This is a genomic window from Actinophytocola sp. (assembly GCF_036555685.1).
Lineage (GTDB): Bacteria > Actinomycetota > Actinomycetes > Mycobacteriales > Pseudonocardiaceae > Actinophytocola.
This window is the reverse complement of the sequence record NZ_DATBKY010000057.1, coordinates 1-44,931: the sequence shown is the minus strand read 5'-3', so window position 1 is coordinate 44,931 and position 44,931 is coordinate 1. Positions and strand designations below refer to the sequence as shown.

Here is a 44,931-nt window from a genome sequence, read left to right as displayed (position 1 = left end):
GTCGTCGAGCACGTCGCGGCCGCCGAGCCCCGCATCGGCGAGCTCGTGGCGCAGCAAGGCGGCCGCCTCGTCGGCGAACCGCGGCGAGACGTACCGCTCCCCGCCGGCGAAGATCGCGTGCGGGTCACCGAGATTCTCCCGGCGCAGCAGGCTGACCAGCGCTAGCACCGGCAGCTCGACCCCGCGTCTGTCGCGCAACGTCCCCCCGGACATGGGCTTAGTCCTCGTACTCGTCGTCCCCGATGACCTGCGGCGCGGTGAGGACGTCACTCCCGAACACGTCCTCCCCACCCGACTCGATCATGGTCTTCCGGTCGTGTTCCTCGTCGTCGTCGCCCTTGCCGTGGCCCGCGCCCATGGCCCCCATGGGCATCCCGGCCGCACCCCGCGCACCAGGCCCGGCCGCCGCCCCACGCCGGATGGCGGCCTCCTCGGCAGCGAGCGCTCCGGCACCCGCGCCACCGCCCGGCCCGGACACACCACCACGACCACCGACACCGCCGCCCGAACCGGATCCGGCACCAAGGCCTCCTCTGGGCCCACGCCCACCGAATCCGCCGGACGAGCCTCCCGGTCTGCCGCCAGGCCCGCCCGGTCGGCCGCCGGATCCGCCTGGAAACGCCCCGCCGGGGAAGAACCCGCCAGGTGGCGCAGTCCCACTACCCGGCATTGCGGAAGCCGCAGGGCTTTGCGCAAACACAGCAGGTCCGACCTGGCTGGGCGCCGTCTGGCCAGCGGTCCCGGTAGACGACCCACCACCCGGCGGCCCACCGACCGACGCTCCGCCTGGAGCTCCGCCGCCGGGCTGGCCCGACCCACCGGGACCGGGCCCACCACCAGGCCCGCCATCTCGCCCACCGTCGCCGGAGAAGTCCCCTGAATCCACGGTGGACACCTCGCCCGGCGACTTCACGGTGATCGTCCCACCCGAGTGCGTGATCGAGGAGTACTCGTGCGGCATGTGGGTCTCGTTGTAGTGACTCTCGTTGTCGTACCCGTGGTAGACGTCGATGTTGTGCTGGGCGTCTGCCTGGTAGGCCTTGATCTCCTTGTCGAGGTCGGTCTCGAAGGGGATCAGCTCGTTGGCGACGTCGTTCTCCGGCGGTCGCGCCGCCACCGGCCGCACACTGTTGGCCGCATCGTGGAACGACCCGGTCTGCCGGCCGAGCAAATCCTGCGCGGAGTCCAACTTGTCGGTCCCCCGCATGGCAGCCTGCGCCAAGGGCAGCGAGGCACCGAACGCCGCATCGCTGGCCGCGCCCTGCCATCCCATCCGGATCTTCTCGCCGAGCTTGCGAATCATGGTCGCCCGCTCGTCCTCACGCCGCCACTCGCCCTTGGTGGCGCCCTGCGCCGCCTCGAGGTAGCCGGACCCGGGGCCACCCGTCAACTGCTGGTAAATCTCATGCGGGGTGAGCCCCCCGCCGGTCAGCTTCCCCGTCACGTCCATTCCCCCTGTCGCGCGATCTGCAGCGCCACGGTCAGGCCCCGCGCTTCATCGTCTGCAGTGCCATGCCGGCGACCTGCGTGGCAACCTCGCACGGGTCCTTCTTGCCGACGTTCTGCTGTGAGAGGTGCAGAAAGGTCTCGAACGCGACCTCGTCGGTCACGCCGATGACGATCGAGCAGTAGCCCTCGTTCCGGTCGTCCTGCAGGTCGCGCGCGACCGCCGGATAGCCCTCGATGGGCGTGAGCTCCTCGAAGTAAGCCCACTTGCCGTCCTTGTTCGCGCGGTACAGCGCGCTGAGACCACGTGGATCGTCGTCGAGGAACTCGATGACCGCTTGGCCACGCGTTTCGGCGTTCGCCCACTCACAGCCGTTCCCGAGCGGCCCGTCGTTCCGCTTCCCGGCCGGGCCCACATCGAGCGCATCCGACTGGTCGCGCGTGAGGGCTTGGCACGGGTCCTGCTGGAAGCCGGTGGTGTCGAGCGGATCGGGCACGGCCGGGGCACCGTCGCTCGGTAGATCCGCGCTCGGCTCGCTGCCGTCGGTGGCGGACGAACCCGGGGTCTCTACCCCTGTCGTGGCCGGGGCCGGCTCGCCTTCGCTGCGCGTCGTGCAGCCCGCTGCGAGTGCCAGGCATAGCGGCAAGGCGACCAGCGACATCAGTCGGCGCACCGTCAGATCCCCGCCTTCGGACCGGACTTGTTGATCTCGGACACGTTGGTGTGCTCGACGCCCAGGTAGCTGTCGAGGGTGTCCTGGCACAGCTGAGCCTGCTGGGTGCAGTAGTCGCGGTTCTGCTGCAGGTAGGAGAGGTACGACTTGCCGGAGTGGCTCGCCGCGTTCGCGTGCGCCGCGCTCGCGAAGTCGGTCCCCGCTCCGACCACCTGCGCCATCTTCGACGCGTCGCGCATCGACTCGCGGTAGTGGTCGGCTATCGCGAGCCAGTCCTTGACCAGGCCGCGCAGGGTGTCCTCGTCGTAGGCGAAGGTGCCGGTGGTGACCGTGCCCTCCGCGTGGCCCTGGCCGAAGAAGCCGCCCAGTTCGGAGCGGATGTGGTCGCGGTGAAGTGCGCCGTCCAAAGTCGATCCCCCAGTCGCGGTCGGTGACCTGCGGTAGCTGAGCGTACGCCATCGGGCGTTTCGACGCAGACGGTTACGGAGCGGTACAGGTGAAGCGGACATGGTGACCCGTCCGTAACATGCTGATGCTGTCCGCCAGGCATACCAAATGGCAGGATTCGCTGAACTCAGACCGTAAGGCTCGAGGGAGTGAAGAAGTGTCCCGACGTACCCGACTGTCCGTTCTCACCGCGCTGTGTGCCGCGACCTTGCTCGCGGCCGGCTGTGGTGCGACCACTGAGAAGCCCCAGAGTCAGGACAACGGGGGTGGTGGCGGCGGTGGCTCGGAGTGCACCCCGGGCGAGGTGTCCGACGTCCCGGCGCCCAAGCCGATCGCGGTCGACGTGCCCGCTGACGACGCGCTCGCGGGCAAGGTTCCCGCGAACATCAAGGCCGACGGCACGCTGACCATCGCGACCGACGCGAGCTACCCGCCCAACGAGTTCACCCTCGAGGGCTCCGACGAGATCATCGGCATGGACGTCGACCTCGGCAACGCCATCGGCAAGGTGCTCGGCCTGAAGACGAAGTTCGTCAACGCCTCCTTCGACGGCATCCTCGCCGGTCTGAACGCGGGCCGCTACGAGCTCGGCATGTCCTCCTTCACCGACACCAAGGAGCGCGAGCAGACCGTCGACTTCGCCACCTACTTCGAGGCAGGCACGTCGACCATGGTCCGCAAGTGCAACCCCAAGGGCATCAACTCCACAGAGGACCTCTGCGGCAAGACGGTCGGCGCCGAGAACGGCACGACCCAGCTCGACCAACTGACCAAGCCCGACGTCGAGGGCTCCGTGGTCAAGGCCTGCTCCGACGCGGGCAAGGAGCCGCCGAAGGGCCAGGGCTTCCCGAAGCAGACCGACGTCAACGCGGCCTTGCAGGCCAACCGGATCGACGCCTACCTCGCCGACACCCCCGTCGTGAACTACGCGGTGAAGACGACCGGCAACGCGTTCGAGAAGGTCGGCGAGGACACCGACGCCGCCCCGTACGGCATCGCGATCCCGAAGAAGGCCGCCGGCATGAAGGAGGCCGTCCAGGGCGCGGTGCAGCAGCTCATCAGCGACGGCAACTACCAGAAGATCCTGGACAACTGGGGCCTCACCGGAGGCGTCAAGGAATCCAAGATCAACGGCGCGATCTACTGAGTCATGGCCGACGGTCCGGATAGGACGGTAAAGACGGAGGTCGAACCCCCGGCGGCGGAACGCACGCCGCCGGAGAAGATCGTCGCGGTGCCGGTCCGCCACCCAGGGCGGTGGGTGGCGGCCGCCGTGCTGCTCGTGCTCGCCGCCATGCTGGTCAACAGCCTGCTGACCAACCCGGCCTGGCGCTGGGACGTGGTGTGGCACTTCATGTTCTCGTCCCGCATATTGTCGGGTCTTCTTCTGACCATCGAGCTGACCGCGCTCGCCATGGTCATCGGCATCGTGCTGGGCATCATCATCGCGGTGATGCGGCTGTCCCCGAACCCGATCGTCTCGACGATCGCGTGGCTCTACGCCTGGTTCTTCCGCGGCACGCCGGTGCTGGTGCAGGTGATCTTCTGGTCGTTCATCGCGATCCTGTACCCGGTGATCTCGATAGGGATCCCGTTCGGGCCGGAGTTCCTCTACTTCGACGCGAACCTGCTCATCCCGATCTTCGTCGGCGTCGTGCTCGGCTTCGGGTTGAACGAGGCCGCGTACATGTCCGAGATCGTCCGGGCGGGCATCCTGTCGGTGGACGCCGGCCAGACAGAGGCGGCCGAGGCGCTCGGCATGACCCGGCTGAAGATCCTGCGCCGGATCGTGCTGCCGCAGGCGATGCGGGTGATCATCCCGCCGACCGGCAACGAGACGATCTCGATGCTCAAGACCACCTCGATCGCCAGCGTGGTCGCGGTCGGCGACCTGTTCACGCAGGCCCAGCTGATCTACGGCGGCAACCTGCAGCAGATCCCGCTGCTGGTGGTGGCGAGCATCTGGTACCTCGTGCTGACGTCGGTGCTGTCGATCGCCCAGTACTTCATCGAGCGCCGGTACTCCCGCGGCACGGTGCCCTCCCGCCAGGGCGGCGTGTTCGGGTTCGGCCGGGCGAAATCGGGGATGGCATGACCGACACGGAAGCGACGGAGGCCGCCGAGACCGTCACGCCGATGGTCAAGTCGGAGGGCGTGCACAAGTACTTCGGCCGCCTGGAGGTCCTCAAGGGCATCGATCTGCAGGTCATGCCCGGCGAGGTGATGTGCGTGATCGGCCCGTCCGGGTCGGGCAAATCGACGTTCCTGCGCTGCATCAACCACCTCGAGAAGCTCACCGCCGGCAAGCTGTGGGTCGACGGCGAGCTCGTCGGCTACCGGCAGAAGGGCGAGAAGCTCTACGAGCTGCGCGACCGCGAGGTGGCGGCCAAGCGCCGCGAGATCGGCATGGTCTTCCAGCGCTTCAACCTGTTCCCGCACATGACCGCGTGCGAGAACGTCATGGAGGCGCCGGTTCAGGTCCGCGGTCAGGGGAAGGCCGCCGCGCGGCAGCGGGCGCTCGAGCTGCTCGAGCGGGTGGGTCTCGCGGAGAAGGCCAAGGCCTACCCGCGCGAGCTCTCCGGCGGCCAGCAGCAGCGCGTCGCGATCGCGCGGGCGCTCGCGATGGACCCGAAGCTCATGCTCTTCGACGAGCCCACCTCGGCGCTCGACCCGGAGCTCGTCGGCGAGGTGCTCGCGGTCATGCGCCAGCTCGCCGAGGACGGCATGACCATGGTCGTCGTCACCCACGAGATGGGCTTCGCCCGCGAGGTCGGTGACTCGCTGGTGTTCATGGACGGCGGCGTGGTCGTCGAGAAGGGCAAGCCCCGGGACGTGATCACCAACCCGCAGCACGAGCGCACGAAGTCCTTCCTGGGCAAGGTCCTGATCTAGGGACCCGTCCCGGACGGTCGCGCGAGGATGGACTGCGCGCGGCCGGCCGGGAACCGTGCGTCACCATGATCCGTCGCACCCGACGGACCTTTCTCGTGCATGGGGGCATGTGATGACCGACGATGACCGGTCCGGCCGCTGGCTGGATCCCTTCGACCCGCAGCCACCCGCCTGGGCGACCGTACGGGCGGAGGAAGTCGTCCGGCAGATCTTCGAGTTCGAGCCGGGCACCGGCGGGCGGATGCGGCGCAGATCGACGACCCCGCCGGTGCTGCGGTTCTCGGACATGTACGTGGTGGGCGTCGTAGACCTGCGCGCGGTCGAGTTCCCGCACCTGCTGGAGTTCGTCCGCTGCCGTTTCGACTCGCCGCCGGACGTGCGGCAGACCAAGCTCAACGGCTGCGAGTTCTACGAGTGCTGGCTGCCGGGCCTGGAGGGGCACAACCTCTACAGCGACAACGACGTCCGGTTCATCGGCGGCACCCGGGTACGCGGCCGGCTCGACCTGACCGACGCGGAGATCTCCGGCTCGCTGGAGCTGACCGACTCGCGGCTGGACAACGTCGGCGGGTACGCGCTGCACGCCGACCGCCTGCAGCTCGACGGCGCGATGCTGGCGGCGAACATCGAGGTCAACGGCCAGCTGCGGCTGCCGGGCGTGCGCACCGGCGGCAACGTGAACCTCGCCGGCGCGGTGCTGCACAACCCGGACGACTTCGCGCTCGACGGCAACGGCCTGCAGGTCGGCGGGAACCTGCAGTGCGTGCGGAGCAAGAAGCGCCGCTTCATCGCGAGTGGCTGGCTCTACCTGCCGAGCGCGCGCATCGAGAGCGACTTCTCCATGCGCGGCGCGAAGCTCGTGCCGGCCACGGAGGCCAGCGAGCGCGAACAGGGCAACGAGCGGTTCTTCGACCCGCGGGTCTCGCTGATCGCGGACCGCTTCCAGGTGTCCGGCAACGTCGACCTCGACCAGGGCTTCGAGTCCACGGGCACGATCCGCATGGTGAACGCGCGGATCGGCGGCTCGATGCGGCTCACCGGCGCGACGATCGACCTGTCCGACGGCGCGGAGCCGTTCGCGGAGCGGCCGGGTCCGGACCAGCCCGGCCCGTACCCGTACCGGGCGCTGCATCTCGACGGTTCGCAGGTCGACGGCGGCATCGACGCGCGTGGGGCGCGGATCGCCGGTCAGCTGCGGGTCGTGGACGTGACGTCGCGCGGCAGCGTGATCCTCGACGGCGCGGTGCTGGCGAACCGCAACGGGGACGTCGTCGAGGGGCGGCGGTTCGCGACCGGGGGCAACCTCGACGCACGCGGCACGACCGTGTTCGGCTCGGTGCTGCTGCCCGAGGCGACGATCGGCGCGAACCTGGACCTGCGGGCCAGCAGGTTCGTCTCGCCCGGCCGGTACCGGCGCGACCGTTCCCGCAAGCCGTCGGTGGACCTGCGCTCGGCGCAGATCGGCCGCGACCTCGTGTGCGCGATCGGGGAGCGGGAGAACCAGGCGTTCTCGGCGCACGGTGAGATCCGGATCCGGCGCGCGGAGATCGGGCGGCAGACGAACTTCCAGGGCGCGGAGGTCGGCTCGCTGCTCAACGGCACGGCGATCAACGCGTTCGGCCTGGTCACCCAGGAGCTCCGGCTCGATGTCGCGATCCCGCCACGCGGCAAGGTGAACCTGCGACACGCGCGGTGCGCGTCGTTGCGGGACAACGACAAGTTCTGGGACGCGACCGGGCACATCGAGCTCGACGACTTCCGCTACGACGCGCTCGCGGTGCCCATCGAGCTGGACGACGACGCGCAGATCACCCGCCGCCTTCGCCTGCTGCGCAAGGCGATGGGCGGCAGCTACCGGCCGGGCCCGTACGACCAGTTCGCCGCGATGCTGCGCGCGAGCGGCAACGAGGAGCACGCGTCGACCGTGCTGATGGCCAAGCAGCGGTGGCGGTACAACGCGCTGGCCGAGGGCTATCGGGTGCTCGGGCCGACGGTCCGGTTCTGGAGCCTGCTGCAGCGGTACGTCGTGGGCTACGGGTACCGGCCGATGCGGGCGCTGCTGTCGCTGACGCTGCTGCTGGTGCTCGGCTCGGTCTGGTTCGCGACCCAGCCGCCGCCACCGGTGGCGAACGCGGACGATCATCTCGTGTGGAACCCGTTCCTGTTCACGATCGACCAGCTGGTGCCGATCGTGGACTTCGGGTTCAAGAACCGCTGGCAGCTGCACGGCGCGTCCCAGTGGGTCACCGCGGGCCTGATCGCGGCGGGCTGGATCCTCGCGACGACCGTGGCCGCCGGCGTGACCCGGATGTTGCGCCGCTCGAGCTAGCCTCCACCGGTGGGGTTTCACCTGGCCCAGGCGAACCTGTCGCTGCTGCGGCTCCCGCCGTCGGCGCCGCAGGTGGCCGAGTACGTCTCGGCGCTGGCGCGGATCAACGCGCTGGCCGACCGGGCCCCCGGCTTCGTGTGGCGGCTGCGCGAGCCGGTGTCGGCGGACGAGCGGCTGGTGCTGAACCTGTCGCTGTGGACGTCGTACCGGCCGCTGCACGAGTACACGTATCGCAGCGCGCACGGGCATTTCGTGCGGCGCCGGCACGAGTGGTTCGAGCCGGTGACCCAGCCGAGCACGGTGCTGTGGTGGGTCCCGGCTGGCTCGCGGCCGACGGTCGAGGAGGGCCTGGCCCGGTTGCGCCGGCTGCGGCGGTACGGCCCGGCACCGGAGGCGTTCTCGGTACGCGTCCGCTTCGACCCGGCCGGCCACCGCGAAAGACGGTAGTTGTCCACAGCCCACGAACCGGTCCACAGGTTCCCTTACACAGCCCCGTTTCCGTCGGTCGTCGCCGATAGGCTGGAAATCGGGGGGACCCCCGCCGATTGAATGGACCGTTCAATCGGCCGAGTTGTCCACAGGCACCTCGCATTGGCCCGAAAGCGTCGGTCCCGCCGGGTAGCGTGGAAATCGGGGGGCCCCCGCGCGGGCGGATTGTCCACAGTGGTGGGTAGGCTCACGCGAATGATCGCGCCGACCGCGTCCGCGGAGACCGACATCGCCGCTTCCCCGCAAGCCGTCTACGCGCTCGTCAGCGATCTTCCCGGCCTGGCGAAGGTCGCCGCCGAGTTCGCGCGCGGCCGGTGGCTCGGCGGCGTGACCGAGGCGCAGGCCGGTGCCCGCTTCCGCGGCACCAACAAGCGGGCGTGGCGGCGCTGGACGACCACCGTCACCGTGACCGACGCCGAGCCCGGCAAGCGGTTCGCGTTCGATGTCACCTACTACGGCCTGCCGATCTCCCGCTGGCAGTACGACCTCGAGCCCAGCGGCGACGGCTGCGTGGTCCGCGAGAGCACCTGGGACCGCACGCCCGCGTGGTTCCGGCCGATCGGACGCCTCGGTACCGGCGTTCGCGACCGGGCGGAGACCAACCGGCGCAACATCGAACGCACGCTGCGCCGGCTCAAGGACGCGGCGGAGGGTAGGGCCTGACACGTCGCAGGGCCGGCGAGAGCGACGGTTAACATGCGTCGGTGCCGGAACTCAAACTCGAGATTCAGATGCTGCACGACCGGGTCCTCGTGCGGCTGACTCCCGAGGAGGGGGAGCGGCGTAGCAGCGGCGGCATCGTCATCCCGGCGACGGCACAGATGGCGAGGCGGCTGGCGTGGGGCGACGTGCTCGGCGCCGGCATCAACGTTCGACACGTCAAGGTGGGCGACCGGGTGCTGTTCAACCCGGACGACCAGCTCGAGGTCGAGGTCAAGGGGCAGAACTACCTGGTGATCCGTGAACGGGATCTGCACGCGATCGCCAGTGAGCGGACTGAGCACGGCACAGGCTTGTATCTCTAAAGGGGAAGGCGACCCGTGGACTACCAGTGGCCGCAGTCGCACGCGGAGCAGACGGACGTGCTCAGGCCCGTGGCGCCACCGGCCGCGGTTCCGGTGCTCACCGGCGACGAGCCTACGGTCAAGATCGAGCGACCGAAGGGCCCGCGGGCGGGCAGGCCCGGGCTGCGCAGGGCCGGCATCGTGGCCGGCGCGGTGCTCGGCACGCTCGCCGTGCTCTACACGCTCGACCTGATCATCTCCAGCGGTGACGTGCCCCGCGGGGTCACGGTCGCCGGCGTGGCCGTCGGCGGCGACTCGCGCGCGGACGCCGAGCAGAAGCTGCGCGACGCGATCGGCCCGCGCACGACCGCGCCGGTCGACGTCAAGATCGGCGACGTGGACACGAAGGTCGACCCGGTGAAGGCCGGCCTGACCGTCGACTGGCAGGGCACGCTCGACCGTGCGGGCGACCAGCCGCTCAACCCGTTCACCCGGCTCGCCTCGTTCTTCACCACCCACGAGGTCGGCGTCGCCACGACCACCGACAACACCGCGCTCACCGCCGCCGTCGAGGTCCTGCGGAACAACAGCGACCGCGAGCCGGCCGAGGGTGGCGTGAAGTTCGACGGCATCAAGCCGGTCGCCGTGGAGCCCAAGGACGGCCAGCAGCTCGACGCCACCGGCGCGCGCCAGGCCCTCATCGACGACTGGGCCACCGGCGACGCCGTCGTGCTCCCCGTCGACACGACGCCGGTGAAGACCACGTCCGAGGCCGTGCACAAGGCCATCGACGAGATCGCGAAGCCCGCCGTCTCCGGCCCGGTCGTCGTGCACGGCAACGGCAAGGACGGCCGCCTCGAGCCGCCCGCGATCGCGAAGGCGCTCACGTTCGCGCCCGACGGCAAGGGCGGGCTGACGCCGAAGATCGACCAGAAGAAGGTCGTCGGTGCGGTCGGCCCGCAGCTCGCGTCGACCGAGATCGCGGGCAAGGACGCGCAGATCGTCTTCACCGGCGGCTCGCCGACCGTCAAGCCGTCGGTGGACGGCAAGGGCATCGACTGGAAGAAGAGCCTGCAGCCGCTGCCCGACGTGCTGAAGAAGACCGACGGCCGCGAGCTCACCGCCAGCTACAAGCACAAGCCGGCGAAGGTGACCACCGCCGCGGCGAACAAGCTCGGCATCAAGGAGGTCATCGGCGAGTTCACCACCAGTGGCTTCGCCAGTGACTCCGGCGTCAACATCCGCACGGTCGCCGCGGAGGTCGACGGCGCGATCGTGAAGCCGGGCGACACGTTCAGCCTCAACGGCTACACGGGTCCGCGCACCGCCGCCCAGGGCTACGTCGAGGCCGGCGTGATCGAGAACGGCGTGCCCAACCGGGAGGTCGGCGGCGGCATCTCGCAGTTCGCCACGACGCTGTACAACGCCGCGTACTTCGCCGCGATGACCGACGCGGGGCACAAGGAGCACAGCTACTACATCAGCCGCTACCCCGCCGCGCGCGAGGCGACGGTGTTCCAGAACCCCGACGGCAGCAGCGTGATCGACCTGAAGTTCACCAACGAGTCGCCGACCGGCGTGGCCATCCAGACGATCTGGACGTCCTCGTCGATCACCGTGAAGATCTGGGGTACCAAGCACTACGAGGTCGAGTCGATCACCGGCGGCCGCGGCGACTACACCGAGCCGGAGACCAAGACGAGCACGGACCCGAACTGCCGGCCGAGCGAGGGTGGGCAGGGCTTCACCACCAGCGACACACGGATCATCAAGGACGCCAACAGCGGCGCGGAGGTGTCGCGCAAGACCCGCACCGTCCGCTACAACTCGCACCCCAAGATCGTCTGCAAGCCGAAACCGGCCCGCTGACGCGAAAGCGAAGGGCCCCCGGCGGCTGCCGGGGGCCCTTGCGCAGTTCGTTGGTCAGACGCGGCTACGGGATCGGCCGCCGTACAGCGCCGCCGCGAGGATGACGGCCACGGCCGCCGCGGCGATCTGGAAGATGTGCCGGATCCAGTCGATTCCCTCGGTATGGCGAACTCCGACGACCGACGCCAGCCAGTTGCCGATGAGTGCGCCGACGATGCCGGCGAGGATCGTCAACCACCACGGGATCTTCTGGCGACCCGGGGCGAACAACCGCCCGAGGATCCCCAGCACGATGCCCGCGATGAGGAGGCCGATGATCGAGTAACCGTCCCACATAGCTGCTCCTCAGCATTCGATGGTGTCCAACAGATACCACCGATTCGCCTCGATCACACCTTGTGGTCAGAACGCGGCTTCGTCTAGCTCCATCAACGAGTTGTCCGCGGCCTCGACGATTTTCCGACCGGCCGAGAGCTCCGGCAGCACGTTGCGCGCGAAGAACGAGGCGACGGCGAGCTTGCCCTCGTAGAACGCCTTGTCCTTACCGGACACACCCGCGTCGAGCGCGGCGATCGCGATCTCCGCCTGCCGCTGCAGCAGCCAGCCGATCATCAGGTCGCCGGTCGCCATCAGCAGTCGCACGGTGTGCTGGCCGACCTTGTAGACGCTCTCCGGCTCGTTCTGTGAGTTCGTCAGGAAGCCGATCATCGCGCCGAGCATGCCCTGCACGTCCTCGAGCGCCTGCTTGAGCAGCCCGCGCTCCTCCTTGAGCCGGCCGTTGCCGCTCTCCGCCTCGATGAACGCGGAGATCTCGCCGGCGAGGTAGGTCAGCGCCTGCCCCTTGTCCCGCACGATCTTGCGGAAGAAGAAGTCCATCGACTGGATCGCCGTGGTGCCCTCGTAGAGGGAGTCGATCTTCGCGTCGCGGATGTACTGCTCGATCGGGTAGTCCTGCAGGAAGCCCGAGCCGCCGAGCGTCTGCAGCGACTGCGCGAGCTGCTCGTAGGCCCGCTCGGAGCCGACGCCCTTGACGATCGGCAGCAGCAGGTCGTTCACCCGCGCGGCCAGCTCGCGTGCCTCGTCGTCGCCCTCGCCGGTCCACACCTGGTCCGACAGCGAGGCCGTATATAGGTACACCGCACGCAGGCCCTCGGCGTACGCCTTCTGCATCATCAGGCTGCGGCGCACGTCCGGGTGGTGGGTGATCGTGACCCGCGGCGCGGTCTTGTCCAGCATCTGCGTGAGGTCCGCGCCCTGCACGCGCTCCTTGGCGTAGCTCAGCGCGTTCAGGTAGCCGGTGGACAGCGTCGCGATCGCCTTGGTGCCGACCATCATCCGGGCGTACTCGATGATCTGGAACATCTGCGCGATGCCGTTGTGTACCTCGCCGACGAGCCAGCCCTTGGCGGGGACGCCGTGCTGACCGAACGAGAGCTCGCACGTCGTGGACACCTTGATGCCCATCTTGTGCTCGACGCCGGTGACGAAGACGCCGTTGCGCTCGCCGAGCTCACCGGTCTGCGAGTCGAAGTGGAACTTCGGCACGATGAACATCGACAGGCCCTTGGTGCCCGGGCCCGCGCCCTCCGGCCGGGCCAGCACGATGTGCACGATGTTCTCGGCGAGGTCGTGCTCGGCCGACGTGATGAAGCGCTTCACGCCCTCGATGTGCCAGGAGCCGTCGTCCTGCTTGATCGCCTTGGTCCGGCCGGCGCCCACGTCCGAGCCCGCGTCGGGCTCGGTCAGCACCATCGTGGACCCCCAGCCGTTCTCGATCATGAGCTCGCCCCAGTGCCGCTGCTCCTCGGTACCGTTGCGGTACAGCACCTGGGCCATGTTGGGCCCGGACAGGTACATGAACAGCGGCGCGTTGGCGCCGAGGATCAGCTCCGCGGCGGCCCACTGCACCGACGGCGGCAGGCCGAAGCCGCCGAGCTCGTTGGTGAGGCCCAGCCGCCACCACTCGCCGTCCCACAGCTGGTGGTAGGCCTTCTTGAACGACTCGGGCAGCGTCACGGAGTGCGTCTTCGGGTCGAAGACCGGCGGGTTGCGGTCGCCGTCGACGAACGACTCCGCGAGCGGGCCGGTCGCGAGGTTGTTCAGCTCGCCCAGCACGCCGCGCACGGTGTCCTCGTCGGCCTCGGCCAGCACGCCCTTGCCCAGGCGGTCCTGGACCTTGAGTACCTCGAACAGGTTGAACTCGAGGTCACGGACGTTGCTCTGGTAGTGGCCCATGGTCGTCGCTCCCCGTCTTCTGTGGTCCCCTACTCGGCAGTAACATCAGAATATTACTTGCCGGTAGCGTCGGGCAAGGAAACTTCTGGAACCTGCCGTTCATTGGACCTCGCCCGGCGGGCGACGCAGATCAGTCCCGAGCGGGCCTCGACCCGGGGCTCTGCTCGTCCACGACCAGCACCCCGGACCGGAACGCGACCGCCACCGCGTGCGTGCGATCCCGCGAGGAGAGCTTGCGCAGGATGCTCTTCACGTGGGTGCGCACGGTCTCGACGGACACGTACAGGATGTCGGCGATCGCCTGGTTCTCCAGCCCGTCGGCGATGAGCTGGAGGACCTGGTGCTCGCGGCGGGACAGCGGCTGGCGGGGTGTCTGCTGGGCGCGGGGCGCGGGCGCGGCCAGGGCGGGGGCGAGCGCGGGGTCGAGGTAGCGGCCCTCGGTGTGCACGGCCTGGATGGCGCGGAGGAGCTCGTTCGGCTGGGCCGACCGGCGGATCACGCCGGCCACCCCGGCGGCGAGCGCGCCGGCGATGTACTGGTTGGTGCGGCGGGCGTCGTCGATCAACAGCAGGACGCGCATGCTCCCGCCGGCCGCGGACAGGACGTGGGAGAGCTGGCCGCGCGGGTCGAGGGCGGCGTCGACGAGGACGACGTCGGGCCGCAGCCGCTGACACAACCGCAGGCCCACCTGAGCCGACTCGGCGGAGCCGAGGAACCGGAGTCCCGCGGTGCGGTTGAGCAGCGAGGACAACCCTTCCCGGACGAGCGGGGTCCCGTCGATGAGCGCTACGCCGATGGTGCTGGTCGCGCGTCCGGGTTGCTGCTGCGTGCTCACTGGCATCCCGTCCTCCTGAGGACTTGTCTGACTCAGGAACGACAGAAGCGCCCAGGTGTGACGCCATTCAGGTAGGAGTTTTTCCGCCCGATCGGGATAGCGAACACTTACCACTTTGCGGCGTCGGGCAGCTACTGTTGGTGGCACCATGGAGTCCGAGCTCGAGCGCAACGCCCAGGAGTGGTTCAGGTTCATGGTCGACACGAACCTGGCCCCGGGTCTGCGTGCCCTCGGCTTCTTCGGCGTGGGTCGCCGGTTCCGCATCGAGAGCAACCGGCACTGGGGCGAGATCGTCGTCGAGCAGACCCGTTCGTTCACCGAACGGGCCGTCCGCTTCACCGTCCGTGTAGGGGTGATCTCCCGCGACGAGTGGGCGCATCAGCTGCGGGTCCGGCCGTACTACCCGGTGAGCAGGCACGCGCCGCCGCCGACGAAGACCGCGGGAGCCGGCTGGGAGGCCCCGATCGGCGAGCTGGTGACCGTGGCCGGCTTCCCCATCGGGGAGCTGTGGTGGGAGCTCGAGGCCGGCAAGCCGTTCGACTCGCTGTCCCGCGAGGTGCTGTCGGCGGTGCGGGAGTTCGCACTGCCGGCGATGCGCGAGCGCATGGCCTGACGCGAGGCGACGTCGGACCCTGCTGCCCGCGCGGCCTCGAGTCGCCGGCGAACGTGCCGCGCTTCGAGCCGCACCGGCGGTGTGCCAGCTCCAGCCTCGCCGGCCGCGCCATCGGGTCCATCGCGCCGCCAACATTTCGCCGCTCGACGTAACGTCATCGCTCGGACCCGGCTGCCGCGTCGATGGGGTACTGCCCGCCGTCCCGGCCATCGATCATCCAAAGTGGATGGTCGAGTCGATGTCATCCGCCGCCCGCATCGGGCGGCCGGAACTGCCGGCCCCATCTCCGGTCGGCGAATACCGCAGAACAGACGGAATCTCCGGATTCGGACGCTCTGCTGCTCGATTCGCCCGGGCTTTTGCCGACCGTTCCGCCAGCCGGGGGATCTGGATAAGCTGATTGTTCCGGCGGACAAAGGCCAATCGGGCTAGACAAAGGACAGGAACACCTCTTCGGTCGGTCGATTCCCTTTCCGTCCGCGCCCGGTCAGCCCCGCGCAGACGCCCAGGCAGCGGCGCGCGAGCACATGATCGATTCGGCGACCATCGCGCTCACCTCCTTGCACCCGAAGGGCATGGCACCGATCCAACAACAACGCGCTGCCCGCATTCATTGATGGCCGCGCAGATTGCCGCGCCGCACCCGGACTCCACGGCTCATGCCGGGGCTCAAAGGTTGACCGGTATGGATTGACCCGGTTCGACTTCAAGTGGGAGGGTCTCCGCACACAATGGTCCGGCTTGGAGGGTCTTATGCGTGTGCTCCGTCTTCTTCCCGCCGTTTTACTTCTGCCGCTCGGCGTGCTGGTGTCCCCCGCCGCGGCGGCAGAGATCAGTGTCGATGTCGTGGCTTCCGGGCTCGACAGCCCGCGGCACCTGGCGTTTGGGTCGCGCGGCGACCTGTTCGTGGCGGAGGCCGGCCGGGGTGGCAGCGGGCCGTGCTTCGTCGGTGCTGAGGGTCCGGCGTGCATGGGCACCACGGGCGCGGTGACGAAGGTCGACCGGTCAGGCCACCAGTCGCGCATCGTCCAGGGCCTGCCCTCGTACGCGAACACGCCGGGCGACGTGCACGCCATCGGCCCGCACGGCATCACGGTGCTCGACGCGGATCGCGTCTTCATAACCAGTGGCGGGCCCACCGAGCCAAAGGACGAGTCCGGCGCGACGATCTCCCGGGACGCCCTGGCCGCGCAGAATCCGGCCGCGAACCTCTTCGGCCGGCTACTGAAGATCGAGCGGCCCAACCAGCCCCGGAACGTCGCCGACCTCTGGGCGTTCGAACGCGACGTGAACCCGGATGCGGAGGTCGGCAACCCGGCGGTCGACTCCAACGCCGTCGACGTGCTCTTCGACAACAACCGCGACCGCTTCGTGGTCGCCGACGCAGGCGGCAACGCGATCAACGTCGTCGACACGAGGGGCCGCGTCACGAACCTGGCGGTGTTCCCCAACCGGCTGGTTCCCAACCCGTTCGGCGGGCCGGACGTCCCGATGCAGGCCGTCCCGACGTCGGTCGTCATGGGGCCGGATGGCCAGTACTACGTCAGCGAGCTCACCGGCTTCCCGTTCCCGCCTGGCGGCGCCAACGTCTACCGCGTGAACCCGCGCACCGGAGCGGTGTCCGTCTTCGCGAGCGGATTCACGAACATCATGGACCTCGCGTTCGGGAACGACGGCACGCTGTACGTGCTCGAGTTCGACCACGACGGGCTGCTGGGAGGGTCCACCGACGGTGGCCTCTTCACCGTGTCCCGGGACGGGACCAAGCGGCAGGTCGCCTTGCCCCCGGGGACGCTGACCGGGCCGGGCGGCATCACCGTCCGCAAGGATGGGCTGTACATCACCAACAACTCGGGCTCGCCGGGCATCGGGCAGGTGCTGCGCATCAAGTCGAGCTGACGTTCCCGATCTCGAACCAGGCATGCAGAAGGGGTGCCTCCGAAGGTCCGGAGGCACCCCTTCTGAGCTGTGAGAATCGGCCCCAGAGCGGATGACGGGAATCGAACCCGCGTTCTCAGCTTGGGAAGCTGATGTTCTACCATTGAACTACATCCGCAGCGCCCGTCTGGCGGGCCTCGCTGAGCTTACACGGCCTCGCGGTTAGGGTGAGCGGGTGTTGTTGAGCGATCGGGATCTGCGCAAGGAGCTGGAGTCCGGGCGGTTCGGGCTCGACCCGTTCGATCTCGCCATGTTGCAGCCATCCAGCATCGACGTGCGGCTCGATCGGTTCTTCCGCGTCTTCAACAACACCAAGTACACCCACATCGACCCGAGCCGGCAGCAGGACGATCTCACCGCGCTCGTCGAGGCGGCCGGGGACGAGCCGTTCGTGCTGCATCCGGGCGAGTTCGTGCTCGGGTCGACCTTCGAGTCGGTGTCGCTGCCGGACGATCTCGCCGGGCGGCTCGAGGGGAAGTCCAGCCTCGGCCGCCTCGGGTTGCTGACGCACTCGACCGCCGGCTTCATCGACCCCGGCTTCGAGGGGCACATCACGCTCGAACTGTCCAACGTCGCCAACCTGCCGATCACCCTGTGGCCCGGCATGAAGATCGGCCAGCTCTGCCTGTTCCGCCTCTCCAGCGCCGCCGAGAACCCCTACGGCTCGCAGGCCGCCGGCTCCCGCTACCAGGGCCAGCGCGGTCCGACCCCCTCGCGCGCCTACCTCAACTTCCACCGCGTGGATACGCGGCGCTGAGCCGCCGTTCCCCCGCGACCGGCGTCAAAGCGGCCCCGCACAACGGGAACACCGCGGCGAGCAGGAGCGCGCCCGGATAGCCCAGCGCCGTGATCAACGCGCCGAACAGCGGCGCGGTCGCCATCGCCACGACGTTCTGCGCCGTGTTCTGCACGCCCAGCGCCCGGCCCGCCCAGAACGGGCCCGCCAGCTCGGCCGTCGCCGTGAAGCCCAGCCCGTTGTCGGTCACCGTGACGACAAGCGCCGCCACCAGCGCCGCCACCGACAGCCACGACGACCCGCCCACGCCCCACAACAACATCGTCACGGCCGCCAGCACGGCCACCACCCGCATCGGGCCCATCCGGTTGCCCACCCGGTCCGACCACACGCCCGCCGCGATCCGCCCGGCCGCGCCGACCACCTGCACGACCGCGACCAGCCGGCCCGCGTCGACCGGGGTCCAGCCGTGCTCGGACACCAGGAACGTCACCGCGAACGTCGCCGCCACGAACTGCGGGGCCACCAGCAGCGAGCTCGCCGTGTGCAGCCGCAGCAACGTGGTCGCCGGCTCCGTCCGGTAGGGCGACGCGGACGCGGCCGCCGTGCGCTCGGGCCGCGGCGGGTCGATCACCACCAGCAGCACGAGCACCGCCGCGACCAGGCAGAGCACGGCCGGCAGCGCGACCGCGGGCGCGAAGCCCCACCGGAGCCCGAGCCACGGCAGCGTCGCGGCCGCGATACCCACGCCGATCGGCTGCGCCGTCTGCCGGATGCCCATCGCCAGCCCGCGCTCGGCCGCCGAGAACCAACCCAGCACCACCCGCCCGCTCGCCGCGTTCACCGAGGCCGCGCACGCTCCGGCCACGAACAAACCCGCGCCGAACAGCGTCAGGCCGGGCAGCGTGAGCGAGATCAGCAGCAGGACGCCGGTCGCCCCGAGGCCGACCGCCATCACCGTCCGCTCGCCGTACCGGTCCGCGGCCGCGCCCCACGCGATCAGCGCCAGCAGCAGCCCGAGCAGCGGCGCCGACACCAGCGTGCCCGCCTCCGTCAGCGAGACGCCGTGCGACCTCTGCAGCTCCGGGATCAGGAACGGCAGCCCGTACAGGAAGCTCGACGTGGTGGCCTGCGCGGCCATCCCCACGGCGAGGATGAACCACCGTCTGGGCATACCCGCACGTTAGTCAACGCCTCCTGCTATCTGGGAACAGCTTCCCACATGCCGGGCACCCTGGGGCTGGCCCCAGGGTCGATTCGGGGGCGTCCCTGATGTCGGCGGGTCCGTGCCGGTCCTAGCGTCGAACCGACGCAGGATTACTGAGCAGAGGGGCACCGACATGGGGATCGGACGGGCCGTCGCGGCGGCCGGCATAGTCGTCACCGGCATCGGGCTGCTGAGCGCGTGCGACTTCGACATGACGACGGAGCGGGACTCCGACTCGAAGGACGTCACACAGTCCTTCACGAGCGTGCGGTTCGCCAACGACTCGGGCGACGTCCGGATCCACACCGGCGGCCCGCCGTCGGTGAAGCGCGAGATCCACTACGCCGACGAGAAGCCGGGCGAGACGTTCCGGGTGAAGAACGGCGTGCTCGAGCTGGACTCGTGCGACAAGCCGAACTGCTGGATCGCCTACGACGTCACCGTGCCCGAGGGCACCAGCGTGACCGGCCAGCTCGACTCCGGCACCGCGGACATCACCGGCGCCTCGGCGGTGACCGTGCGGGCGAGCTCGGGGCGGGTCGCCGTGCGGGACGTCTCCGGCGAGGTCAACGTCGAGGCGCACTCGGGCAAGGTCGAGCTGTCGGACATCGACGGCGACGTCGTGGCCAAGGCCGAGTCGGGCAGCATCGAGGCCGACGGCGTGCGGGGCGACCTCACCCTGGAGGCGGAGTCGGGCAGCGTCGAGGCACATGATCTCGGCGGCGCGGCGCGGGTGAAGTCGTCCTCCGGGCACGTCGAGCTCCAGCTCGCGACCGCGCAGGACGTGACGGTCGACGCGGACTCGGGCAACGTCGAGGTGACCGTCCCGGATGGCGACTACCAGGTTTCGACGAACGCGGACAGCGGCAACGTCGACAGTGAGATCGGCAACGATCCGGCCGGCGAGCACCGCCTCGACCTGCGCACCGACAGCGGCAACATCACCGTTTCCGCAGCCTGACGGCCCGCCGGGAACGATCTGCCGGGGTCGTGCGTTGGGACTGGCAGGAAGGTTGAGCGAGGAGGGCTCAAGTCTGGTTTGACGGGTGATCGGATCCGACGGCAGACTTGAGTGGGAAGCACTCAACCCACACAGGAAGAGCAAGCAGGAGGAATCCAAATGGCGCGAGCGGTCGGAATCGACCTGGGGACGACCAACTCCGTCGTCGCTGTCCTCGAGGGCGGTGAGCCGACGGTTATCGCCAACTCCGAGGGTTCGCGGACCACCCCGTCGATCGTTGCCTTCGCCAAGAACGGCGAGGTGCTGGTGGGTCAGCCGGCGAAGAACCAGGCGGTCACGAACGTGGACCGCACGGTCCGGTCGGTCAAGCGGCACATGGGCACGGACTGGCAGACCGAGGTCGACGGCAAGAGCTACTCCGCGCAGGAGATCAGCGCCCGCGTCCTGATGAAGTTGAAGCGTGACGCCGAGTCCTACCTCGGTGAGCCGATCACCGACGCGGTCATCACCGTCCCCGCCTACTTCGAGGACGCCCAGCGGCAGGCCACCAAGGAGGCCGGGCAGATCGCCGGCCTGAACGTGCTGCGGATCGTGAACGAGCCGACCGCGGCCGCCCTGGCGTACGGCCTGGACAAGGGCGAGAAGGAGCAGACGATCCTGGTCTTCGACCTCGGTGGCGGCACCTTCGACGTGTCGCTGCTGGAGATCGGCGAGGGCGTCGTCGAGGTCCGCGCGACCTCCGGTGACAACCACCTCGGTGGGGACGACTGGGACCAGCGCATCGTCGACTGGCTGGTGGACAAGTTCAAGCAGTCCGCGGGCATCGACCTCACCAAGGACAAGATGGCGCTGCAGCGCATCCGTGAGGCGGCGGAGAAGGCGAAGATCGAGCTGTCCAGCTCGAACAGCGCCAACATCAACCTGCCGTACATCACCGTGGACGCGGACAAGAACCCGCTGTTCCTCGACGAGACGCTGTCGCGTGCGGAGTTCCAGCGGATCACGAGCGACCTGCTCGACCGCACCCGCGCGCCGTTCAACAACGTGATCAAGGACGCCGGCATCAAGGTCGGCGACATCGACCACGTCGTGCTCGTCGGTGGTTCGACCCGCATGCCCGCGGTCACCGACCTGGTCAAGGAGCTGACCGGCGGCAAGGAGCCGAACAAGGGCGTCAACCCCGACGAGGTCGTCGCGGTCGGCGCGACCCTGCAGGCCGGCGTGCTGCGTGGCGACGTCAAGGACGTCCTGCTGCTGGACGTCACCCCGCTGTCGCTCGGCATCGAGACCAAGGGCGGCGTGTTCACCAAGCTCATCGAGCGGAACACGACCATCCCGACCAAGCGCTCGGAGATCTTCTCCACGGCGGACGACGGCCAGACCACGGTCGGCATCCAGGTGTTCCAGGGCGAGCGTGAGATCGCGGTGCACAACAAGAAGCTGGGCACCTTCGACCTCACCGGCATCCCGCCGGCACCCCGGGGCGTCCCGCAGATCGAGGTCACCTTCGACATCGACGCGAACGGCATCGTGCACGTCAACGCGAAGGACCTCGGCACCGGCAAGGAGCAGTCGATGACCATCACCGGCGGCTCGGCGCTGCCGAAGGAGGACATCGACCGGATGGTCAAGGACGCCGAGGCGCACGCCGAGGAGGACAAGAAGCGCCGCGAGGAGGCCGAGGTCCGCAACCAGGCGGAGACGCTGGTCTACCAGACGGAGAAGTTCGTCAAGGACAACGACGACAAGATCCCCGGCGAGGTCAAGGAGAAGGTCAACGTCGCGATCAAGGACGCGCAGGAAGCCCTGAAGGGCACCGACACCGCGGCCATCAAGACCGCGATGGAGAAGCTCGCGACCGAGTCGCAGGCCATGGGCTCGGCCATGTACGCCCAGTCCGGCGCGCAGGCGCAGGGTGGCGGCGGGGACGCCGGTGCCCAGGGTGACCAGGGCGGTGAGCAGGCCGCACCGAGTGGCGAGGACGTGGTCGACGCCGAGATCGTCGACGAGGACAAGAAGTGAGTTCGGGCGACCGACCCGACGAAGACGCCGGAGAGGAGCCGCGAGTCGTGGTTCGCGACCGCCGCCGTATCGACCCCGACACGGGGCAGGTCCGCCAGGCACCGGAACCGGATGAGGCCGCACAGCCGGAGCAGGCCGTCCCCGCGGAGGGGGCGGCCGCTCCGGAAGAGCCCAACCGGGAGGCCGAGCTGAAGGAGCAGCTGGACGAGCGGACCGCAGACCTGCAGCGCCTGCAGGCCGAGTACGCCAACTACCGCAAGCGGATCGACCGCGACCGTGAGGTCGTGACCAACACCGCGAAGGCGTCGGTGGCCCAGGAGCTGCTGTCCGTGCTCGACGACATCGAGCGCGCGCACCAGCACGGCGACCTGACCGGCGCGTTCAAGGCGGTGGCCGACAAGCTCGTGGCCACCCTGGAGCGCGTCGGCCTGGAGTCGTTCGGGCACGAGGGCGAGGCGTTCGACCCGTCGGTGCACGAGGCCGTTCAGCACGACACGTCGCCGGAGGTCAGCGGCCCGACCGTGACCGCGGTGCTGCGCCGGGGCTACCGGTTCGGCGACCGCATCGTGCGGGCGGCGCTGGTCGGGGTGACCGACCACGAGCCCGGGCCGGCCGATGCGGCACCGGCCGAGGCGCCCGCGCCGCCGGCGGCTCCCGATGCGAAGCCGGGCGGCCCGGAGGCGAACGACTGGTTCGCGTCGGCGGACGTCGACACGCCGGCGGACCGAGCCGACGATCAGATCTGACAAGAGAGGAGGGGGCGTCCGGTGAGTGCGAGGGACTGGATCGACAAGGACTTCTACCACGAGTTGGGCGTCTCGTCCGACGCCAGCGACGCCGACATCAAGAAGGCGTACCGCAAGCTCGCGCGTGAGCTGCACCCGGACGCGAACCCGGGCAACTCCCAGGCCGAGGCCCGCTTCAAGGCGGTGTCCGAGGCGTACGGCGTGCTCGGCGATCCGGAGAAGCGCAAGCAGTACGACGAGGCGCGCAGGCTCTTCGGTTCGGGCGGGTTCCGGCCGGGGGGCTTCGGCGGGTTCGGCACGGGCGGCTCCACGTTCGACTTCGGCGACATCTTCGGCAGCGGTGGCCAGCAGGCCGGCGCCAGCGGGGGCATCAGCGACCTGCTGGGCAACCTGTTCGGCCGCCGCGGCGGCACCGCGAGCGCGACCAACCGGCCGCGCCGCGGGGCCGACGTGGAGACCGAGGTGCGCATCGACTTCGTCGAGGCGGTCAAGGGCGCGACGGTCCCGCTGCGGCTGTCGTCGCCGTCGACCTGCGGCACCTGTCACGGCTCGGGTGCGAAGCCCGGCACGACCCCGCGCACCTGTCCGACGTGTAGCGGGGCCGGGCTGGTCAGCCGCAGCCAGGGCGCGTTCGCGTTCAGCGAGCCGTGCCGGGACTGCCGTGGCACCGGACGGATCGTCGACGACCCGTGCGCGGAGTGCGGCGGCGATGGTGTCAGCACGCGGACCCGGACGCTGACCGTGCGGATCCCCGCGGGCGTCAACGACGACCAGCGGATCCGGCTGGCAGAGCAGGGCGAGCCGGGCCAGAACGGCGGGCACGCGGGTGACCTGTACGTGCGCGTGCACGTGACCCCGCACGCGATCTTCGGCCGGTCGGGCAATGACCTGACGATCAAGGTGCCGGTGACGTTCCCGGAGCTGGCGCTGGGCACGACGCTGACCGTGCCGACCCTCGATGACAAGGTGTCGCTGCGGGTCGCGCCGGGCACGTCGAGCGGCCGGGTGCTGCGGGTGCGCGGCAAGGGCATCTCGCGGCGGGACGGCCAGACCGGTGACCTGCTGGTGACCCTGCAGGTCGCGGTTCCGTCCAACATGGACGACAAGGCGAAGAAGGCGCTCGAGGACTACCTGGCCGCCACGGCCGGGCACGACCCGCGGCCGGACCTGACGGCCATGCTGCAGCAACGGAGCGAGTGATGACCGGAATCCCGTTCCCTCCAGGTGCCGACGAGGACACGCCCGTCTTCGTGATCTCCGTGGCCGCCCAGCTGTCGGGGCTGCACGCCCAGACGCTGCGCGGCTACGACCGGCTGGGCCTGGTCTCCCCGGGCCGCACGACCGGCGGCGGCCGCCGCTACTCGATGCGGGACATCGCCCTGCTGCGCGAGGTGCAGCGGCTGTCGCAGGAGCAGGGCGTGAACCTGGCGGGCGTCAAGCGGATCATCGAGCTGGAACGCCAGGTCGACGACCTGCGCGACCGGGTCGCCGAGCTCACCGCCGAGCTGGCGGCCGTACACGCGGCGGCCGAACAAGCGGCCGCGGCCATCCACCGCTCGTACCGCAACGAGCTGGTCCCGGTCCGCCAGGAGACCGCCCTCGTGGTCTGGAAACCTCGCAGGTAAGCCGTTTCACGAAGGCCCGGCCCCGCATGGGGCCGGGCCTTTCGCACACTCACGGCCGGAACCTGTCCACAGCCGACGTCTCACCACCGCAAACCGTCAGACCCCCCGAATAGGCTGGAAAACGGGGGGCCCCCGCGTGGCCGGGAGTTGTCCACAGGTTCTCCTCCGCCCGGCGGGCGGTTGTCCACAAGCGTGGGTCGTTCACGGTTCCACGTGCAGAGCTGCTGACAGCCGGAACGCCTCGTGCGGCGGAAGTTGTCCGCAGGCCGGAGTTTTCTGCGGCGGAGCTGTCCACAAGCAAGCGGCTGCCCGGCCGGAAGTGTCGGTGAGTCCTTGTACGCTGGATTCCGGGGCCGGAGGCCGCCCGGTGCTCTCGAATCGAGTCAGTCTACAGTGGATCAGTCGACCGTGAACGGGTCGTACGTGATGCGGTCCAGGGAAGTCCCCGCCACGAGCATCCGCGACACGGTCGAGCGGACCATCGGCGGCGAGCCCGACACCAGCACGTCGTGATCACTCCATGCGCCGTACCGGGTCACCACGTCCGCCAGCGTGCCGCGCTCCACGGCCGCGATCCGCGTCTCCGCTTCCAGCACCGGGACGACCGTCAGCCACGGGTTCGTCGACGTGATCTGCTGCAGGTGCTCAAGGTCGTATAGGTCCGCCCGCGTCCGGCCGCCGTAGAACAGCTGCACGCGCGGGTTCTCGCCCCACTTCGCCAGGTGCTCGATGATCGCCCGCATCGGCGCGACGCCAGTGCCGCCCGCGATCATCAGCACGTCCCGGCCAGCATTGCGGTCCACCCGCAGCCGGCCCATCGGCGGGCCCATCCGCCACTGCTCGCCCGGCTGCGCCGTCGCCACGATCGAGCGGCTCACCCACCCGCCGTCGACGGCGCGCACGTGGAACTCCAGCAGCCCGTCGTCGCGTGGCGCGGTCGCCGGCGTCAGGTACCGCCACATCCGCGGCCGCTGGGGCACCTCCACGCTCACGTACTGCCCCGGGTGGTAGGGCAGCGGGTGGTCCGGCTGGACGCGCACGATCGACAGCGATCGATCGAGCCGCTGGCGGTCGACGACAGTGCCGTTCCACCAGGCCGGACCCTCGTCCGCGCTCGCGGACTCCAGCATGGCGCGCGCCATGATCGTGTACGCCTCGGCCCACGCGCGCTCGACTTCATCCGTCCACGCGCGACCCGCGTACTGCTTGACCCCGGCCAGCAGCGCCATACCGACCGCCTCGTAGTGGCCGGCCACCACGCCGAACTTCCGGTGGTCGCGGCCGAGCTGGCGCAGGAACGGGATCAGGTCGTCCGGCCGGTCGACCATCTGCACCACGTGCACGAGCGCACGCAACAGCCGCGACCGCTGGATCTGCATGTTGATCGGGAACAGTTCCCGGGTCGCGGGAGCGATGCTGAACAGCGTCGCGTAGAAGAACTCAGCCACCCGGCCCGCGTTGGGCTCGACGAGCGCCCACGTTTCGCGGACCAACCGCACCATGGTCGCGACCGGGTCCGAACTGGACTCGACGCGGTCCTGGCGCGGTACGGGGCTCACAACGGCGTTGGCTGTCATGGTCGGGGCACAGACTCCACCTCTTGGCGTCCGGGGGCGACGCCGGATTGTTCACTTCGCGGTCATCCGTCCCCGACATGTGGACAGTAGACGGAAACTGCCCGGATGTCGCGACTCCCGGCGCTTTCGTGTGGGAAACCACTACACACGGTGGCTGGTTTCGGACGTTCGAGCCACACCGAGCGAAGGTTCTCGCGCCTGAGTACGGAGCGTAAGAACGCGTTCGCCACGCGACCAAGCCCGGACCCTCCCGCCCGTGTTGCCGAACCAGCACCGCTGGGTCTCGAAATCGGTGCTGACCAGCAATTTCGCGCTGTCACGAGCCGACCTAAGTCCCGCGCTGTCGACCGCTCCTGCCGGCTCGCCGGCCGGACCTGGGGGCTCAGATCCGCGACCCCGGACGGCGACTACGTAGACATCCGCGCCGACCGCCGAATACCACACTCTGATCACCCGGCTGGCGGTGCCCTCCCCAGCCACCGATTCCCGATACACCAGTCCCTGTGGATAAAGACCTGGGGATTGTGGACAGGTGGACATGTCCTGTGGACAGCGCTATTGGTACGTGTGGGTGAGACGCGCCACTATGGCGACTACGCTATGAAAAACCTGGGTTGAGTGGAACTGACTCAACTTTGCTGACGTTGACGTAGTGAAGGACTGCTGCGCACACGAGGTGAGGGGAATTGGACTCTTTCAACCCGACGACTAAAACCCAGCAGGCGATCTCGTCGGCGGCACAGGCCGCGACCATGGCCGGCAATCCGGATGTCACTCCGGTGCATCTGCTGGGCGCTTTGCTGGCGCAGGGTGACGGGCTGACCGCGCCGCTGCTGCAGGCCGTGGGCGCCGATCCGAGCGTGATCCGCAAGGAGCTCGACCAGCTGTCCAACGGGCTGCCCTCGGCGACCGGCGCCACCGTGTCCGCGCCGCAGCTCGACGGACGTGCGCTGCGCGCGGTCACGCAGGCCCAGAAGCTGGCGACGGAGATGGGCGACGAGTTCGTCTCGACCGAGCACCTGCTGGTCGGCCTCGCGAGCGAGGGCGGCCCGGTGGCCGACCTGCTCAACCGGCACGGCGCCACGCCGGACGCGCTGCGCGAGGCGTTCGTCAAGGTCCGCGGTTCCGCGCGCGTCACCAGCCCCGACCCGGAGGGCACCTACCAGGCGCTGGACAAGTACGGCGTCGACCTCACCGAGCGTGCGCGCAAGGGCGAGCTCGACCCGGTGATCGGCCGCGACGCGGAGATCCGCCGGGTCGTGCAGGTGCTGTCCCGGCGCACGAAGAACAACCCGGTGCTGATCGGCGAGCCGGGCGTCGGCAAGACCGCGATCGTCGAGGGGCTTGCCCAGCGGATCGTGGCCGGCGACGTGCCGCAGTCGCTGCTCGGCAAGCGTGTGGTCGCGCTCGACCTGGGGGCGATGGTCGCCGGCGCGAAGTTCCGCGGTGAGTTCGAGGAGCGGCTCAAGGCGGTACTCAAGGAGATCACCGAGTCGGCCGGCCAGGTCATCACGTTCATCGACGAGCTGCACACGATCGTCGGCGCGGGCGCGACCGGCGAGGGCGCGATGGACGCCGGCAACATGATCAAGCCGATGCTCGCCCGCGGTGAGCTGCGGATGGTCGGTGCCACGACGCTCGACGAGTACCGCCAGCACATCGAGAAGGACGCCGCGCTGGAGCGACGCTTCCAGCAGGTCCTGGTCGGCGAGCCGAGCGTGGAGGACACGGTCGGTATCCTGCGCGGGCTCAAGGAGCGCTACGAGGTCCACCACGGCGTGCGGATCACCGACGGCGCGCTGGTCGCGGCGGCGACCCTCTCCGACCGCTACATCACCGCACGGTTCCTGCCGGACAAGGCGATCGACCTGGTCGACGAGGCCGCGTCGCGGCTGCGCATGGAGATCGACTCCCGGCCCGTCGAGATCGACGAGGTCGAGCGCGCGGTGCGCCGCCTCGAGATCGAGGAGATGGCGCTCGAGAAGGAGGAGGACGAGGCGTCCCGGCAGCGGCTGGCGGCGCTGCGGGCCGAGCTCGCCGAGAAGCGCGAGCACCTCTCCGCGCTGACCGCCCGCTGGCAGAACGAGAAGGGCTCGATCGAGCGGGTCCGCGAGCTCAAGGAGCAGCTCGAGCAGCTGCGGGGCGAGTCGGAGCGGGCCGAGCGCGACGGCGACCTGGGGCGGGCCGCCGAGCTGCGGTACGGCCGGATCCCGGGGCTGGAGAAGGAGCTCGAGGAGGCGACGCGGACCGCGGAGCACGCGGAGGAGCAGGTCATGCTCAAGGAGGAGGTCGGCCCGGACGACGTGGCCGACGTCGTGTCCGCGTGGACCGGCATCCCGGCCGGCCGGCTGCTCGAGGGCGAGACCGCGAAGCTGCTGCGCATGGAGGAGGCGATCTCCACGCGGGTCATCGGCCAGGCCGAGGCCGTGCGCGCGGTGTCCGACGCCGTCCGCCGGGCGCGTGCCGGCGTGGCCGACCCCGATCGGCCGACTGGTTCGTTCCTGTTCCTCGGCCCGACCGGTGTCGGCAAGACGGAGCTGGCCAAGGCGCTGGCGGAGTTCCTGTTCGACGACGAGCGCGCGATGGTGCGCATCGACATGAGCGAGTACTCCGAGAAGCACTCGGTGGCCCGGCTCGTCGGCGCGCCGCCCGGCTACGTCGGCTACGACCAGGGCGGTCAGTTGACCGAGGCGGTACGGCGGCGGCCGTACAGCGTGGTGCTGCTGGACGAGGTGGAGAAGGCGCACCCGGACGTGTTCGACGTGCTGCTACAGGTCCTCGACGACGGCCGGCTGACCGCCGGTCAGGGCCGGACGGTGGACTTCCGGAACACGATCCTGGTGCTGACCTCGAACCTCGGCTCGCAGGCGATCGCGGACGCGACGCTGGACGAGCGGCAGCGCAAGGACGCGGTGCTCTCGGTGGTGCAGCGCCACTTCAAGCCGGAGTTCCTGAACCGGCTCGACGACGTGGTGGTGTTCCACTCGCTGGCGACCGAGGAGCTCACGTCCATTGTGGACATCCAGGTGACGCAGCTGGGCAAGCGCCTGGCCGGTCGCCGGCTGACCCTGGACGTCTCCGCGGCGGCGCGCGACTGGCTGGCCCTGAACGGCTTCGACCCGGTGTACGGCGCCCGCCCGCTGCGTAGGCTGGTGTCGTCGGCGATCGGCGACCAGCTGGCGAAGTCCCTGCTGGCCGGCGAGATCCGCGACGGCGACACGGTCCGCGTGGACGTGGCGGATGACAACTCCGGCCTGATCGTCGGCCGCGCCCTGTAAGCGACGTAGGTCCGCGAGTCCACAACGGACTCGCGGGCCGCGCGCTGTCCACAACCCGCGAGCTTGTCCACAGAACGCGACTGACCACCCTTTTTGTCAGCCCTCCCCGGTAAACTGACGGTCACGAGGGGTGCCCCCGGAGAGGGCGGGGGCTACGTTTCTTGCGTTCTGCACGCGCGTGCGCGCGTGGGTAGTCGCGTTCTTGGGGGCGGTCGTGGGTGGGAGCTATCTCGAGCTTGCCGAGGCTGGGTGGCGGTGGGTGCTCGACCAGGTGCGCTGGGACGAGGACGGGCCCTGGATTCCCGAGTCCGTGCCGGGGGCCTTCAACCCCGAGTACCGCGACGGCATGCACAGCGGCATCGGCAGCCTCGCGCTCGTGCTCGCCGACGTGCGGCTCAGCCGCGACTGGACCGGCGAGGAGCAGCGGCTCGCCGACACGATCGTCGAGCGCCTCCATGCCGTTACTCCACATGAGACGGAGTACGGCTACTTCGACGGCCTGGTCAGCACCATCGGCGTGCTCACCGCGCTCGGCGAGCAGCCGGACGCCGCAGTCCAGCGACTCCGGACGCTCGCCACGCCCGACGGCTGGCCGCAGACCTTCCTGCAGCCACCCCGTTTCCTGCCGAACGCCCGCGTCAACGACCTCGTGCTCGGCACGGCCGGCGTCCTGCTCGGCGCGCTGTGGGCGAGGCGCGCGGGCGCCAAGGACGCCGGCGAGCTTGCCGCGCACGCCGCCGCCGTGCTCCTCGCCGAAGGCGAAACCACGCCGGCCGGGCTGAACTGGTCCTTCGTGCCCGTCAGGTTCCGCACCGACGGCGACGTCCAGATGCCCAACTTCTCCCACGGCGTCGCCGGCATCGCGGCCGCCCTCGCGCTCGCGGGTGCGGAGCTCGGCCGGCCTGACCTCACCGACGCTGCCCGCCGGGGCGCAGAGCATCTGGTGACCCTCGGGGACGCGTCGGCGGGCGGCTTCGTCGTCCCGCGCCGGATCCCGCCGGCCGTGGACCTGGACCAGGTCACGTTCACCTGGTGCCACGGCCCGGCCGGCACGTCGCTGCTCTTCCCCGCCCTGGAACGAGCCGGCGTCGGCACGATCGCCGGAGAGCCGACGGCGCAGTGGCATCGGCGGTGCCTCCACAGCGTCCGCACCTCGGGCGTCCCGAAGCGCCTGCACCCCGGCTTCTGGGACAACGACGGCCGCTGCTGCGGCACGGCCGGCGTCGGCGAGGTCTTCCTCGACTCCTGGCAGCGCAACGGAAACGGCGACGACCTCGAGTTCGCCTGCCACCTCGCCGACACGCTCGTCGACCGCGCGATGGGCGACGGTGAGCACGCGTACTGGCGGTTCGTCGAACACCGGGCGAAGGAGCCGCTGCTGCCACCCGGCGTCGGCTGGATGCAGGGCACCGCCGGCATCGCGGCGTTCCTCTTCCGCACCGCGCGGGTCGTGACCGGCGACCGGGCCGTGGTCGCGCGCATGGACAACTGGTGGGCGCTCGAGCGGCCGGCGTGAACCGGCCGTCCGGCACCGCGGTCAGCCGGCGGCGAGCAGCTCGTCCAGCTTCTTGTAGCCGGCGATCACGCCCTCGTCCATGCCACTCGAAAGGATCATGTCCCGGCCCTCGAAGCTGTCCACCAGGGTCATGTCCGTCAGCCGTGTGCGGCCGTCGGGCAGCGCCTCGAACGTCAGGGTGTTCAGGATCGCGCCGTCACCCATGCCGTCCATCGACTGCGTCTGCACGAGCCGATCCGGCGAGCGCACCTCGTGGAACGAGCCCCAGAACGTCACCAGCTCCTCCGTGCCGCGCAGCATCGTGTACCGGTAGCTGCCGCCGCTCACCGCGTCCCACTTGTCCAGCCGGACCGACGTGGTGTCCGGCCCGAGCCAGCGCACGAACACCTCCGGGTCGGTGAACGCGCGGAACACTCTCTCCGGCGGCGCGTCGAACTCGCGCACGATGCGGATCACCGGCACCGCGGCGTCGGCCTCGATGCGGGTCTCGGGGGTTGCCGTCGTGGTCATGATGCTTCTCCTCGTCGCTTGTGCGGTTGCCCGTGCGGCCGCGTGCGTGGCTGCGTATGTGGCACCGCGTCGTCGGACATCTCCGCCAGCACCGCGTCGAGGCGGCGGAACCGGTCCTCGGCCGCGCGGCGGTAACGCTCGATCCACCTGGTCATGAGGTCGAACACCTCCGCCTCGAGGTGGCACGGGCGGCGCTGGGCGTCCCGGGACCGCGTCACCAGGCCGGCGTCCTCGAGCACCTTCAGGTGTTTGGAGACCGCCTGCACCGACACGTCGTACGGCTCGGCGAGCTGGCCGACAGTCGCGTCCCCGACCGCGAGCCTCGCCACGATGTCCCGCCGGATCGGATCCGCGAGCGCCCCGAACACCCGTGAGAGCCGGTCGTCGACCACCGCGACCTCCTTCTTCAACCAATTGGTTGTAGAAGACGGTACGGCCGGCGCGACATCTTTGTCAACCAATTGGTTGTCGAAGGCGCGCCGGATCTTGGTTGGTCCACCCGGGCTACTACGCTCTCCGCCGTGGGAATACCGGCATGGGTCTGGTTCGCCTTCGCGGCCGTCCTCGCGATCGCCGGTGCCCTGGTCCTGATGCGCGACCGGGCCCGGCTCACCTCCCGCAACCGGGAGCGCCGCCGCTGGGCCGCCTTGCGCGGCTGGCAATTCGCCGAGACCGACCACGTCCTGCCGGACCAGTGGACCGGCGGCGCGATCGCCTTCCACGGCGGCGGCATCGCCCGTGACGTCGTCGCCGGCTCGACGTTCACCGCCGACGGCCGCCGCCGGGTGTACGTCTTCGACCTCGAGACGAACGGCCGGATCACCGCGGTGATCGCCGCCGTCCAGTGCCGGCGCACGCTGCCCGCGATCGTCGAGCTGTGGCTGCCGAGCGCGCCGTTCCAGCGCGAGCACATGCCCGAGCTGCTCGGCCCGGTCGGCCAGCGGTACGCGTTCGTCTCCGACCTGTCCGCCGCACGCGGGCTGATCACCCCGGACCTCGTCGACGCCACCGAGGAGATCGGCGCGGACATCGCGGTCACCTGGATCGAGGGCGGCTGGGTGCTCGCCGGCGCCTCCCCGCACGCGAGCCCGTCGCGGCTCGAGCGGCTGCTGCGCGGCATCGGCGAGGTGGCCGACGTGATCGATCCTTTTGACGCCGAGATCGACCCGGTCGGCGAGCACGAACACCCGACCGGACGGCACGGCGAGCGCCGCGAGTAGATCGGCGGTTCTTCGGGTCACCCGTTCGGTGAGCCATTAGGTTGTCCACATGCCAACAGCGCTCGTCACCGGGGCGACGGCCGGCATTGGCGCCGCGTTCGCCCGCAAGCTCGCCGCCGAGGGGTATGACCTGGTGATCGTGGCCCGCACGAGAGACCGCCTCCGGGAGGTGGCCGCCGAGCTGGCCGAAGGGCACGGCGTCGACGTCCAGCCGATGACCGCGGACCTGTGCACGACGCGTGCCCGCAAGCGGGTCGAGGAGCGGCTGGCCGACACGGAGAAGCCGATCGACCTGCTGATCAACAACGCCGGCTTCGGCACCCGCGGCGCGTTCGCGGAGACCGACCCGGAGCTGCTGCAGGCGCAGCTCGACCTCAACGTGACCACCGTGCTGCGGCTGACGCGCGCGGCGCTGCCGGGCATGATCGCCCGCGGGCACGGCGGCATCGTGAACGTGTCCAGCGTGGCCGGCTTCTTCCCCGGCACGGGCCCGACCTACTCCGCCAGCAAGGCCTGGGTGACCACGTTCTCCGAGGGCATGGCGGCGACCGTCGCCGGCACCGGCGTGCGGGTCGTCGCGCTCGTCCCCGGCTTCACGCGCACGGAGTTCCACGACCGCGCCGGCGACGACATGACCGACCTGCCGGCCCGGCTGTGGCTCGACGCGGACAAGGTCGTCGCCGACTGCATGCGTGACCTGCGGCGCGGCCGGACGCGCTCGGTGCCGGGCCTGCCGTACAAGGCACTGCTGGCCGTGCCACGGCTGCTGCCGCGCGGGCTGCTGCGGAGGTTCGAGACGAAGGCGACCGCGGGGCGCGACCGCACCTGACGCGGGGCGAGGGGGAAGCACGAGTGGACATCGGGATGGTCCTGCTGATCATCGCCGTCGTGGTCGCGGTCGGCGCGATCATGTACTTCCAGCACAAGGCACGCCAGAAGAAGATCGCGGAGTTCGCCGCGTTCGCGGCGCAGCGGGGCTGGCGCTACACCGAGCGGGACCGCTCGCTCGCCGACCGGTTCCTCGGCGAGCCGTTCGGCCGCGGGCACGGCCGCAACGCCGAGCACGTGCTGCGCGGCGAGCACCGCGGCCGGCAGGTCATGGCGTTCGAGTACAGCTACAAGGAGACCCACGGCAGCGGCCAGGACCGGCGCACCGACACGTACACGCACACGGTCGTCGCGCTGTCGCTGCCGTCGGACAAGCCGATGCTGCAGATCGGCCGCGAGGGCTTCGGGCGCAAGCTGCTCGGCTTCGTCGGCGTGCGGGACCTGCAGCTGGAGAGCGAGCAGTTCAACGAGACGTTCCACATCAAGACCGACAACGACCGGTTCGCCTACGACATCCTGCATCCGCGGATGATGGAGTGGATGCTCGCCGACGAGCGGGCGCTGAGCACGCCCTTCCGGTTCGAGCGCGGCGACCTGATGACGTGGGACCGGGACAAGATCGACCTGCGGAAAGTCCAGTGGATGCTCGAATATCTCTGCGACGTGGTCGACCAGGTGCCAAGCTTCGTCTGGAAATCCTGAGAGGACGAGGCGAGATGACCCAGCCACCCGGGTGGTACCCGGAGCAGCCCGGCTCCACGATCCTTCGCTGGTGGGACGGCAACCAGTGGACCCAGCACACCCAGCAGCAGCAACAACAGCAGCCGCCGCGCAGTGACGCGAGCCCCTGGGAGTTCCAGATCGGCCGCGGTCCGGACCCGGACAAGATCCGCAAGCAGACACGCGCGGCCGGCGTCGGCCAGGTCGGGTACGGCGGCGGAACGCTGTTCACCGAGCCGGTGCTCGTGGTGAACCAGAAGGTCAAGCTCATCGAGATGGCCAACGAGTACCAGGTGTTCGACCAGCACGGCCGTCAGATCGGCTCGGTGGCGCAGGTCGGCCAGTCCGCGCTGAAGAAGGCCGTCCGCTTCTTCTCCAGCTACGACCAGTTCCTCACCCACCGCTTCGAGGTGCGCGACGTCAACCACCAGCCCGTGCTGATGCTGACCCGCCCGGCGAAGGTGTTCAAGTCGCGCATGATCGTCTCGCGGCCGGACGGCGCCGAGATCGGCCAGATCGTGCAGGACAACGTGTTCGGCAAGATCCGCTTCAGCTTCGTCGTCGGCGAGCAGCAGATCGGTGGCATCCAGGCGGAGAACTGGCGCGCGTGGAACTTCGCGGTGCAGGACCACACCGGCGCGGAGATCGCCCGCATCACGAAGACGTGGGAGGGCTTCGCGAAGACGATGTTCACCACGGCCGACAACTACGTCGTGCAGATCCACCGGCCGCTGCCGGATCCGCTCGCGAGCCTCGTAGTGGGCGCGGCGCTCACCGTCGACACGGCGCTGAAGCAGGACGAACGCGGTTTCGGCTGACGCTCGTCACATCCGGGCGCGCCTAGCGGGGTTTTTGTCGGTGGGGCATGAGAGAGTCGCGGACGTGCGTACCGCTCCTGCTGTTGACCTGTCGGCGAAACGGGAACTGGCCCGGTTGGTGTCCGAGCTGGCGGTCGTGCACGGCCGGGTCGTGCTGGCCTCGGGCAAGGAAGCCGACTACTACGTCGACCTCCGGCGCGCCACGCTGCACCACGCGGCGGCGCCGCTGATCGGCCGGCTGCTGCGCCAGCTCACCGCAGACTGGGACTACGTCGCGGCCGGCGGGCTCACGCTCGGCGCGGACCCGGTTGCCGGCGCGATGATGCACGCCGCCGCGGCGGTCGGCGAGGTGCTGGACGTGTTCGTGGTGCGCAAGTCCGCCAAGGAGCACGGGATGCAGCGGCGGATCGAGGGCATCGAGGTCGCGGGCCAGCCGGTGCTCGCCGTCGAGGACACCTCGACCACGGGCGGCAGCGTGCTCACCGCGGTGGACGCGCTGACCGAGGCGGGCGCGACGGTCGTCGGCGTGGCCACCGTGGTGGATCGGGACACCGGCGCGCGCGAGGCGATCGAGGCGCGCGGGCTGGCGTACCGGTACCTGCTCGACCTGTCCGACCTGGGGCTCTAGCTCGCCTGTCGACCCGCGCCGGGGCACGTGACGCGATAGCCTGCCCGAGTGGACGCAGCAGTGATCATCATCCTCGTTGTCGTAGCGATCATCGTGATCGCCGTCGTCGCGTTCATCGCGAGCTACAACAAGTTCGCGAGACAGCGCAACACGATCGAGGAGTCCTGGCGCCAGATAGATGTGGAGCTGCAGCGCCGGCACGACCTGATCGGCAACCTCGTCGAGGTCACCAAGGCGGCCGCGAAGTTCGAGCAGCAGACGCTGACCCGGGTCGTCGAGGCCCGCACCCATGCGGTCGCGGCGCAGGGCGCGGGCCCGGCCGCACAGGCGAACGCGGAGCGCTCGCTGAACGGCGCACTGGCGAACTTCTTCGCGGTGGCCGAGCAGTACCCGAACCTGAAGGCGAACCAGGACTTCGTGTACCTCCAGCAGCAGATGGTCGAGTGCGAGGACCGGATCGCGGCTGGGCGGCGCTTCTACAACGGCAACGTGCGCGCGTTCAACACGAGGTTCGACACGTTCCCGTCGAGCATGATCGCGAACCTCGGCAAGTTCCAGAAGAAGGAGTACTACGAGGTCGACGACCCGCAGGTGCGTGCGGCGCCGTCCCTCGAGGGCGCGTTCGACAGCCTGAACGAGCCGGTGACCCCCACGCCGCCGATCGGCATCGCCCAGCAGCAGGCCGCGGCCGTGTCGTCCGCACCCACGCCGCCTCTGGGCACCCAGCAGGTCCTGCCCACGCAAGAGCCGGCTCCACCTGTCCAGCCGGCCGCGCCGGCGCAGGCCCCGCAGGCGCCCCCGCCGTCGATGAACGGCAACGCCGCGCTACCCGATCACCGGCCACCACCGGCGAACCCACCCCAGGACTGACGCCGACCCGGGGCACGTGTGGGGGTCTCCGGGCGAGGTTGAGTGGTCCGGATTCAGAAGCTTGAGCCCGCGGGTGGCAGCCTTTCGTCACGCTCGAGAATCGCTCTGTCGCAGCTGGTTGACGGCCCTCCATCCGGGCCGCGATGTGCACCCTGACCAGTGATTTCCCGGTACATTTGATTTATGGCTGGGGTCCTGATAGGCGTCACGGTGGTCATCCACGTCGTGGCGCTGCTCTACATCGGACTCGGCGGGTTCCTCGCCTGGAGATGGCCCAAGACGATCTTCGTGCACGTGTTCTTCGCGATCTGGGGCGTCGCGATCAACACGTTGCCGATCATCTGCCCGCTCACCGCACTCGAGGACTACTTCCGCGGCCTGCAAGGGCTCGACCCGCTTCCCGGCGGCTTCAACGAGTACTACATCTACGGCCACGTCATCCCGCGTCCCCTCCTGCCCGTCGTCGCGGTCGGGGCCGTCATACTGCTGATCGTGTCCTACGTCGGCGTCTACATCCGGTGGCGCAACAGCCATCGCGAGGGCCACCACCCCACCGTTCCGGCGGCATGACGGGCGGCATGACCGGCCCCACGGAGTGGGAGTTCGGCGAGCCGGTCGGAGTCGGGCCCTGGGAAGGCGAGTGGCCGAAGGACGACCGGTACGACCCGGCCCTCCTGCGGGAGGGCGACCGCCGCAACGTCGTCGACCACTACCGCTACTGGCGCCGCGACGCCGTCGTCGCCGACCTCGACCAGCGCAGGCACGACTTCCACGTCGCCATCGAGAACCTCCAGCACGACCACAACATCGGCACCGTCGTGCGCACCGCCAACGCCTTCGCCGCCAGGGCGGTGCACATCGTCGGCCGGCGGCGCTGGAACCGCCGCGGCGCCATGGTCACCGATCGCTACCAGCACCTCGAGCACCACCCGGACGTCGAGCACCTGCTGAAGTTCGCCGCCGCCGAGGACCTCGTGATCGTCGGCGTCGACAACACGCCCGGCTCCCAGCGGGTCGAGACCGCCGAGCTACCGCGGCGCGCGCTGCTCCTCTTCGGCCAGGAAGGGCCGGGTCTCACGCCGCAGGCGCGCGAGGCCGCCGCCATGACCGTGTCGATCGCCCAGTTCGGCTCGACCCGCTCGATCAACGCGGGTGTCGCGGCGGGCATCGTCATGCACGCGTGGATCCGCCGGCACGCGGATCTCGACCAGGCCTGGTGACTAGACCGGCTCGACGTCCACCGGGATGCCGTTCAGCACGGCCGTCCCGGACAGCGCGTCGAGCAACGTGTCGTCCGCAAGCAGGTTCGTGTTCACGCCCGCGTGCGCCCGCGCAACCGTCGCGCGCGTGCCGTCCACGTCGTGGCCCCAGCCGTGCGGAATGCTCACCACGCCCGGCCGGATCGCGTCGGTGACCTCCACCGGGATCTCGACCTTGCCGGCCCGCGACCGCACCACCGCCCGCGCGCCGTCGACCAGCCCGAGGCGGCTCGCGTCGGCCGGGTTCACCTGGGCCGTGCACCGGTTCCGCCCGCGTACCAAGGGTTCCAGGTTGTGCATCCACGAGTTGTTCGACCCGAGCTGCCGCCGGCCGATCAGGACCAGCCGCCCGTCGAGCGGCTCGGTGAGCAGCGCGGCCAGGCGCGGCACGTCCGCCACGATCTCGGCCGGCGCCAGCTCGACGCGGCCGCTCGCCGTCGACAGCGCGTCCGGCAGCCGCGGCCGCAGCGGACCGAGGTCCACTCCGTGCGGCGCCGCTTCCAGGTCGGCGAGCGTCAGGTCGTACGGACCACCGCGCAGCAGCAGGTCGATGATCCGCTCCGGACCCGTCCGCTCTCCGGCCGACGCCACGTCGACCCCGGCGCGGCGCGCGGCTTCCGCGGCCACCATCGCGTCGAGCGCCGACACGTCGGCCACCGGGCCCATGCCCGCCACGATCGCGGTCAGCCGCAGCAGCGTCGCCCACTCCTGCGGCACGTCCGTCGGCAGCGCGGCCGGCGTCCAGTTCGCGACGTTGCGGACCGCCAGCTGGTAGAGCGCCACGTCGTAGTGCGGGCGTTCCAGCGGCGTCGGCCCCGGCAGGATCACGTCCGCGTGCCGGCTCGTCTCGTTGAGGTAGACGTCCAGCGACACCATGAAGTCCAGCTGCGCCAAGGCATCCGCGAGCCGGCCGGCGTTCGGCGACGAGAGGCACGGGTTGCCGCACACCGTGACCAGCGCTCGCACCTGGCCCTCGCCCGGCGTCAGGATCTCGTCGGCCAGCGTGGCCACCGGCAGCTCGCCCATGACCTCGGGCAGCCCACGCACCCGGCTGCGCCACCGGCCGACCGTCCACGGCTTGCGCCTGCCCGGCCGCGCGTTCGGCTGTCCGGCGGCGGCGAGCGGGAACATCGCGCCGCCTTCCCGGTCCAGGTTGCCGGTCAGCACGTTCAGCACGTCCACGAGCCAGCTCGCCAGCGTGCCGAACGCCTGCGTCGTCGTGCCGATCCGCCCGTACACCGCGGCGCGCGGCGCGGCGGCCAGCTCCCGGGCCATCCGGCGGATCTCGTCCGCGGCGAGCCCGGTCCGCTCCGCCACGGCCTCGGGCGTGAAAGGTGCCGCGAGTTCGCGCACCTCCGCGACGCCGGCGACGTGCGGGGCGAGGTCGCCCAGCGCCGCGAGGCCGTCCGCGAACAGCACGTTGACCAGTGCGAACAGCAGCAACGCGTCCGTGCCCGGGCGGATCGCGTGGTGCTCGTCCGCGGACTCGGCGGTCCGCGACCGCTTCGGGTCGACCACGACGATCTTGCCGCCACGCGAACGGATCCCGCGCAGCCGGCCGCGCACGTCCGGCGCGGTCATCAGGCTGCCGTTGGACACGAGAGGGTTCGCACCGAGCAGCAGCAGGTGGCTGGTCCGGTCGAGGTCGGGCACGGGGATCGTCAGCGGGTGGCCGAACATCAGGCCCGACGAGTAGTGCTTGGGCAGCTGGTCGAGCGTGCTCGCGGTGTAGAAGTTCTTGGTGCCGACGGCCTTGAAGAAGGCCGACCCGTACAGCGCGGTCGACGTGTTGTGCACCGACGGGTTGCCCGCGTAGATCGCGACCGCGTCCCGCCCGTGCTGGGCGAGCAGCGGCGGCAGGCGCCGGTCGATCTCGGCGAACGCCTCCTCCCACGTCGCCTCGACGAGTTCTCCGTCGCGGCGGACCAGCGGTGTGCGCAGCCGGTCGGGGTCGTCGTGCAGCGCGCCGAGCGACGCCCCCTTGGGGCAGATGAAGCCGCGCGAGAACACGTCCGCGGCATCCCCGCGCGTGCCCGTGACCGTCGAGCCGTCCAGCGTCACCTCCAGCCCGCAGGTCGCTTCGCACAGCGGGCAGGTGACGTGCGCGGTCGACATGACCACAACTGTTGCACAGCTTGATGACATCACTCGTCCGGCGGACACTTCGGAACCGATCCAGCCGCGACGATTGATACGTGAGTCAACGAGCGGAGTATGCGGAGGGCGCCGCCGAGGAGTCGCCCAGCCTCTGGGCCGCGCGCGCGGCGGTCGCCGAGCGCGCGGTGCTCGCCCGGCACCTGCGGCGGGTCTGGGCGCTGCCCGGCACCCGGCTCGGCCTGGCCGGCTGGCCGCCCACCTCCCGCCAGCGCCTGCATTGGAACTGGAACTACTGGTGGCAGGCGCACTTGCTGGACTGCCTCGTCGACGCGCAGCTGCGCCACCCGCATCCCGGCCGCGCATCGACGATCAACCGGCTGGTCCGCGGTGTGCGGCTGCGCAACTTCGGCAAGTGGACCAACGACCTCAACGACGACATCTCCTGGCTCGGCCTCGCGCTGCTGCGCGCGCACGAGTGCGAGGAGATCGCGATCGCCAAGCCGCTGAGCCGGATCACCGACCAGCTGCGCGGCGAGTGGACCGACCACGCAGGCGGCGGGATCTGGTGGAAGCGCGGCGGGGACTTCAAGAACGTGCCGGCCAACGGCCCGGCCGCGATCCTGTTCGTCCGGTGGTCGGACGCCGGCGGCGAGCGGTCGGACCGGCAGCGGGCCCGCTCGATGACCGAGTGGATGGAGAAGGTCCTCGTCGACGAGAAGACCGGCCTGCTGTGGGACGGGCTGTACGTGACGCCGGACGGGGATATCCGTGACTTCGTGAAGATCGTCTATACCTACTGCCAGGGCGTGTTCCTCGGCGCGTGCGTCGAGCTCGCCGAGGGCGACACGTCCGGCGTGTGGGTGTCGCGGGCCGAGCGGACGATCCGGGCGGTGGCCACCCACCTCGCCGACGACGGCGTGCTGCGCGGGCGCGGCGGCGGGGACGGCGGATTGTTCGCCGGCATCCTCGCCCGCTACCTCGCGCTCGCCGCGGCCCGGCTGCCGAAGTTCGGCTCGGACGGGGGCGAGGTCGCGTCGCGGCTGGTCCTCGCCTCGGCGGAGGCGGCGTGGAAGAACCGGGCACTGGCCCGCGGCGGCCCGCTGTTCGGGCCGGAGTGGTCGCGACCGGCACAGGAGCCGCGGTCGGCGACGCAGAAGCTGGTGGAGCGGGACCTCTCGGTGCAGCTGTCGGGGTGGATGACGCTCGAAGCGGCCGCGGCGCTGGAACGGGCTCAACTAGGTTCCCCCAGGTGACCGTACTGATCGTGACCGGGGGCGGCCGGGGCATCGGCGCCGCCGTGTGCCGCCTCGCCGCCCGCCAGGGCTACACCGTGGTGATCAACTACACGTCCGACCGCATCGCGGCCGAGGAGCTGCGCGACGAGATCACCGCGTCGGGCGGTGAGGCCGTCGTGGTGGCGGGCGACGTCGCCGACGAGGCCCACGTGCGCCGCCTGTTCGACACCGCCGCCGAGCACGGCGAGCTGGCCGGCGTGGTCGCCAACGCGGGGATCACCGGCAACACGCCCGGCCGGCTCGCCGAGCAGGACGCGCGGGTCGTGCGCCGGGTCCTCGACGTCAACGTGGTCGGCGTCTTCCTGTGCGCCCGCGAGGCCGTGCTCCGCATGTCGACGCGGCACGGTGGAAGCGGTGGCGCGATCGTCGCCGTGTCGTCGACCGCAGCCCGCCGTGGCTCGCCCGGCGAGTGGGTGCACTACGCCGCCAGCAAGGCCGCCGTCGACACGCTCGTCCACGGGCTCGCGCTCGAGGTCGCCGAGGAGGGCGTCCGGGTCAACGCGGTCGCCCCCGGCATGGTGGAGACCGGCCTGCACGCGGCCGCGGGCATGCCCGACCGGCCACGGCAGAAGGCGCCGATCATCCCGATGAAGCGCGCGGGAACGCCGGAGGAGATCGCCGAAGGCGTGCTGTGGTTGCTCTCGCCTGCCGCGTCGTACGTGACGGGCGCGGTGCTGCCGATCAGCGGCGGGCTCTAGCTCGAGGCCAGGACCGGTCAGGCCGCGCGGGACCACAGGACGAGCTGGATCCCGTCCGGGTCACGTAAGGCGATCACCTTGGCGCCCGGCGCGGACTGCTCCTCGGTGATCGGTGAGAAGGTGACGCCGTGCTCGGTGAGCCGATCCGTCCACTCCCGTAAGCACTCGTTGTTGGGCACGCTGAACGACAGGTGGTCCAGCCCGGGACGGCGCTCGTCGAACAGCGTCCGCTCCGCGTCGGGGTGCTGCACCAGCGTCAGCGTGATGCCGAAGCCGGGCCCGCGCAGGAAGACCTTGCGCGCGCCGGTATCCATCTCGTCGCGGCCGATGGTCGAGAACCCGAGCACGCGCTCGTACCACGGGACGCTCCGGTCCACGTCCGTCACGGTGAGCGCGACATGGTGAACCCCGGTCAACGTGGGCATCAGAGTCCTTTCCGGCCCGTTCGGGGGCGAGCCGACCCAGCCATACTGCCCCAGGCGGGTGACGAAACGGCCGCCGTTACTGGATCTTTTGCAGGCCGAGACTTAAGCGCTCAGTCGCCGGCCTTGGCGCTGACCGTCTCGGCCTCGACCGGCCGGTGCATCTCCTGGCGGTACCGCCAAACGCCCCACACGGTGCCGACCACGAAGAACGCGATGCTCGCCCACAACGCCACCGCCTTGAGCCACGGCAGGTCCTCGATGAGGCCGGCGGCGTAGAAGCCGACCAGCACGAGCGTCGGCACCCAGGCGATCCCGCCGAGCGAGGTGGCGAACAGGAAACGTCGCGTGTCCATCTTCGCCGCACCCGCGATCAGCGGGGCCAGCGTCCGGATCCATGGCAGCCACCGGGCGAGCACGACCGCCCAGAAACCGCGCCGGTCCAGGAAGTCCCGGGCGCGGTCGAGGTTCTCGTGGTTGAGCACGCGGCCGCCCCGCCGGGCGATCAGCGCGTTGCCCGTCTTGTTCCCGATGTAGTAGCCGATCATGTTGCCGACGACCGCGGTAGCGGTCGCCACGAGCGACAGCGCCCAGGCGCTGGCCTCGTTGTCGTGCTGCGCGAGCACCACGCCGGCGGCGAAGAGCAGCGAGTCGCCGGGCAGGAACAGGCCGACGATGAACGCGCACTCGGTGAACACGAAGCCGAGCACGATGAGCCATACCATGACCGGTCCGGCGGATTCGAGCACGCCGGTGGCGAGCACGCTCGATTCCGCCAGGACTGTGGACACGACAGGTAGCGTACGTCCCTTCCGGATGGCGCACTCCGGGAACCGGACGTTATTCGGCCTTCCTCAACCTCGTGGCCACGTCGGAGTCTGCTCGGCGACGCGCGGTGATCGAACGACTCCGGTGGTCATCAGGCGGCCGCGGTGACGGCGGTCGCCGAGCGGAGGAAGTCGCCGATGTAGCGGATCGCGGCCCGGCCCTCGGGCAGCACCGGGTAGAAGGCCGGAAACACGTGCACCTGCCCGGGCCAGACCTGAAGCTCGCAGTGGCCGCCCGCGGCGCGCACGCTCTCCGCCATCCGCTCGGAGTCGCCGAGCAGGCATTCGGTGTCGCCGACCTGGATCAGCAGCGGTGGCCAGCGGCGCTTGGGGGCGGCCAGCACGTTGAGCCGGCGGGCGTCCGGGCCGTGCTCGCCCGCGTAGGTGCGTCCGCACTCCTTCGCCCGCTGCGGCGGCACGAACGGGTCCCGGCGAACCGCGTCCCGGTCGTCGAGCTCGGCGCAGGTCAGGTCCAGGAACGGCGAGAACATGACGGCCGCGGCCGGCATCGGCAGGCGGCGCCGGGACAGGTCCGCGAGCAGACCCGCCGTCAGGTGACCGCCCGCCGAGTCGCCCGCGACCACGATCTGCTCGGGCCGGTGCCCGTTCGCCAGCAGGTAGCGGTACGCGGCGAGCGCGTCGTCGGCGGCGGCCGGGAACGGGTGCTCGGGCGCGCGCCGGTAGTCGACGAGGAACGCCGGTCGGCCGGTCGCGGCCGACAGCGCGGCCACGAAGTGCCGGTGGGTCTTGCGGGAGCCGAACACGAAGCCGCCGCCGTGCAGGTAGAGGAGCACCCCTGCGCTCTCGGCCGCGCGGCGGCCGGTGACCCACACGCCGCGGACCGTGCCGCCGGCCGTGTCCTCGTGCACGGGGCGGAAGCGGGTGCCGCGCGGGACCGGGGTCCAGCCGACGGCGTCGAAGGCCTCGCGAACCATCTGCAGCGTGGGGTTGCGGGTGATGCGGAAGCGCTCACCGATGGGGCGCACGCCGTTCATCATCAGCTGCGCGAGAGCCCGGCTCTGCACGCTGGGCGTGCTCGGTACCGGGCTCGGGGGCTGGTCGAGGAGGACGTCGACGGGCGAGTCGACGCGGTCCGGTCGCACCATCGCGCATCACCTCCTCGTCCCTCGTCATTGAGCAGACACCTTTGACTGTAAATCATCGACAAGTCGCTGTACTCACCCGAAAGTCGTGGACACGATTTCGGTTCTGCACCGGTTGAACTCACCCCTCGTGACTCAAGAGTCGGCCCCGGGACTCGAAATACGCTCGAGCGGGCGGTTACGGTTCAACCGTGACCACGCAAAACGACCTGCTGGTTGAGCTGCGGGCGAAGCTGGGTGACGACGCGGTCCTCGTCGACTCCGACGTGACCGACAGTTACCGCCGCGACATGATGCCGCTGGCCCCGTACGGGAAGCCGTTGGCCGTAGTGCTGCCTGGTGATGTGACGGAAGTGCGGGAAGTGGTGCGCGCCTGCGCGGCCGCGCGGGTGCCGGTCGTGCCGCGAGGTGCGGGCAGCGGTCTGTCCGGCGCGGCCAACGCGGTCGACGGCTGCGTGATGCTCGTGCTGACCAGGATGAACGAGATCCTGGAGGTCGACCCGGAGAACCGGCTCGCGGTCGTGCAGCCCGGCGTGGTGAACCTCGACCTGCGCAACGCGGCCGAGAAGCACGGGCTGTTCTATCCGCCGGACCCGGCAAGCTACGACTGGTGCACGATCGGCGGCAACCTGTCCACGAACGCTGGCGGGCTGTGCTGCGTCAAGTACGGAGTGACAACGGACTCGGTGCTGGGGCTGGAGGTCGTGCTCGCGGACGGCGAGGTGCTGCGGACCGGCAGGCGCACGGTCAAGGGCGTCGCCGGCTACGACCTGACGAAGCTGTTCATCGGCAGCGAGGGCACGCTCGGCGTGATCACCCGGGCCACGCTGGCGCTGCGGCCGCTGCCCCAGGCGCCCGGCACCATGGTGGCGGCGTTCGGCTCGGTCAGCGCGGCCGGCGCCGCGGTCAGCCGGGTGGTGCGCGAGGGGATCGTGCCGTCCCTGATGGAGATCATGGACGCCACGTCGATCAAGGCGGCCGAGTCCTACCTGAACACAGATCTCGGTGCCGGCTCGGACTGTCAGGCCTTGCTGTTGTGTCAGTCGGACACGGGCGGCGAGGCCGCGCAGCGGGAACTGGCCGCGCTGGAACAGATCTGCCTCGACTGCGGGTCGACCATGGCCTACGCCACGGACGACCTTGCCGAAGGAAAAATGCTCATGCAAGTCCGCCGGGTGGTGCTCACCGCACTCGAAC

43 protein-coding genes, 1 tRNA gene and 1 pseudogene are annotated in these 44,931 nt (G+C 70.2%); 29 read left to right on the top strand and 16 right to left on the bottom strand.

The features are described 5' to 3' along the window. The 4 genes and pseudogenes from VH969_RS06510 to VH969_RS06495 form a co-directional block, all read right to left on the bottom strand. Nucleotides 1-213: pseudogene (locus VH969_RS06510) on the bottom strand (hypothetical protein); the annotation flags it as partial. Between the two features lie 4 nt (nucleotides 214-217). Beyond that, complete coding sequence (locus VH969_RS06505) at nucleotides 218-1,444, bottom strand: hypothetical protein (protein ID WP_331971917.1); 1,227 nt, start codon at nucleotides 1,442-1,444, stop codon at nucleotides 218-220. A gap of 37 nt (nucleotides 1,445-1,481) precedes the next feature. After that, complete coding sequence (locus VH969_RS06500; RefSeq protein ID WP_331971914.1) at nucleotides 1,482-2,120, bottom strand: DUF3558 domain-containing protein; 639 nt, start codon at nucleotides 2,118-2,120, stop codon at nucleotides 1,482-1,484. 2 nt (nucleotides 2,121-2,122) lie between these two features. After that, nucleotides 2,123-2,527, bottom strand: a complete 405-nt coding sequence (locus VH969_RS06495) for a hypothetical protein (protein WP_331971911.1) — start codon at nucleotides 2,525-2,527, stop codon at nucleotides 2,123-2,125. Between the two features lie 197 nt (nucleotides 2,528-2,724). On the opposite strand from VH969_RS06495, the gene VH969_RS06490 reads away from it, so the two are divergent. The 8 genes from VH969_RS06490 (at nucleotide 2,725) to VH969_RS06455 (ending at nucleotide 11,150) form a co-directional block, all read left to right on the top strand. Then, nucleotides 2,725-3,714, top strand: a complete 990-nt coding sequence (locus VH969_RS06490) for an ABC transporter substrate-binding protein (protein ID WP_331971908.1) — start codon at nucleotides 2,725-2,727, stop codon at nucleotides 3,712-3,714. Nucleotides 3,715-3,717: 3 nt separating this feature from the next. Then, nucleotides 3,718-4,662, top strand: coding sequence for an amino acid ABC transporter permease (locus VH969_RS06485; protein ID WP_331971905.1), 945 nt, complete (start codon nucleotides 3,718-3,720; stop codon nucleotides 4,660-4,662). Beyond that, nucleotides 4,659-5,459: an amino acid ABC transporter ATP-binding protein gene (locus tag VH969_RS06480; RefSeq protein ID WP_331971902.1), complete on the top strand. Its 801-nt coding sequence runs from the start codon at nucleotides 4,659-4,661 to the stop codon at nucleotides 5,457-5,459. The genes VH969_RS06485 and VH969_RS06480 overlap by 4 nt, the downstream gene beginning before the upstream one ends. Before the next feature lie 112 nt (nucleotides 5,460-5,571). Next, nucleotides 5,572-7,788, top strand: a complete 2,217-nt coding sequence (locus VH969_RS06475) for a translocation/assembly module TamB domain-containing protein (protein ID WP_331971899.1) — start codon at nucleotides 5,572-5,574, stop codon at nucleotides 7,786-7,788. A gap of 9 nt (nucleotides 7,789-7,797) precedes the next feature. After that, nucleotides 7,798-8,235 carry a DUF3291 domain-containing protein gene (locus tag VH969_RS06470; protein ID WP_331971896.1) on the top strand — a complete coding sequence of 146 codons (438 nt, stop codon included), beginning with the start codon at nucleotides 7,798-7,800 and terminating at the stop codon, nucleotides 8,233-8,235. A 237-nt stretch (nucleotides 8,236-8,472) separates the two neighbouring features. Next, a complete protein-coding gene (locus VH969_RS06465) occupies nucleotides 8,473-8,940 on the top strand; it encodes an SRPBCC family protein (RefSeq protein WP_331971893.1) in 468 nt (155 codons plus the stop codon). A 68-nt stretch (nucleotides 8,941-9,008) separates the two neighbouring features. After that, nucleotides 9,009-9,302 (top strand): GroES family chaperonin, encoded by a 294-nt coding sequence (locus tag VH969_RS06460; protein ID WP_331971923.1) that lies wholly within the window; start codon nucleotides 9,009-9,011, stop codon nucleotides 9,300-9,302. Between the two features lie 15 nt (nucleotides 9,303-9,317). After that, a complete protein-coding gene (locus VH969_RS06455; protein ID WP_331971890.1) occupies nucleotides 9,318-11,150 on the top strand; it encodes a VanW family protein in 1,833 nt (610 codons plus the stop codon). 54 nt (nucleotides 11,151-11,204) lie between these two features. On the opposite strand, the gene VH969_RS06450 is transcribed toward VH969_RS06455, so the two are convergent. From VH969_RS06450 to VH969_RS06440, 3 genes are all read right to left on the bottom strand, one after another. Further along, complete coding sequence (locus tag VH969_RS06450; RefSeq protein ID WP_331971887.1) at nucleotides 11,205-11,486, bottom strand: GlsB/YeaQ/YmgE family stress response membrane protein; 282 nt, start codon at nucleotides 11,484-11,486, stop codon at nucleotides 11,205-11,207. A gap of 66 nt (nucleotides 11,487-11,552) precedes the next feature. Continuing rightward, nucleotides 11,553-13,385, bottom strand: a complete 1,833-nt coding sequence (locus tag VH969_RS06445) for an acyl-CoA dehydrogenase (protein WP_331971884.1) — start codon at nucleotides 13,383-13,385, stop codon at nucleotides 11,553-11,555. Nucleotides 13,386-13,515: 130 nt separating this feature from the next. Continuing rightward, nucleotides 13,516-14,226 carry a response regulator transcription factor gene (locus VH969_RS06440; protein WP_331971881.1) on the bottom strand — a complete coding sequence of 237 codons (711 nt, stop codon included), beginning with the start codon at nucleotides 14,224-14,226 and terminating at the stop codon, nucleotides 13,516-13,518. A gap of 142 nt (nucleotides 14,227-14,368) precedes the next feature. On the opposite strand from VH969_RS06440, the gene VH969_RS06435 reads away from it, so the two are divergent. Both VH969_RS06435 and VH969_RS06430 read left to right on the top strand, forming a co-directional pair. After that, a complete protein-coding gene (locus VH969_RS06435) occupies nucleotides 14,369-14,833 on the top strand; it encodes a DUF4304 domain-containing protein (RefSeq protein WP_331971878.1) in 465 nt (154 codons plus the stop codon). A gap of 753 nt (nucleotides 14,834-15,586) precedes the next feature. Beyond that, on the top strand, nucleotides 15,587-16,732 hold the full coding sequence (locus VH969_RS06430; protein ID WP_331971875.1) for a ScyD/ScyE family protein: 1,146 nt from the start codon (nucleotides 15,587-15,589) through the stop codon (nucleotides 16,730-16,732). An 86-nt stretch (nucleotides 16,733-16,818) separates the two neighbouring features. On the opposite strand, the gene VH969_RS06425 is transcribed toward VH969_RS06430, so the two are convergent. Then, a tRNA-Gly gene (locus tag VH969_RS06425) sits at nucleotides 16,819-16,889 on the bottom strand. A gap of 57 nt (nucleotides 16,890-16,946) precedes the next feature. On the opposite strand from VH969_RS06425, the gene dcd reads away from it, so the two are divergent. Next, nucleotides 16,947-17,528 carry a dCTP deaminase gene (dcd, locus tag VH969_RS06420; protein WP_331971872.1) on the top strand — a complete coding sequence of 194 codons (582 nt, stop codon included), beginning with the start codon at nucleotides 16,947-16,949 and terminating at the stop codon, nucleotides 17,526-17,528. Here dcd and VH969_RS06415 read toward each other — a convergent pair. Further along, complete coding sequence (locus VH969_RS06415; RefSeq protein ID WP_331971869.1) at nucleotides 17,497-18,681, bottom strand: MFS transporter; 1,185 nt, start codon at nucleotides 18,679-18,681, stop codon at nucleotides 17,497-17,499. The genes dcd and VH969_RS06415 overlap by 32 nt on opposite strands. A 166-nt stretch (nucleotides 18,682-18,847) precedes the next feature. Between VH969_RS06415 and VH969_RS06410 the strand changes: the two genes are divergently transcribed. The 5 genes from VH969_RS06410 (at nucleotide 18,848) to VH969_RS06390 (ending at nucleotide 24,068) form a co-directional block, all read left to right on the top strand. Then, nucleotides 18,848-19,675, top strand: coding sequence for a DUF4097 family beta strand repeat-containing protein (locus VH969_RS06410; protein ID WP_331971866.1), 828 nt, complete (start codon nucleotides 18,848-18,850; stop codon nucleotides 19,673-19,675). 159 nt (nucleotides 19,676-19,834) lie between these two features. Continuing rightward, nucleotides 19,835-21,697 (top strand): molecular chaperone DnaK, encoded by a 1,863-nt coding sequence (gene dnaK, locus VH969_RS06405; RefSeq protein ID WP_331971863.1) that lies wholly within the window; start codon nucleotides 19,835-19,837, stop codon nucleotides 21,695-21,697. A gap of 47 nt (nucleotides 21,698-21,744) precedes the next feature. Next, nucleotides 21,745-22,443 (top strand): nucleotide exchange factor GrpE, encoded by a 699-nt coding sequence (gene grpE, locus VH969_RS06400; RefSeq protein ID WP_331971860.1) that lies wholly within the window; start codon nucleotides 21,745-21,747, stop codon nucleotides 22,441-22,443. A gap of 21 nt (nucleotides 22,444-22,464) precedes the next feature. Then, nucleotides 22,465-23,643, top strand: coding sequence for a molecular chaperone DnaJ (dnaJ, locus tag VH969_RS06395; protein WP_331971857.1), 1,179 nt, complete (start codon nucleotides 22,465-22,467; stop codon nucleotides 23,641-23,643). After that, on the top strand, nucleotides 23,643-24,068 hold the full coding sequence (locus VH969_RS06390; RefSeq protein WP_331971854.1) for a heat shock protein transcriptional repressor HspR: 426 nt from the start codon (nucleotides 23,643-23,645) through the stop codon (nucleotides 24,066-24,068). Before dnaJ ends, VH969_RS06390 begins: the two co-directional genes overlap by 1 nt. A 398-nt stretch (nucleotides 24,069-24,466) precedes the next feature. On the opposite strand, the gene VH969_RS06385 is transcribed toward VH969_RS06390, so the two are convergent. Continuing rightward, nucleotides 24,467-25,570, bottom strand: coding sequence for a globin domain-containing protein (locus tag VH969_RS06385; protein WP_331971852.1), 1,104 nt, complete (start codon nucleotides 25,568-25,570; stop codon nucleotides 24,467-24,469). Between the two features lie 761 nt (nucleotides 25,571-26,331). On the opposite strand from VH969_RS06385, the gene clpB reads away from it, so the two are divergent. After that, the gene (clpB, locus tag VH969_RS06380) at nucleotides 26,332-28,923 is read left to right on the top strand and encodes an ATP-dependent chaperone ClpB (protein WP_331971848.1); all 2,592 of its coding nucleotides are present in this window, start codon (nucleotides 26,332-26,334) and stop codon (nucleotides 28,921-28,923) included. A 214-nt stretch (nucleotides 28,924-29,137) separates the two neighbouring features. Next, nucleotides 29,138-30,439, top strand: coding sequence for a lanthionine synthetase LanC family protein (locus VH969_RS06375; protein WP_331971845.1), 1,302 nt, complete (start codon nucleotides 29,138-29,140; stop codon nucleotides 30,437-30,439). Nucleotides 30,440-30,460: 21 nt separating this feature from the next. On the opposite strand, the gene VH969_RS06370 is transcribed toward VH969_RS06375, so the two are convergent. Together VH969_RS06370 and VH969_RS06365 are read right to left on the bottom strand one after the other, a co-directional pair. Further along, the gene (locus tag VH969_RS06370; protein ID WP_331971842.1) at nucleotides 30,461-30,949 is read right to left on the bottom strand and encodes an SRPBCC family protein; all 489 of its coding nucleotides are present in this window, start codon (nucleotides 30,947-30,949) and stop codon (nucleotides 30,461-30,463) included. Beyond that, nucleotides 30,946-31,341 carry an ArsR/SmtB family transcription factor gene (locus VH969_RS06365; RefSeq protein ID WP_331971920.1) on the bottom strand — a complete coding sequence of 132 codons (396 nt, stop codon included), beginning with the start codon at nucleotides 31,339-31,341 and terminating at the stop codon, nucleotides 30,946-30,948. The genes VH969_RS06370 and VH969_RS06365 overlap by 4 nt, the downstream gene beginning before the upstream one ends. Nucleotides 31,342-31,470: 129 nt before the next feature. On the opposite strand from VH969_RS06365, the gene VH969_RS06360 reads away from it, so the two are divergent. The 8 genes from VH969_RS06360 (at nucleotide 31,471) to VH969_RS06325 (ending at nucleotide 37,253) form a co-directional block, all read left to right on the top strand. Continuing rightward, entirely contained in the window at nucleotides 31,471-32,169 is a 699-nt protein-coding gene (locus VH969_RS06360) for a TtfA family protein (protein ID WP_331971839.1), read from the top strand. A 49-nt stretch (nucleotides 32,170-32,218) separates the two neighbouring features. After that, nucleotides 32,219-32,998 carry an SDR family NAD(P)-dependent oxidoreductase gene (locus tag VH969_RS06355; protein ID WP_331971836.1) on the top strand — a complete coding sequence of 260 codons (780 nt, stop codon included), beginning with the start codon at nucleotides 32,219-32,221 and terminating at the stop codon, nucleotides 32,996-32,998. Nucleotides 32,999-33,021: 23 nt separating this feature from the next. Beyond that, a complete protein-coding gene (locus VH969_RS06350; protein ID WP_331971833.1) occupies nucleotides 33,022-33,699 on the top strand; it encodes a hypothetical protein in 678 nt (225 codons plus the stop codon). 14 nt (nucleotides 33,700-33,713) lie between these two features. Further along, nucleotides 33,714-34,535, top strand: a complete 822-nt coding sequence (locus VH969_RS06345; protein WP_331971830.1) for an LURP-one-related family protein — start codon at nucleotides 33,714-33,716, stop codon at nucleotides 34,533-34,535. Nucleotides 34,536-34,575: 40 nt separating this feature from the next. Then, nucleotides 34,576-35,163: an orotate phosphoribosyltransferase gene (pyrE, locus tag VH969_RS06340; RefSeq protein ID WP_331971827.1), complete on the top strand. Its 588-nt coding sequence runs from the start codon at nucleotides 34,576-34,578 to the stop codon at nucleotides 35,161-35,163. Nucleotides 35,164-35,211: 48 nt separating this feature from the next. Further along, entirely contained in the window at nucleotides 35,212-36,033 is an 822-nt protein-coding gene (locus VH969_RS06335) for a LemA family protein (RefSeq protein WP_331971824.1), read from the top strand. 183 nt (nucleotides 36,034-36,216) lie between these two features. After that, the gene (locus VH969_RS06330; protein WP_331971821.1) at nucleotides 36,217-36,603 is read left to right on the top strand and encodes a DUF2784 domain-containing protein; all 387 of its coding nucleotides are present in this window, start codon (nucleotides 36,217-36,219) and stop codon (nucleotides 36,601-36,603) included. Between the two features lie 8 nt (nucleotides 36,604-36,611). Further along, nucleotides 36,612-37,253 (top strand): TrmH family RNA methyltransferase, encoded by a 642-nt coding sequence (locus VH969_RS06325; protein WP_331971818.1) that lies wholly within the window; start codon nucleotides 36,612-36,614, stop codon nucleotides 37,251-37,253. Here the strand turns inward: VH969_RS06325 and VH969_RS06320 are convergent, their stop codons facing one another. Next, nucleotides 37,254-39,407, bottom strand: a complete 2,154-nt coding sequence (locus VH969_RS06320) for a molybdopterin-dependent oxidoreductase (protein WP_331971816.1) — start codon at nucleotides 39,405-39,407, stop codon at nucleotides 37,254-37,256. It abuts the gene before it with no gap. Nucleotides 39,408-39,487: 80 nt separating this feature from the next. Here VH969_RS06320 and VH969_RS06315 point away from each other — a divergent pair, with 80 nt between their 5' ends. Further along, nucleotides 39,488-40,642, top strand: coding sequence for a glycoside hydrolase family 76 protein (locus tag VH969_RS06315; RefSeq protein WP_331971814.1), 1,155 nt, complete (start codon nucleotides 39,488-39,490; stop codon nucleotides 40,640-40,642). Then, nucleotides 40,639-41,382 (top strand): SDR family oxidoreductase, encoded by a 744-nt coding sequence (locus VH969_RS06310; RefSeq protein ID WP_331971811.1) that lies wholly within the window; start codon nucleotides 40,639-40,641, stop codon nucleotides 41,380-41,382. Before VH969_RS06315 ends, VH969_RS06310 begins: the two co-directional genes overlap by 4 nt. A gap of 17 nt (nucleotides 41,383-41,399) precedes the next feature. Here the strand turns inward: VH969_RS06310 and VH969_RS06305 are convergent, their stop codons facing one another. From VH969_RS06305 to VH969_RS06295, 3 genes are all read right to left on the bottom strand, one after another. Next, a complete protein-coding gene (locus tag VH969_RS06305; protein ID WP_331971808.1) occupies nucleotides 41,400-41,807 on the bottom strand; it encodes a VOC family protein in 408 nt (135 codons plus the stop codon). A gap of 110 nt (nucleotides 41,808-41,917) precedes the next feature. Then, a complete protein-coding gene (locus VH969_RS06300; RefSeq protein ID WP_331971805.1) occupies nucleotides 41,918-42,595 on the bottom strand; it encodes a DedA family protein in 678 nt (225 codons plus the stop codon). 128 nt (nucleotides 42,596-42,723) lie between these two features. Further along, a complete protein-coding gene (locus VH969_RS06295; RefSeq protein ID WP_331971801.1) occupies nucleotides 42,724-43,737 on the bottom strand; it encodes an alpha/beta hydrolase in 1,014 nt (337 codons plus the stop codon). Nucleotides 43,738-43,925: 188 nt separating this feature from the next. Between VH969_RS06295 and VH969_RS06290 the strand changes: the two genes are divergently transcribed. After that, nucleotides 43,926-44,931: FAD-binding oxidoreductase (locus tag VH969_RS06290; protein ID WP_331971798.1), on the top strand; the 1,006-nt coding region annotated here is incomplete at its 3' end.

Bases quoted from the DNA above. Each gene is read 5' to 3' on its own strand.
- VH969_RS06305 (WP_331971808.1), bottom strand. From the start codon at position 41,807: ATGCCCACGTTGACCGGGGTTCACCATGTCGCGCTCACCGTGACGGAC.
- VH969_RS06415 (WP_331971869.1), bottom strand. From the start codon at position 18,681: ATGCCCAGACGGTGGTTCATCCTCGCCGTGGGGATGGCCGCGCAGGCC.
- VH969_RS06450 (WP_331971887.1), bottom strand. From the start codon at position 11,486: ATGTGGGACGGTTACTCGATCATCGGCCTCCTCATCGCGGGCATCGTG.
- VH969_RS06355 (WP_331971836.1), top strand. From the start codon at position 32,219: ATGCCAACAGCGCTCGTCACCGGGGCGACGGCCGGCATTGGCGCCGCG.
- VH969_RS06465 (WP_331971893.1), top strand. From the start codon at position 8,473: ATGATCGCGCCGACCGCGTCCGCGGAGACCGACATCGCCGCTTCCCCG.
- VH969_RS06480 (WP_331971902.1), top strand. From the start codon at position 4,659: ATGACCGACACGGAAGCGACGGAGGCCGCCGAGACCGTCACGCCGATG.
- dnaK (WP_331971863.1), top strand. From the start codon at position 19,835: ATGGCGCGAGCGGTCGGAATCGACCTGGGGACGACCAACTCCGTCGTC.
- VH969_RS06325 (WP_331971818.1), top strand. From the start codon at position 36,612: ATGACCGGCCCCACGGAGTGGGAGTTCGGCGAGCCGGTCGGAGTCGGG.
- VH969_RS06485 (WP_331971905.1), top strand. From the start codon at position 3,718: ATGGCCGACGGTCCGGATAGGACGGTAAAGACGGAGGTCGAACCCCCG.
- VH969_RS06440 (WP_331971881.1), bottom strand. From the start codon at position 14,226: ATGCCAGTGAGCACGCAGCAGCAACCCGGACGCGCGACCAGCACCATC.
- VH969_RS06295 (WP_331971801.1), bottom strand. From the start codon at position 43,737: ATGGTGCGACCGGACCGCGTCGACTCGCCCGTCGACGTCCTCCTCGAC.
- VH969_RS06460 (WP_331971923.1), top strand. From the start codon at position 9,009: ATGCTGCACGACCGGGTCCTCGTGCGGCTGACTCCCGAGGAGGGGGAG.
- VH969_RS06410 (WP_331971866.1), top strand. From the start codon at position 18,848: ATGGGGATCGGACGGGCCGTCGCGGCGGCCGGCATAGTCGTCACCGGC.
- VH969_RS06330 (WP_331971821.1), top strand. From the start codon at position 36,217: ATGGCTGGGGTCCTGATAGGCGTCACGGTGGTCATCCACGTCGTGGCG.
- VH969_RS06370 (WP_331971842.1), bottom strand. From the start codon at position 30,949: ATGACCACGACGGCAACCCCCGAGACCCGCATCGAGGCCGACGCCGCG.
- VH969_RS06385 (WP_331971852.1), bottom strand. From the start codon at position 25,570: ATGGTGCGGTTGGTCCGCGAAACGTGGGCGCTCGTCGAGCCCAACGCG.
- VH969_RS06475 (WP_331971899.1), top strand. From the start codon at position 5,572: ATGACCGACGATGACCGGTCCGGCCGCTGGCTGGATCCCTTCGACCCG.
- VH969_RS06430 (WP_331971875.1), top strand. From the start codon at position 15,587: ATGCGTGTGCTCCGTCTTCTTCCCGCCGTTTTACTTCTGCCGCTCGGC.
- VH969_RS06445 (WP_331971884.1), bottom strand. From the start codon at position 13,385: ATGGGCCACTACCAGAGCAACGTCCGTGACCTCGAGTTCAACCTGTTC.
- VH969_RS06390 (WP_331971854.1), top strand. From the start codon at position 23,643: ATGACCGGAATCCCGTTCCCTCCAGGTGCCGACGAGGACACGCCCGTC.
- VH969_RS06320 (WP_331971816.1), bottom strand. From the start codon at position 39,407: ATGTCGACCGCGCACGTCACCTGCCCGCTGTGCGAAGCGACCTGCGGG.
- VH969_RS06345 (WP_331971830.1), top strand. From the start codon at position 33,714: ATGACCCAGCCACCCGGGTGGTACCCGGAGCAGCCCGGCTCCACGATC.
- VH969_RS06435 (WP_331971878.1), top strand. From the start codon at position 14,369: ATGGAGTCCGAGCTCGAGCGCAACGCCCAGGAGTGGTTCAGGTTCATG.